Below are 56,414 nucleotides of genomic sequence, written 5' to 3'. Positions count from 1 at the left end.
GTCGGCCTGCTCGCGGGAGGAGCCGTCGGCTGGAGCCTCGGGCTCGACCGCGGCGACGCCGTCCGCCCCGCCCGGTACGGCTCCGCGGTGCGCCTCGCCTCCTGCGCGCTGCTGGTGCTCGCCGGAGCGGCCGTGCTCACCGGCCGCCCGAGCGCCCTCAACGCGGTCCTCGCCGTGGGCGTGCTGCTGATCGCCGCCGGCGTGCTGGCCGCGCCCCGGGTGGTGACCCTCTGGTCCGAGCTGATGGGCGAGCGCGCCGCCCGCGTGCGCGAGGAGCAGCGGGCCGAGATCGCCGCGCACCTGCACGACTCCGTGCTGCAGACCCTCGCGCTCATCCAGAACCGCGCCGGAGCCTCGAGCGAGGTCGCCCGCATCGCCCGCGCCCAGGAGCGGGAGCTGCGCGACTGGCTGTTCGAGCGCGACGTCCCGGTCGCCAACGACCTGGCCGCCGAGGTCCGGGCGATCGCCGCCGCCGTCGAGCTCGACTACCCCGTGCACCTCGAGGTGGTGGCCGTCGGAGCGTCCGTCCCCGGCGCCGCCGCGCTCCTCGCCGCGACCCGCGAGGCCGTGCTCAACGCGGCCCGGCACGCGGGCGGCGACGTCTCGGTGTACCTCGAGTCCTCCGTGCAGGGCGTCGACGTGTTCGTGCGCGACCGCGGCCCCGGCGTCGTCCTCGACGAGGTGCCCGGCGACCGCCTCGGCATCCGCGAGTCGATCATCGGCCGGATGGCGCGCGCGGGCGGCAGCGCGACCGTGCGTCCCGGGGGCGGCGGCACCGGCACCGAGGTGCATCTGCGGCTCCCCGCGGAGGTCGAGCGGTGACCCGCGTGCTGCTGGTCGACGACCACTCCATCTTCCGCTCCGGCCTGCGGGCCGACCTCGCCCCCGAGCTCGAGGTCGTCGGGGAGGCGGCCGACGTCGACTCCGCCGTCGGCCTGGTTGCCTCGCTCGCGCCCGAGGTGGTGCTGCTCGACGTGCACCTGCCGGGCGGTGCGGGCGGAGGCGGGGCCGAGGTGCTGCGGCGCAGCGCCGGGTCGTCGTCGCGCTTCCTGGCGCTGAGCGTCTCGGACGCCGCGGAGGACGTGGTCGGCGTGATCCGCGCCGGCGCCCGTGGCTACATCACCAAGGCCAGCTCCGGAGCCGAGGTGAGCCGGGCCGTGCTCGCGGTGGCGGGCGGGGACGCCGTGTTCTCGCCGCGCCTGGCCGGCTTCGTGCTCGACGCCTTCGGGGCGCTGGCTGGCGAGCAGGCGGAGTCGGTGGACGAGCTCGACCGGCTCTCGGCCCGCGAGCGCGAGGTGATGCGCCTGATCGCCCGCGGCTACGCCTACAAGGAGGCGGCCACCGAGCTCTTCATCTCGGTCAAGACGGTCGAGTCCCACGTCTCCGCCGTCCTCCGCAAGCTGCAGCTCTCCTCCCGCTACGAGCTCACCGCCTGGGCCTCCGCCCGCCGCCTGCTCTGAGGCGCGCGCGAGCAGTCAACCCCGTCCCTCCTCCCGCTCCTGCCGTCCGACACTGTCGGGACACGACAGGAAAGGACGACCCGATGGTGACCACCACCCCCGCTCTCCCGACCCTGGCCGAGCTCCTCCGCGACTCCCGGCCCGTGTCGCAGCTCTACGTCGACCTCGCGATCGACTCCGGGAATCCGCCGGACATCTCGCTCGAGCGCGCCACGTCCCTCGGAGACGAGCTCGCCCGCCAGGGTGCGCCCCAGGCCGACATCCAGGCCCTCACCGCTCTGCTCGAGGGGGCCGGGCGCCCCCAGGGCGGCTGCTGCCTCTTCGCGGTCGCCGTGGACGGGAGGGTCGTGCTGAACGAGGTGCTGCCGGGTCGGCCGGTCGCGCCCGAGGGCGTCTCCTACAGCCCGCTTCCGGACATCGTGCCGCTGCTGCAGCACCGGCCCGACCTGCGCGTCCTCGTCGTCGAGACCTCGCGGGACGGCGGCGAGATCCGCCTGCACCGCCTGGGCGCGCAGCGACCCGAGGCCGAGCAGGCCGTGCAGGGCCGCACCGACACCCTCCACAAGGCGCAGGCCGGCGGCTGGCGGCACGACCGGTTCCACCACCACGCGGAGGAGATCTGGCGGCGCACGCAGGCCGAGCTCGCCGCCGCGGTGGACGAGCTCGTGCGCGTGCACCGGCCGCGCCTGCTGGTCGTCGCGGGGGACATCCACGCCCGGCAGCTGCTCGCGCAGCAGCTCTCGCCGAGCAGCGCCGCGATCCTGGCCGTCGAGCCCGTGAACACGCGGGCCGCCGGCAGCGAGGAGGGGGCGCTGGAGCGGTTCGTCGACGAGCAGCTCGACCGGATCCTGCTGCGCGAGAAGGAGGACGTGCTCGACGCCCTGCGCACCGGGGAGCCGCGCCGCACCGTCGAGTACTCGCTCGGCGCGATCGTCACGGCGCTGGCCTCGGCGCAGGTCGAGACGCTGGTGCTCGACCCCGGCCGGCTGCGCGAGCGCGCTCTGCTGGCGCTCGCCGCGGAGCCGTGGGTCGCGTCGGCCCCGGAGGAGGCATTGGGCGCCGAGGTGATCGACTCCGTCGACGCCGCCCTCGCGCTGGCCCGCGCCGCCGTGCTCACGGACGCGCGCGTGCTCGTCACCGACTCCCGCACCGCTCCGGAGGGGATCGACGTGGTGACGCTGCCGCACGGCGCCGACGCCGCGGCGATCCTCCGCTGGCGCACCGGCCCGCCGGTCCCGGGGGCCTGAGCGGCGGGTCCCCGAGCGCGACAGGGCCCGGGCCCCGATCCTGCGATCGGTCCCGGGCCCTGTCCGGCCTCACGCCTGCGGGTCGTCCTCGCCCTCGGCGGCCGCGCGGCGGCGCGCTCCGAGGCCGAGCGCGGTGGCGCCAGCGGCCAGGAGTGCGGTGGCGCCCGCGATCAGGCCGACGCTCTCGACTCCGGTCGAGGCCAGCCCGCCGCCCGAGCCGCCGACGGGCAGCGGGGTGGGCGTGCCGGTCGGCGCGGTCGTGGGCACCGGGGACGGAGCCGCGGTGGGCGCCGCGGTCGGCCCGGCGGTCGGCGCCGTGGTGGGAGTCGCCGTGGGCGCGGTGGTCGGCGGGGTCGTCGGTGCCGTGGTCGGCCCGGCGGTCGGCGTCGGAGTCGGCGCCACCACCTGCGAGGCCGGCAGGATCTGCACGATGGTCGGACGCGGTGCCGCCACCGCCCCCGCCGCCGTGGATCCGTAGTCCGGGAAGAACGAGGTCGGCGCCTCGAAGGTGCCCTCCTCGCCCGGGTGCTGCACCGCCACGAACACGTGCTGGTCGAGGTCGTGGACGATCGGTCCGCAGGTCTCGGCGTCGCGGGGCACCGAGAGGAACTGCTCCACTCTGCCGCGCGTCGCGCCCTCGAGCGCGACCTTGAAGAGCCCGTCGTTGTAGCCGATGCCGCTCGGGGCGCCGTCGGTCGAGATCCAGAGGTTCCCGACCGAGTCGAAGGCCAGGTTGTCCGGGCACGAGATCGGCGAGACCTGGTCCGCCGGGAAGCCGGAGAAGTAGACGACGTCGCCCTGCGCCTGGTCGCCGCAGAGCATCAGCAGGTTCCAGGTGAAGGTGCGGCCGGTCTGGTCGCCGCCGTCCTCGATGATCTCGACGATGTGGCCGTCGCGGTTCTCGGTGCGCGGGTTGACCTCGGTCGCGCCCTCCTTGGCGCCCTCGGTGCCGCGGGCGGAGTTGTTGGTGCAGGCCACGTAGATCCGGCCGCTGGCCAGGCTGGGCTGCACGTCCTCGCAGCGGTCCATCTTGGTCGCGCCCGCGGCGTCCGCCGCCTGGCGGGTGTGCACGAGCACCTCGGCGACGCTCATCCCGGCGATCGTCGAGGCGCCGTTCAGCACCAGGGGCAGCCACTCGCCGATGCCGTCGAAGCCGCCGTCCGAGGGGACCGCCCCGGTGCCGGTGATCTCGGCGACGGGGGAGTCGCCGGTGAAGCGGGCGACGTAGAGGTCGCCCTCCTCCAGCAGGGTCTTGTTGTGGGCGCGGTCGCCCTCGATGTAGCGCTTCGTCGAGACGAACTTGTAGAGGTAGTCGAAGCGCTCGTCGTCCCCCTGGTACGCGACCACGCGGCCGTCCGGGGCGATGATGACGTTCGCGCCCTCGTGCTTGAGCCGGCCGAGCGCCGTGTGCTTCTTCGGCGTGGAGTCGGGGTCGAAGGGGTCGAACTCCACGATCCAGCCGAAGCGGTTCGGCTCGTTCTCGTAGCCCGGGGTGCGGGCGTCGAAGCGGGGGTCGTCGAGCTCCCAGAGGCGCGAGGTCTCGGAGTCGGCGAGGCCGTAGCGCTTCTCGGCGTCGCTCGTGCCGACGGCGCGGAAGTAGCCGTTGAAGTTCTCCTCGCCCGAGAGGATCGTGCCCCACGGCGTCGTGCCCCCGGAGCAGTTGCCGAGCGTGCCGAGCACGGTGCGGCCCTCGGGGTCGGCGACCGTCTTCAGCAGGTCGGTGCCGGCGGCGGCGCCGGTCACCTCGTAGGGGGTGTCGATCAGGTAGCGGCGGTTGCGCTCGCCCCCGCGGACGTAGGCCCACGGGCGGTCGACCGCGGTGCGGACCAGCTCGACGACGCTGAGGCCGTGGGCGGCGCGGCCGACGGCGCGCACGCGCTCCGGCTCCGCCTCGAGCTGCGCGGCCGGGAACATGATGCTCTCGTTCGTGTACTCGTGGTTCACGACGAGCAGGGCGCGGAGGCGCTTCGAGCCCGGGATCTCGACGATGTCGGTGTAGTCGTTGTTGTAGCCGAACTGCGCGGCCTGGGCGGCCTCCGTCTGGTCGGCGATGTCGAAGGCGGGGCTGTCGGCGAAGAGCGGGTCGCCCCAGCGGATGATCGGCTGCCAGGCGAAGCCCCCGGGGACGGTGAACCGGTCGACCGTGTACGGCACCGGAGCGATCGGAGTGAAGGCGAGCGGCGAGCCGTCGGCCGCGGTCGCCATGGCCGCCTCGGCGGTGGGCGCTCCTCCGGCGGAGGCGACGGCGACGGTGACCGCGCCGGCCAGGCCGAGGCCGAGGGCGCTGCGGCGGGAGAGCTGCGACGAGACGATGTCGCGGAAGTAGCTGTTGTGCGACGTGTTGCAGGTCGCGGTGGAGCAGGCGTTGGCGCACTTCAGCGCGCAGGTGACGGGGCTTCGCTTGCCGCGCACGTGGCCGGCCATCGGGAGGAGGAGCGGGCGGCGGGCGGTGTCTGACATGGAGGTCCTTCGATCACGAGCAGGAGACGCGATCGAGGCAAGCAGGGGGAGGGGGCGCCGATGCCGCCGGGTGGAGGCTCCTCCCTGAACGGAACGTGAACGTTCTCACAAGAAGGTGAGGCTCACCTTCCCTCCCGGCGGCCCTCCGAGCGCGCCTCCAGGACCGCCCCGACGTTCCCCGCGATCCACTCGACGACCGGCAGCAGACGCTCCGCCAGCTCCGCTCCCAGCGGCGTCAGCCGGTACTCGACGTGCGGCGGGACGACCGGCCGCGCCTCGCGGTGCACGAAGCCGTCCTCCTCCAGGATCCGCAGCGTCTGGGCGAGCATCTTCTCGCTGATCCCGCCGATCCGGCGCCGCAGAGCGCCCCAGCGCAGCGTGCCCGGAGCGAGCGCCGCGAGCACCAGGACGCCCCACTTGCTGGTGACGTGCCCGAAGACCTCGCGGCTCGGGCAGTCGGCGGAGTAGACGTCCCCGGCGAGCAGGGCGCAGTCGGCGATCGTCATGGGGTGCTCCTCGGGACAGGGGTGGTGACTGTACTAACGAAATAGTGGGTACTGCATTCCGGGAAGCAGGAGGAGGATGCGCCGGTTGCACCCTCCTGGCGGCGGACCCCGCCCGCCCCACCCGTCAGGAAGGACCCCTCATGACCCTCGTCGTCACCGGAGCCACCGGCCACCTCGGCCGTCTCGCCGTCGAGCACCTGCTCGCCCGCGGCACCGCCGCCTCCGACATCGTCGCCACCGGCCGCGACGCCGCGAAGCTCGAGGCGCTCGCCGCCGACCTCGGCGTCCGCACCGCCGTCGCGGACTTCGACGACCCCGCCTCGCTCGACGCCGCCTTCTCCGGCGCCGAGGCCGTCCTCCTCGTCTCGGGCTCCGAGGTCGGCAGGCGCGTCGCACAGCACACCGCCGCGATCGACGCCGCCGTCCGCGCCGGCGCGCGCCTGGTCTACACGAGCGCCCCGAAGGCGACCACGAGCGCGCTCATCCTCGCCCCCGAGCACAAGGCCACGGAGGAGGCGATCGCCGCCAGCGGAGTCCCCGCCGTCGTCCTCCGCAACGGCTGGTACAACGAGAACTACGAGCAGACCGTCGCCGAGCTCGCCTCCACCGGCAGCACCCTCTCGAGCGCCGGCGAGGGCCGCGTCGCCAGCGCCGCGCGCACCGACTACGCCGAGGCCGCAGCGGTCGCCCTGACCGACCCGTCCCTGGTCGGCACCGTGCACGAGCTCTCCGGCGACACCGCCTGGAGCTTCGACGAGCTGGCCGCGATCGTCGCCGAGGTCGCCGGACGCGACGCCGCGATCAGCCACGTCTCCTCCGACGAGCACGCCCGCGTCCTCACCGGCGCCGGCGTCCCCGAGGGCGGAGTCGGCTTCGTCGTCGGCCTCGACGCGAACATCGCCGACGGCCTCCTCGGCGGGACCGACGGCTCGCTCGCCCGCCTGATCGGGCGGCCGACCACGCCGATCCGCGCGTACGTCGAGGAGCAGCTCGGGCGCTGACGCTCCGGCGTCCCCGTCGGCCACCGTCCGGCTCGCAGGAGCAGTCCGCCCCCGCGAGCCGGACGGTGGCGCGCCCGGCCCTCCCGCGGCTCCGCGCCGGGCAGTCCCGTCCGCGGCTCCGCGCCCGCCCTCCGCGGCTCCGCGCTCGACCCGCCGCACCTCGCGCCACCGTGTCGGCGCCCCGACGTAGGCTGTCCGCCATGACCTCGACGACGCCTCGCTCCGGTATCGACCGCTCCGAACTCGACCCCGCGACGCGCCCGCAGGACGACCTCTACCGGCACGTCAACGGGCTCTGGATCGACCGCACCGAGATCCCCGCCGACAAGGCGCGCTACGGCTCCTTCCACGTGCTCCAGGAGGAGGCGGAGAAGGCCGTGCGCGACATCATCGTCGAGGCGCAGACCGCGCAGCACGGCACCGAGGAGCGACTGTTCGGCGACCTCTACGCCTCCTTCATGGACGAGGAGCGGGCCGAGGAGCTCGGCGCCGCCCCGATCGCCGACGACCTCGTCGCCGTGCAGCGGGTCGACTCGATCCCCGGCCTGCTCCGCGCGGTCGGCGCCTTCGAGCGCACCGGCGTCCCCGGGCTCTTCGGCCTCTTCGTCGACAACGACCCGGGCAGCCCCGAGCGCTACCTCGTCTTCGTCAACCAGGGCGGCCTCGGCCTGCCGGACGAGAGCTACTACCGCGAGGAGGAGTTCGCCTCCGTCCGCGAGGCCTACACGCCGTTCGTCGCGCGGATGCTGGCGGTGGCCGGCATCGACGCCGCCGAGGCCCGCGCCGAGCGCATCGTCGCCCTCGAGACCGACCTGGCCGCCGCGCACTGGGACAAGGTCCGCAGCCGCGACAGCCAGGCGACCTACAACCTCCGCTCCTGGTCCGAGGTCGAGGAGCTCGCCGCGGGCGTCGACCTCGGCGTCTGGCTCACCGCGATGGGCGCTCCGGAGGGGGCGCTCGCCGAGGTGGTCGTCCGCCAGCCGAGCTTCCTCCAGGGTCTCGCGGGCCTGCTCACCGAGGACCGGCTCCCGGCCTGGCGCGACTGGCTGTCCTGGCAGGTGATCCGCGGAGCCGCGGCCTACCTGTCCAGCGGCTTCGTCGACGCCAACTTCGACTTCTACGGCCGCACCCTCACCGGCACCCCGCAGAAGCGGGAGCGCTGGAAGCGCGCCGTCTCGCTCGTCGAGGGCTCGCTCGGCGAGGCGGTCGGCCGCACCTACGTCGCCCGCCACTTCCCCGAGACGGCGAAGGCCGCGATGGACGTGCTGGTCGCGAACCTCATCGAGGCGTACCGCCGCTCCATCGTCGACCTGGAGTGGATGAGCCCCGCCACCCGCGAGCGCGCGCTCGAGAAGCTCGCGAAGTTCACGCCCAAGATCGGCTACCCGGTGCGCTGGCGCGACTACTCCGCCCTCTCGATCGACCCGGCCGACCTGCTCGGCAACGCCCGCCGCGTGGCCGAGTTCGAGTTCGCCCGCGAGCTCGGCAAGATCGGCCGCCCGCTCGACCGCGACGAGTGGTTCATGACCCCGCAGACGATCAACGCGTACTACAACCCGGGCTTCAACGAGATCGTCTTCCCGGCCGCGATCCTGCAGTTCCCCTTCTTCGACGAGGCCCGCGACCCCGCCGCGAACTACGGAGCGATCGGCGCCGTCATCGGTCACGAGATCGGCCACGGCTTCGACGACCAGGGCTCGCGCTTCGACGGCGACGGCCGCCTCACCGACTGGTGGACCGAGGAGGACCGGGCCGCGTTCGAGGAGCGGACGAAGGCGCTCATCGCGCAGTACGACGCGCTCGCTCCCGCGACCACGCCCGGGCACCACGTGAACGGCGCCCTGACCATCGGCGAGAACATCGGCGACCTCGGCGGTCTCGGCATCGCCTGGAAGGCGTACCTGCTCTCGCTGGACGGCGAGGAGCCGCCCGTCGCGGACGGCCTGACCGGCGCCGAGCGCTTCTTCCTCTCCTGGGCGCAGGCCTGGCAGCAGAAGTCGCGCGACGAGGAGACGATCCGACTCCTCGCCATCGATCCGCACGCTCCGGCCGAGTTCCGCTGCAACCAGATCGTCCGGAACATCGACGAGTTCTACGCTACTTTTGACGTCTCCGAAGGCGACGCCCTCTGGCTCTCCCCGAGCGAGCGCGTCACCATCTGGTAGTCGCCGCCGACCACCTCCGCACCACGGACGAGGAGCCCCGGGCATCGAGAGCCGACCGATGCAGCGGGGTCGTCCGCCGATCGCGCGTCCTGCCGGCGCGTGAGGACCCAGGTCCCCCCTCCGCACGACCGCACTCCCGACCCGTAGAGGGGCCGTACCCGTGGTGATCCCCACCAGCGAGACCCGCCGTGAGAGCCGACGCAACCGCCGGGGGCGCCACAAGGGCGGCGGTGACCGCGAGAACTTCCAGCGCGGCTTCGACGCCCTCGGCCGTCTCGCGATCGACGGGGTCGTCGTCTCGGCGCGCGCCGTCGACCTGGCGACCGGCCGCACCCTGTTCGCGGTCGACGACTCCGTCTCGATGCCCACCGCCTCCCTCGGCACCGTCGTGCTGCTGATCGAGGTCGCCGCCCGGCTGGCGAACGAGCCGCAGGAGAACCTGCGCCTGGTCGACCGGACCGCGGCGGACGCGGTCTCGGGCTCCGGGCTCTGGCAGCACCTCCAGGTGCCGTCGATGCCGATCGCCGACCTCGCCGCCCTCGTCGGTGCCTCGAGCGACAACCTCGCGACCAACGTCCTGCTGCGCCGCGTCGGCCTCGATGCCGTGCGCGAGCGGGCGGAGGCGCTCGGCCTCTCCCGCACCGCCCTGCTCGACGTCGTGCGCGATGAGCGCGGCCCGGACGACGCGCCGCAGCTCTCGATCGGCTCCGCCCGCGAGCTGACCTGGCTGCTCGCCACCCTCGCGAACGGCGAGATCGTGGACGCCGCCGTGAGCTCGCGGGTGATCGGCTGGCTCTCGCTCGGCACCGACCTCTCGATGGTCGCCGCCTCGTTCGGGCTCGACCCGCTCGCGCACCGGCACCCCGACCACGGGGTCCTGCTCGTCAACGCGACCGGCACCGACGTCGGCGTCCGCGCCGAGGCCGGCGTCCTCCGCGGCCCACGTGCCGGAGTCGCCTACGCGGTCGCCACCCAGTTCGACGACACGACCCTGCACTACCGCCTCGCGGTGCTGGAGGGAATGCGCACCCTCGGAGCCGACCTGCTCGAGTACGTGCACTGACGGCTGCCCGGGCGGAGGCTCCTCCGGAGCAGGCCGACCCCGCGGGGCCCCTCGGGTGCCCCGTCAAGTCCGTGACCGCCTCCGGGGGCGCGACCTAGGCTGCCCGCAGCGGCGCCGCCTCCCGGGCGCACCGCGGAGAGGGAACCATGAGCAGCTTCGGCTTCGACGCCCCCGAGGACGTCACCGACACCACCCGCCCCGACGGCGACTCCCTGCCGGTCCCGCCGGAGGACCCGGCCGAGATCGACGACCCCGAGTCGATCGACGAGGCGCTCGACCAGGGCGCCGACGCCCGCCTCGGCGACGACCAGGACCCGCCGGAGCACCCCTTCATCCCGTCGCCCAGCTGATCGACCGGCCGGGCGCCCCAGCGGCGCCCGGCCTCCTCCGATCTGGCTTCTCCTCCGAGCCGATTACTCCTTCGACCCCGGCTTCAGGCGGTGCGCGAGGCGCTTGATCGGGTGGGCGGGCTCGCGCTCCGCCGGATCCTCGACCTCGAGGCCGTAGAACGTGCCGATGTCGCCGACGAACGCCTTGCGGCGGGCCTTGTCGTAGGCGCGGATCTCGCGGCGGAAGGCGATCACCGTCGCGACGCACATCAGGATCATCACGACGCTGAACGGCAGTGCCGAGAGGATCGCCGCGGTCTGCAGGGCGTCGAGGCCGCCGGCGACCAGGAGCGACAGGGCGAGCAGCGCGGTCGCGACGGCGAAGAACACGCGGATGCGGTTGCGCGGCTCCGGCTCGCCGCCGGTCGCGATCATCGACATCACCAGCGCTCCGGAGTCGGCGGAGGTGACGAAGAAGACGCCGATCAGGAGGATCGCGCCGATCGTCAGCACCGAGCCCGCGGGCAGTCCCTGCAGCATCGAGAAGAGCGCCAGGTTCGTGTCGACCGAGCCGTCGGCGCCGACAAGGCCGCCGTCGCCGTAGAGCTCCCGGTAGATGGCCGTGCCGCCGAGGACGCTGAACCAGAGGAAGGTCATGATCGTCGGCACGAGCAGCACGCCGCCGACGAACTCGCGGACCGTCCGGCCCTTCGAGACGCGGGCGATGAAGATGCCGACGAACGGCGCCCACGACATCCACCAGCCCCAGTAGAACGTGGTCCACGAGGCCTGCCACTGCTCGCCCTCGCGGCCGGCATAGGCGCTGACCGTGAAGGTCAGGCCGATGAAGTTCTGCAGGTAGTTGCCGAGCGACTGCACGAACTCGCGGAGGAGGAACTGGGTCGGGCCGGCGACGAGCACGAAGACGAGGAGCGCGGCGGCGAGCAGCAGGTTGCCGGTCGAGAGCCACTTCATGCCCTTGCCCACGCCCGAGATCAGCGAGAAGACGGTCAGGCCCGTGACCACGGCGATGACCACGATCTGCACGATGAGCGACGACTCCACGATGCCGCTCGCCTCCAGGCCCGCCGAGATCTGGGTGACGCCCAGGCCGAGCGAGGTCGCGACTCCGAACATGGTGCCGACCAGGGCGACCACGTCGATCGCGTTGCCCCAGCCGCCGCGGACCCGGCGGCCCAGCAGCGGCTCCAGCGCCCAGCGGATCGACACCGGCCGCTTGCGGCGGTGGATCGCGTAGGCGAGGGCGAGGCCGACCACCACGTAGATGGACCAGGCGTGGACGCCCCAGTGCAGGTAGGTCTGCGAGATCGCGCTCTGCGCGAGCTGCGTCTCGGTGCCGGTGACGCCCGGGCGCGGAGTGGCGAAATGGGTGAGCGGCTCCGCGACGCCGTAGAAGACGAGGCCGATGCCCATGCCGGCGGCGAAGAGGAGCGAGATCCAGGCGAGCATCGAGAACTCGGGCTCGTCGTCATCGGCGCCGAGCTTGATGTCGCCGAAGCGGCTCACGCCCATCCAGATGGCGAAGGCCACGAAGACCGCGGCGATCAGCACGTAGTACCAGCTGAACGTGTTGACGACGGTGGTCTGCAGCGTCGAGAACACGGAGGTCGCGGCGTCGGGCGCGAGGATCGCGAAGGCCGCGATCGACAGCGTCAGGACGGCGGCGGGCCAGAAGACCCACCGCGCGAGGCGGTGCGGAGGGGCGGTCGTGCCCGCGGTGGCGGGGGCGGTGTCCGGGGAGGACGGGTGCTCGGACATGGGGTCCTCTCGTCGGCGGCAACCGTCCACGGTACACGGGGGCCCGTCGGCGGCCCCGGCCGGGGGAGCCGGGCTGGCATGATCCGGCCCCGGTGCGGGAGGCTGGACCCGTGCAGTTCAGAGTCTTCACCGAACCCCAGCAGGGCGCGAGCTACGAGGACCTCCTCGCCGTCGCGCAGGCCGCCGAGAGCCTCGGCTACGACGGCTTCTTCCGCTCCGACCACTACCTCCGGATGGGGGACGGCGACCCCGGCGTGGGCCCGTCCGACGCGTGGACGACACTCGCCGGCCTCGCCCGCGAGACCGAGCGGATCGCGCTCGGCACCCTCGTCTCCTCCGTCACCTACCGGCCGCCGGGGATCCTCGCGATCCAGGTCGCCCAGGTCGACGCGATGTCCGGGGGCCGTGCCGAGCTCGGCCTCGGCACTGGCTGGTTCGAGCAGGAGCACGCCGCGTACGGCATCCCCTTCCCTCCGCGCCGCTTCGACCTCCTCGAGGAGCAGCTCGAGATCGTGACCGGCCTGTGGTCGACGCCGGTCGGCGAGCGCTACTCCTTCGCCGGCGAGCACTACACGCTGACCGACTCCCCGGCCCTGCCCAAGCCCGCCCGCCTGCCGCTGCCGGTGATCGTCGGTGGCGGCGGCCCCAAGCGGACCCCGGCGCTCGCGGCGCGGTTCGCGAGCGAGTTCAACCTGCCCTTCCCCGAGTTCGACGCGATCCCAGCGGCCTTCGAGCGCGTCGACGAGGCGTGCCGGGCGATCGGGCGCGAGCCCTCGTCGCTCGTGCACTCGGTCGCGCTGATCGCGGTCGGCGGAGGCGACGAGGCGGAGTTCACGCGCCGTGCGGCGGCGATCGGCCGCGAGCCCGCCGAGCTGCGCGAGCACGGAGTGGCCGGCGGCGTCGACGAGGCGGTCGACCGCCTCGAGTCCCTCCGCGAGGCCGGCTGCGAGCGCGTCTACCTGCAGTTCATGGACCTGCAGGACCTCGACCACCTCGACTTCTTCGCCCGGGAGGTCCTGCCGCGCCTGTCGGCCTAGGGCGGGCGGCGCTGCTGCCTCTGCTCCGACCGTCCAGAAGTCGTCGCACTCGCGCTCGAGTGCGACGACTCCTGGGCACTCGCGGTCCCCGTCCTCGTGCCCCCGCGCCGAGTGCGACGACTCCTGGGCACTCGCGGGCTGCGGGCAGCGCGCTCCGGGCCGCGCGCCCGGGCGTCCGCCCGCGCCGCGGCCTACGCTGGAGGGATGGCGGACACGATCGAGCGCGCGGACGAGCGCCTGGCGACCCGCTCGGCGGCCGAGGTCCCGTGGATCGTGCTGGTCTGGGACGATCCGGTCAACCTGATGTCGTACGTCTCGTACGTCTTCCGCAGCTACTTCGGCTTCGGCCGGGCCGAGGCGGAGCGGCTGATGCTGCAGGTGCACACCGAGGGGCGCGCGGTCGTCGCGACCGGCAACCGCGAGGAGATGGAGCGGCACGTGGAGGCGATGCACGGCTACGGCCTGTGGGCGACGCTGCAGAAGGCCGACGCGTGAGCGCCCCGCTGCGCCCCACCGCCGCGGAGACCGGAGAGTGCTCCGCTCGCGGCATCCGAGGACTCGGCTGATGCGCGCGTTCCGCCGCGACTCCTCCGGGGCGGCCGTCGCCCGCTTCGACCGCGAGGAGGCCGGGATCCTCCGCCATCTGGCCGGCGAGATGCTCGAGCTGCTCGACCGCGGGGCGTCCTCGGAGGAGGCCCGCTCCGATCCAGCGCTCGCGCGCCTCCTGCCCGACGCCTACCGCGACGACGCCGAGGCGGCCGACGAGTTCCGCCGCTTCACCGCTCCGGACCTCGCCGCCCGCAAGATGGACGACGCCCGCGCCGTCACGGCGGCCCTCGACGCCGGCGACGGCACGAGTCACGGCCGGATCTTCGAGGGGCTGGGCGAGGTCGCGGTCCGTCTCGAGGAGCCGCAGGCGATCGCCTGGCTCCGCGCACTGACCGACATGCGGCTCGCTCTGGCCGTGCGGCTGGGGATCGACGACACCGACGACGTCGTCCCGGAGGAGGGGAGCGCGGCCGCGATCCGCAGCGTCTACGACTGGCTGGGCGGCGTGCAGGACGGACTCGTCCGCGCCGTCGACGTGTGATCCGCTCGTCCTTCTAGCGATTCCACAGCTGTGGACAACCCTGTGGAAAGGTGTGGAGAACCGGCTCCGGGAGCACCTCCGAACGGCGGAGCGCCGGGCGCGGGGGTGTGGAAACGCGTAGCGTCCACCCTGTGAACACTCCGAGCACCGCCGACGCCCAGCGCACCGCCGATGACATCCAGGACTCGCGGGCGGTGCGGACCCTCGCCCGCGGCGGCTTCGCGGCGAACGGCCTCGTCCACCTCCTGATCGGAGTGATCGCGCTCGGCGTGGCCCGCGGCGGCGGAGGCGAGGCCGACCAGAGCGGTGCTCTCGGCGCCCTCGCGGCGCAGCCCGGCGGTCTGGTGATCCTCTGGATCTGCACGGTCGGCCTCTTCGGCCTGGCGCTGTGGGGGCTGCTCGAGGCGTTCCTCGTCCGCCCGCGCGAGAGCGCCCTGAAGACCTGGGGCAGCCGGCTGAAGGAGGCGGGCAAGGCCGTCGTCTACGGCGCCCTCGGCGTGACGGCGCTGAAGTTCGCGACGGGCGGCGGGTCGAGCTCGTCCGAGTCGTCCGAGAGCGCGAGCGCGCAGGTGCTCTCGGCGCCGGGCGGAGTCGTGCTGCTCGTGATCGCGGGACTGGCCGTCCTCGCGGTCGGCGGCGTCTTCGTGTACCGCGGAGCGAGCAGGAAGTTCCTCGAGAACGTCGCGGAGCCGGGCGGCACGGCGGGCACCGTCGTCACCGTGCTCGGCGTCGCCGGCTACGTCGCCAAGGGCGTGGTCCTCGGCGCTCTCGGCGTGCTGCTGATCGTCGCCGCCGTCACTCACGATCCGGAGCAGGCGGGCGGGCTCGACGAGGCGCTGAAGTCGCTCGTGGAGCTGCCGGCGGGCGTGCTCCTCCTCGGCTTCGTCGCGGTCGGGCTCATCGCCTACGGGCTCTTCTGCTTCGCCCGCGCGCGCTGGCCGCGCCTCTGATGTCGGATAGCGGATCCGCTCTATACCTGTCACCCCCCTTCCGCGCAACTGGTCCCGCCGTCACGGAGTCGGTGACACGCTGGGGCCCGTGAGTGCTGGAGGCGAGGACGCGACCGGTGGACGGGTGCGTCCGCCGCTGACGCAGGACGCCGCCCGTCTGCTGACCCGCTCCGCCACGGGGGACGCCTCCGCTCTGGGAGAGCTCGTCGACCGCTTCGGCGGCCTCGTCTCGGCGTGCGTCGGCACGGTCCAGGCCGACCCGGCCGGACGCGACCGGCTCTGCACCGACGTTTTCACCGCCGTCTGGCGCCGCTCCCGCGAGGGCGCCCGCTCGCCGGAGCCCGTGCTCTGGGTGCTCGAGGTCCTCTGCGAGACCCTCGGGTCCGCGCACGAGCTCGCCCGGCGTCCGCTCGGCAGCGGCCTGCTCGCCCTCGACTGCCCGGACCGCGAGCTCCTGCTGCTGGCTGCGGCCGGCGGCTTCTCGCAGGCCGAGATCTCGGCGCTGACCGGGATCGACGAGTTCCGGCTGCGCTCGATCCTCCGGAGCGCGCTCGAGGCGCTCCAGGGTCGCGACAGCGATCTTCTGACGGCCTGACCGCCGGAGCCGTCGCGGGAGTAAAGTTGAGTCCGTCGAACTCAACTTTCGAGCCACGGAGGAGACCACCATCATGCAGGCCGGTCGGATGCCCCAGCAGGACGAGAAGTCCGCACTCGAGCAGTACGGCGTCAACCTGACCGCCATCGCGGCGAGCGGCAAGCTCGACCCGGTGATCGGGAGGGACGCCGAGATCCGGCGCGTCAGCCAGGTGCTCACGCGCCGCACCAAGAACAACCCCGTCCTCATCGGCGAGCCCGGCGTCGGCAAGACCGCCGTCGTCGAGGGGCTCGCCCAGCGGATCGTCGCGGGCGACGTCGCCGAGAGCCTCAAGGGCAAGCAACTCGTCAGCCTCGACCTCTCGGCCCTGATCGCCGGAGCGAAGTACCGCGGCGAGTTCGAGGAGCGGCTGAAGGCCGTGCTCCAGGAGATCGAGGAGTCCGACGGCCGGATCATCACCTTCATCGACGAGCTGCACACGCTGATGGGCGCGGGCGGCGGCGAGGGATCGGTGGCGGCCGCGAACATGCTCAAGCCCATGCTGGCGCGCGGCGAGCTGCGGATGATCGGCGCGACGACGCTCGACGAGTACCGCCAGTACATCGAGAAGGACGCCGCTCTCGAGCGCCGCTTCCAGCAGGTCTTCGTCGGCGAGCCGACCGTCGAGGACACCGTGGCGATCCTCCGCGGGCTGAAGGAGCGCTACGAGGCGCACCACAAGGTGGCGATCGCCGACTCCGCCCTGGTCGCCGCCGCGTCGCTCTCGAACCGCTACATCACCTCCCGCCAGCTGCCGGACAAGGCGATCGACCTGATCGACGAGGCCGCGTCGCGGCTGCGCATGGAGATCGACTCCGCTCCCGTCGAGATCGACGAGCTGCGCCGTTCCGTGGACCGGCTGAGGCTCGAGGAGCTGGCGCTGAAGAAGGAGAAGGACGAGGCCTCGAAGGCGCGGCTGGAGAAGCTGCGCGAGGACCTGGCCCGCCGCGGCGCCCAGCTCGAGGAGCTGCAGGAGCGCTGGGAGCGCGAGCGCGCCTCCCTCAACCGCGTCGGCGAGCTCAAGAACCGGCTCGACGCCCTGCGGATCGCCGCCGAGCGCGCGCAGCGCGAGGGGAAGCTCGAGCGCGCGTCGAAGCTGCTCTACGGCGACATCCCGGTGATCGAGCGCGAGCTCGCGGCCGCCGAGTCGGAGGAGGAGCCGGCCGAGGGCCGCATGGTCAACGAGCAGGTGACGGCCGACGACATCGCCGCGGTGATCGCCGCCTGGACGGGGATCCCCGTCGGGCGCCTCCTGCAGGGCGAGACCGAGAAGCTGCTGCACCTCGAGACCGAGCTGCACCGCCGACTGATCGGCCAGGACGAGGCGGTGTCGGCCGTCGCGGACGCGGTGCGCCGCACCCGCGCGGGCATCTCCGACCCCGACCGGCCGACCGGCTCCTTCCTCTTCCTCGGGCCGACCGGCGTCGGCAAGACCGAGCTGGCGAAGGCGCTCGCCGACCACCTCTTCGACGACGAGAAGGCGATGGTCCGCATCGACATGTCGGAGTACGGCGAGAAGTTCGCCGTCTCGCGGCTGGTCGGCGCCCCTCCCGGCTACATCGGCTACGAGCAGGGCGGCCAGCTCACGGAGGCGGTCCGCCGCCGCCCGTACTCGGTGGTGCTCCTCGACGAGATCGAGAAGGCGCACCCCGAGGTGTTCGACGTCCTGCTCCAGGTGCTCGACGACGGCCGGCTCACCGACGGCCAGGGGCGGACGGTCGACTTCCGCAACACGATCCTCATCCTCACCTCCAACCTGGGGTCGCAGTTCCTCGTGGACCCGGCGCTGTCACGGCCGCAGAAGGAGGAGGCGGTCCAGCAGATGGTGCGCCAGGCCTTCAAGCCCGAGTTCGTGAACCGGCTCGACGACATCGTGATCTTCGACGCGCTCGACCGCACCGAGCTCGGCGAGATCGTGTCGCTGTACGTCGACCGGCTGTCGAGGAGGCTCTCGGAGCGACGGCTCGACCTGGCGGTGACGCCCGCGGCCCGCGGGTGGCTGGCCGAGCGCGGCTACGACCCACAGTACGGCGCGCGGCCGCTGCGCCGGCTGATGCAGCGGGCGATCGACGACCAGCTGGCGACGGCGCTGCTCGGCGGCACGGTGCGCGACGGGGACGTGGTGCTGGTGGACGTGGCGCCGGACGGCGAGAGCCTGTCGGTGACGGCGGGGATGCCCGCGTCGGACTGACCGGGGTGCTCGACCCCTGTCGCGAGTCCGCCTTCTGCGTACTCGCAGGGGAGAGGAGCGCGCGGGTGGCGACGGAAGTTCCCTCCACAGGGCGCGCGAGGGCGGGAGTCGTCCACAGTCGCGGGATCCGCGGCGCGCCCGTCCGGCGGGCTCCGTAGCGTCGGCGGCATGTCCTTCGAAACGCCCGGCCCCCGGATGGCCGACCTCCCTCCCGAGGAGCGGCCGAGGGAGCGCCTCCGCGCCTACGGACCGGAGGCGCTCACCGACGCCGAGACCCTCGCCGTGCTCATCGGGGCCGGCGTCCGCGGCGCCAACGCGACCGTCGTCGCGCAGCGCCTCCTCGCGCGCTTCGGCGGCATCGACGCCGTCGCCCGGGCCGGGGTGGCCGATCTGATGCGGCACCGCGGAGTCGGCGAGGTCGCCGCCTGCCGCCTGGTCGCCTCCTTCGAGCTGCGGCGGAGGATGAACCGCGCCTCGCGCGCCGCCCGCGTGACCGACGCCGCCGGCCTGGCCGGGCTCGTCGCTCCGCTGCTGGCCGCCCGGCCGGTCGAGACCGTGCTGGCGGTGGCGCTCGCCGAGTCCGGAGCCGTCCGCGACGTCCTCACGCTGGCCGACGGAGCCCCGGCGCACGCCGAGATCCCCGTCGCCGCCGTGCTCGCCGAGGTGCTGGCGCGCGGCGCGGCGGGCATCGGCCTGGCGCACAGCCACGCGGGCGAGGCCGTGGTGCTCCCCTCCGACCGTGCGGCGACGCGGGCGATCGCCGACGGGGCAGAGGCGTGCGGCCTGCGGTTCCTCGCGCACGTCGTGATCGGGCGCGACGGCTGGGCGGAGGCGCAGCCGTGACGCGGTGCAGGGCTGCTGCGGGGCCCCTCCGTTCCGGCAGGACGCCTCCCGCCCGGCGTCGGACCGCCCCCGGCCGCGCCCCGGCTCTTCACCTGGGCCGCGTCGGCGCGCGTTCGTGCAAGCCCCCGCCTCTCCGGCGCCCGCGGCCGGTCGCGGGCGTACCGTGGACGCCGACCCCATCCCCCTCCCGACCAGGAGCACCCATGCGAGCAACACTCATCCACGGCGAGCGCGACATCCGACTCGAGGAGGTCCCCGACCCGCAGCTCTCGACGGGGCGCGACGCGATCGTCCGCGTCACCGCGGCCTGCGTCTGCGGCTCCGACCTCTGGCCCTACCGCGGCGTCACTCCCACCAAGGAGGCGCACCGCATCGGCCACGAGTTCGTCGGCGTCGTCGAGGAGATCGGCGACGACGTGCACGACGTCGCGGTCGGCGACTTCGTGATCGCCCCGTTCTACGTCTGCGACGGCACCTGCGCGAACTGCGCCAACGGCGTCTCCACCTCGTGCCTCACCGGCGGCTGGTGGGGCGCCGAGGTCCGCGAGGAGGGCTTCGCGGACGGCGCCCAGGGCGAGAAGGTGCGCGTGCCCCTCGCCGACGGCACGCTCTTCCGCGTGGGCATGGACCCGGATCCGGCGCTCATCCCCAGCCTGCTCACCCTCGCCGACGTGATGGGGACCGGCCACCACGCCGCGGTCTCGGCCGGTGTCACCGCGGGCTCGACCGTCGCGGTCGTCGGTGACGGCGCGGTCGGCCTCTGCGCCGTCCTGGCGGCCAAGCGCCTCGGCGCGACCACGATCATCGCGATGTCGCGGCACGAGTCGCGGCAGAACCTCGCCCGCCGCTTCGGGGCGACCCACATCGTCGAGACCCGCGGCGACGAGGGCGTCGCGCGCGTCCGCGAGCTGACCGGCGGGATCGGCGCCGACTGCGTGCTCGAGTGCGTCGGCACCAAGGAGTCGATGCAGCAGGCACTCGACTCCGCCCGCCCCGGCGGCATGGTCGGCTACGTCGGCGTCCCCAACGGAGGCCCCGAGCTGCCCGTCCGCCAGATGTTCGGCTCGAACGTGGGCGTCAACGGCGGAGTCGCGCCGGTCCGCGGCTACATGGCCGAGCTGCTGCCGGACGTGCTCAGCGGCGCGATCGAGCCCGGTCTGGTCTTCGACCTCGAGCTGCCCCTCGAGGAGATCGCCGAGGCGTACGCCGCAATGGACGAGCGCCGCGCGATCAAGACCCTCGTGCGTCCGTAATCCCGCGGAGGGGCGCCGGCACGGCCGCGAGGAGTAGCCTCCCGCGCATGACCGCGTCAGCCCGCACCGCCGCGACGGCGCCCCTCTTCCACCCCGACCTCGCGCTCGGCCGCTTCCTCCCGCCGATCGTCCTCGGCCCGCGACTGCTGCGCCTCGCCACGCGACGCGCCGCCGAGGGAGGCGAGGCCCCGCCCGACATCGTGGTCGACGACGTCGAGATCCCCGTCGCCGGAGCCGCTCCCGTCCGGGCCCGCAGCTACCGGCCGCGTATCCTCCGCGGTACCGCTCCCGCGCTCCTCTGGGTGCACGGCGGCGGCATGGTGCTCGGCAGCCACCTTCAGGACGAGGCGCCCTGCATCGACTTCGCCCGCACCCTGGGCATCACGGTCGTCTCCGTCGACTACCGCCTCGCGCCCGCGCATCCGGCCCCGGCTGCCGTCGAGGACGTGCTGGCCGCGTTCGACTGGCTCGTCGAGCACGCGCAGGAGCGCGGCGTCGACCCGGCGCGCATCGCCGTCGGAGGCGCGAGCGCGGGCGGCGGCATCGCCGCGGGTGCGACCCTCCTCGCCCACGACCGCGGAGGAGCGCAGCCCGCGTTCCAGCTGCTCGTCTACCCGATGCTCGACGACCGCACCGTCACCCGGCCCGGTCCTCCTCCGCGCGGAGTCCGCGTCTGGACCCCGGGCAGCAACCGCTTCGGCTGGACCGCCTACCTCGCAGGCGAGCCCGGCGGCCCCGGCGTCACGGCCTACGCCGCCCCCGCCCGCCGCGACGACCTCACGGGCCTGCCGCCGGCCTGGATCGGCGTCGGCGGCCTCGACCTCTTCCACGACGAGGACGTCCGCTACGCCGAGCGCCTGCGCGCGGCCGGAGTGCCGTGCGGGCTCGAGATCGTGGAGGGCGCCTTCCACGGCTTCGACGCCCTGTTCCGCCGGACCGGCGTGGCGAAGCGCTTCTGGGCGGCGCAGGCCGCGGCGCTCGGCGAGGCCCTCCTCGCCTGACCTCCGCGTCGACGCGCCGGGCCGATTCCGTCTCCGGCGCTCGGCACTGCGAGGCTGAGGGGCGACGGCCGCCGCCGCCCGCGCGTCATTTGTGCCGTGCCTGCCGCGCATCCCTCTCCGCCCGCCGCCCCGCCCCGCCCCGTCTCCCGGAGGACCCATGGACATCGACCGCCTCGCCACCCGCTACGAGATCGCCCTGCCCGCCTGGATCGGTGACGCCCTCCGCGACGTCCCCGAGGTCCTCCCGAGCCTCGAGGACCGGATGGCCCTCGTGCACGCGCTCGCCGACCGCAACTTCCGCGAGGGGAACGGCGGCCCGTTCGCGGCGATCGTCGTCGAGCGCGACTTCGGTCGTCTCGTCTCGGTCGGAGTGAACGTCGTCCTCGGCAGCGGGGTCTCGTCCGGCCACGCCGAGGTGACGGCGCTCGGTCTCGCGCAGACCGCGCTCGGCACCTGGGACCTCGGCGGCGAGGGCCTCCCCGCGCACGACCTGGTCGTCAACTGGCGCCCGTGCGTGCAGTGCTACGGAGCGACGATGTGGTCGGGGGTGCGCCGCCTGGTCGTCGCGGGCTCCGGCCCCGAGCTCGAGGAGATCAGCACCTTCGACGAGGGGCCGATGCGCGAGGACTGGGCCGCGCAGTTCGAGGCCCGCGGCATCGAGGTCGTCGACGGCGTGCTCCGCGACGAGGCCCTCGACGTGTTCCGCGCCTACCGCGCCTCCGTCGACTCCGGCGAGGTGCTCGTCTACAACGCCCGCGCCGACTCCTGATACCGCGGCGGGTCCGGTCCTCGCATCGGTTCCGCGCCGGACGCACGGGAGCCCCGCCTCAGCGGGGCCCCGTGCGGTCCTGAGCTGCCGGCCGCTGGAAGCGGTCAGCGGCGGCTCAGCGCCACCAGTCGTCGAACATCGACAGCGGCACCTGGCGCTTGTGCTCGGTCGCGGCGTACCGCGCCTCGATGGCCTCGGCGACGGCCTGGTCGACCTCGCCGCCCTCGAGGTACGTGTCGAGGTCGGCGTAGGTGAGCCCGAGGTTCGTCTCGTCGGTCTGGCCGGGGTTGTCGTCGAGCAGGTCCGCCGTCGGCGCCTTCTCGTAGAGCCGGGCCGGTGCGTCCAGGTGCTCGAGGAGCGAGCGCCCCTGCCGCTTGGTGAGGCCGGTGAGCGGGAGGACGTCGGCGCCGCCGTCGCCGTACTTCGTGAAGAAGCCGGTGACCGCCTCGGCCGCGTGGTCGGTCCCGACGACGAGCATCCCGGCCTGGCCGGCGATCGCGTACTGCGCGATCATCCGCATCCGCGCCTTCACGTTGCCCTTCACGAAGTCGCTGATCGGCTCGTCGACCGCGTCGCCGAATGCCGCGGCCACGCCGTCGACGCCCTGGTGGATGTCGAAGACGACCTGGCGGTCCGGGCGGATGAACGTGAGGGCGAGCTGGGCGTCCTCCTCGTCGGCCTGCACCTTGTACGGCAGGCGGACCGCGATGAAGGAGGCGTCGCCGCCGCTCGCGCGGACCTGCTCGACCGCGAGCTGGCAGAGGCGCCCGGCGAGGCTCGAGTCCTGGCCGCCGCTGATGCCGAGGACGAGGCCCTTCGCGCCGGTGCTGCGGAGGTAGTCGGCGAGGAATCCGCTGCGCCGTTCGACCTCGACGGCCGGATCGACGGCGGGGGAGACGTGGAGCTCGGAGATGATCTGCTGTTGGACGTCGCGCACGGCTTCACGCTACTCCGGATGCTCCCCGGCGGCCCCTCCTCGCCGCGGACGCGCAGGCTCCCGACGCCTCCCCGAAACAGGGTCCGCCCGCCGCGTCCGACTGGCGCGGCGCCTACCCGCGCTCGGCGACGATGCGGGCGATGCGCGCCGGGACGGTGTCGTCCTGGAGGCTCGTCACGTCTCCGAGCGGGCGGCCGTCGCGGATGTCGCCGAGCAGCCGCCGCATGATCTTGCCGGAGCGGGTCTTGGGCAGATCCGGCACCACCACCACGTCGCGCGGCTTGGCGATCGGACCGATCGCGACCGCCACGTGGTCGCGCAGGAGCGCCGAGAGCGTCGTGCCGAGAGCTGTCCAGTAGGCCGGGTCCTCCTCGGCGCGGTCGACGGCCTCGTCGGAGGGGATGACGAACGCCGCGATGGCCTGGCCGGTCGTCGCGTCGGCGACTCCGACGACTCCGGCCTCGCCGACGGCCGGATGGGCGACGAGTGCCGACTCGATCTCGATCGTGGACAGGCGGTGCCCGGAGACGTTGATGACGTCGTCGACGCGGCCGAGCACCCAGACGTCGCCGTCGGCGTCGTACTTCGCGCCGTCCCCGGAGAAGAACCACCCCTGGGACGCGTAGCGGGCCCAGTAGGAGTCGCGGTACCGCTCCGGGTCGCCCCACACGGTGCGGGCGAGCGCCGGCCCGGTCCGGTCGACCACGAGGTAGCCGCCGGAGCCGTTCGGCACCCGCTCGCCGTGCTCGTCCACCACGAGGACGCCGAGCCCGGGCAGGGCTCCGAGAGACGAGCCCGGCTTGAGGGTCGAGACGCCCGGCAGCGGGCACATCACCGCGGCGCCGGTCTCGGACTGCCACCAGGTGTCGACGATCGGGCAGCGTCCGCCGCCGATCGCCTCGTGGAACCAGACCCAGGCCTCGGGGTTGATGGACTCGCCGACGGTGCCGAGCAGGCGCAAGCTCGACAGGTCGTACCGGGCGGGCACGCCCTCGGGGAACCAGGTCATCAGCGTCCGGATCAGCGTCGGCGCCGTGTAGTAGACGGTCACCCCGTACCGCTCGATGATCTCGAAGTGCCGGGCGGTGTGCGGGGTGCTCGGGGTGCCCTCGTAGATGACCTGGGTGAGCCCGTTCGAGAGCGGTCCGTAGATCTCGTAGGTGTGCGCGGTGACCCAGGCGAGGTCGGCGGTGCACCAGTGCACGTCGTCCGGCTTCGCGTCGAACACCGCCCAGTGCGTCCAGGAGGCCTGCGTGAGGTAGCCGCCGCTGGTGTGCACCAGCCCCTTGGGCTTCCCGGTCGTGCCGGAGGTGTAGATGATGAACAGCGGCGTCTCGGAGTCGAAGGCCTCGGCCTCGTGGACGTCGCTCTGCGCATCGACCAGCTCGTGCCACCAGACGTCGCGGCCCGGGGTCCACGGGACGTCGGTCTCACCGGTGCGGCGGACGACGAGGACGTGCTCGATCGACGCGACGCCCTCGACCGCCCGGTCGGCGCTCGCCTTGACCGGCACCGCCGCTCCGCGCCGGAACTGCCCGTCCGTGGTGACCAGGAGCTTCGCGCCGGTGTCCTCCACGCGGAACCGCACCGCCTCGGCGGAGAAGCCGCCGAAGACGAGCGAGTGGATCGCTCCGATCCGCGCGATCGCGAGCGTGATGACGATGGTCTCGGGGATCACCGGGAGATAGACGACGACGCGGTCGCCCTTCCCGATCCCGAGCGCAATCAGCGCGTTCGCGGCGCGGGAGACCTCGCGCTGGAGCTCGGCGTAGGTGATCGACCGCCGGTCGCCGCGCTCGCCCTCGAAGTGGAGGGCGGTCTTCCCGCCGCGTCCCGCGTCCACGTGGCGGTCGACGCAGTTGACGGCCACGTTCAGCCGTCCGCCCTCGAACCAGGTCGTGCGCGGCACCGAGAGCGAGCCGTCGGGCAGCGGAGCGGCAGGCTCCCAGCTGTGGGCGGTGTGCCACGGCTCCGCCCACTCGAGGCGGCGGGCCGCCTCCTCCCAGAACGCGACCGGATCGGCGGCGGCGCGCGAGTACTCCTCCGCGCCCGCGTTCGCCTGCGCGGCGAAGGCCGCGGGCGGGGGGAACCGGCGGTGCTCGTCGAGCAGGTTGGCGATCGTCCCGCTCACGCTCGGAGCCCCATCCCCGGCGCTCACGCCCACTTCCTCACGGCGTAGCGCTGGAACACGCCGACGACGGCATCGGTGAGCTTGCCCAGCACGGCCAGCAGGACGATCGCCAGGAACACCCGGTCGATCCGGCCGTTGTTCTGGCTGTCGATGAGGCGGAAGCCCAGGCCCATCGAGGAGGCGATGAGCTCGGAGGCGACCAGGAACAGCCACGACTGGGCGAGCGCGAGGCGCAGCCCGGAGATCACGGACGGGATCACCGCGGGCAGCTGAACCGTCGTGAAGAGCCGGACGCCCGAGAGACCGAAGGCGCGGCCCGCCTCGACGAGGTGCCGGTCGACATGGCCGAGCGCCGTGGCCACCGTGGTGAAGACGGGGAAGAACGCGCCGATCGTGATCAGGGTGATCTTCGACTCCTCGCCGATGCCCATCCAGAGCAGCAGCAGCGGGACCCAGGCCAGTGACGGGACCGCCCGGATCGCGCCGAGCGTCGGTCCGAGGACGACCTCCCAGACGCGGGAGAGCCCGAAGAGCGCGCCGACCACGAGCCCGAGCGCCGAGCCGAGCGCGAACCCGATGAGGACGCGCTGCGTCGAGATGGCGACGTCCTGGCCGAGGTCGCCGCGCTGGGCGAGGTCGACGCCGGCCGCCCAGACCATCGCGGGCGAGGGGAAGACCGCCACCGAGACCATCCCGGTCGTCGTCGCGATCTGCCAGGCGGCGAGCAGCAGCACGGGCAGGACCGCGCCTCCCGCGACGACGAACCACCGTCGCGATGTGAGCGGGTGGGAGCGGTCCTCGCGGAGGCGGCGCTGGGAGGCCGCGACCGACGGGCCCGCCGTCACGAGTCCGGGCTCACCCGGCATCGGCGCGGACAGCGCGCTCCGCCGCAGCACATCGGCGTCGGTCGCGGTGTCGTCGTCGCGGATCGTCATCGTCGGTCTCCTCGGATCACGGGGTCGGGGGCGGAGGGCCGGACCCTCAGGCGCCGATGGCGCTCGGGTCGGCCGCCGAGGCGTAGGTGTCGTCGAGCAGCGAGTCGAGCGCGTCGTCGACCTGCTGCTGCGAGGCGACGTCGCCGTTCTCGACGAAGATCGGGCCGATCACGGCGAGCACGTCGGTCTGCGCGGAGCCGGGGACGTTGTCGACGTCGAGGTTGCTGCGCTCGGTGATGACCGTCGTCGCCACCGCCACGTCGAGGCCGGCGACGGAGGCGAGGATGCTCGCCGTCTCGTCCTGGTTCTCGAGCGCCCAGGCGCGGGCGTGCTCGTACGCGTTCACGACGGTCTGCGCGAGGTCCGGCTTCTCGGCGAGGAAGCTCTCGGTCGCGTTGAGCAGGCCGTAGGAGTTGAAGTCGACGTTGCGGTAGAGCAGGGTCGCCCCGGCCGCCTCGGCGCCGGCCATGATCGGGTCCAGGCCCGCCCAGGCGTCGACGGAGCCGTTCTGCAGCGCCGCCCAGCCGTCGGCGTGCTGCAGGTTCTGCACCGTCACGTCGCCGATGCCCAGCCCGGCGGCCTCGAGCGCCTGCACCAGGAAGAAGTAGGGGTCGGTGCCCTTGGTGGCCGCGATCTGCTTGCCCTTGAGCTGCTCGACCGACGTGATCGCCGAGCCGGCGGGGACGACGAGGGCCGACCACTCCGGCTGCGAGAAGATGTCGATCGTCCTGATCGGCGAGCCGTTCGAGCGGGCGAGCAGTGCGGCCGAGCCGGCGGTGGAGCCGACGTCGATCGCTCCGGCGCGCAGGGCCTCGTTGGCCTTGTTGGAGCCGGCCGACTGCACCCAGGCGACGGTGACCTGCTGCTCGGCGAGGGCGGCCTCGAGCCAGCCCTTCTCCTTGATGACCAGGCTCAGCGGGTTGTACGTCGCGAAGTCGAGCGTGAGCGTGCCGCCCTGAGTTCCTCCGGAGGCGGCGTCGGCGGTCGCGGCCGCCGCTCCTCCTCCGCCCTCGCCCTGCACGCAGCCCGCGAGGAGCGGGACGGCGGCGGCGGTGAGCAGACCGGCGAGAGCGGTGCGGCGGGTGAGCGGGGAGCTGGTGAACGACATGGGGGCCTCGGCTTCGGGGATGCGGTGACAGCGAGTGTGGACGCTGCAGGGGAGGGGCGGTGCGGGGAGGTGCTCGTGCGGTGGAGAGCGGGAGGAGGAGGCGGCTGGGGAGGGAGGTCGTGCCGCCCGGACCGTGCCGCCCGGGTGGAGGGACGCGGGTCGATCCGCCCGGGGTCAGTGCCGCTCGATGCCCAGCCCCGCGAGGAGCTCGGCCCGGTGCTCGGCGAGCTCCGCCGAGCCGCGGTCGCGGGGCCGCGCGCCGGGGACGGTGACGATCCGCTGGATGCGCGAGACGCCTCCGGGCTCGTCGCGCCCGAGGAGCACGATGCGGTCGGCCAGCTGCAGGGCCTCGTCGACGTCGTGGGTGACGAGCAGGATCGTCGCCGGAGCCGCCGCGTGCACGTCGAGCAGCAGGTCCTGCATCCGCAGGCGGGTCAGCGCGTCGAGCGCCCCGAAGGGCTCGTCCAGGAGGAGCACGCCGGGGTTCCGGGCGAGGGCGCGGGCGAGGGAGGCGCGCTGGGCCATCCCCCCGGACACCTCGCGGGGCCGCGAGCGGGCGTGCGCGGTGAGGCCGACCAGCGAGAGCAGCTCGTCGACGGCGGCGCGGGCGGCCGGGCGCGGGGTGCCGCGCGGCAGTCCGAGCGCGACGTTGTCGGCGATGCTCCGCCAGGGCAGCAGCCGCGGCTCCTGGAACGCCACCGCGCAGCGCGGGTCGATGCCGGAGACGGGGGCGCCGTCGATGAGGACGGACCCCTCGGAGGCGGTGTCCAGGCCCGCCGCGATGCGCAGCAGCGTCGACTTGCCGCAGCCGCTCGGGCCGAGGATCGCGATGACCTCGCCCGCGGCGGCCTCGAGCGTCACGTCCGTCAGTACGGGGGACCCGGGCGCGAAGGTGCGGCCGACCCCCTCGAAGCGCACGGGGAACGCCGACTGGCCGAGCTCGGCGTCGAAGGCCAGGCTCGTGCGGGCGGCGGGGGTGGCGGGCATGTCTCTCCGGGCAGCGGGACGGGCGGGCGGATCGTCCGATCGTACGGAGAGGCTCCCGGCGGCACAGCGGGGACCGACACGGGGAGTAACACAGGGGGTGGGACGCGGAAGGCCTCCCCGGTCCGCGGACGGGGGAGGCCTTCCGTCGGAGGGCTACGCCTGGACGAGCACGAGCTCCTCGAGGGGCAGGCGGGTGCGCGGCGCGGTCTCGCGCTCGCGGAGGGTCTCGTTCGCCAGCGCGTCGGCGTCGGCCGCGACTCCCACCGCGGCGATCGTCACCGGGTCGAAGCGCTCGTCGACGCCGAACGCGGCGCGGACGGCGTCCTTGTCGAAGCCGGCCATCTGGTGCACGTGCAGGCCCTCGTGGTGCGCCTGGACGCTGAGGTGGGCGATCGACTGGCCGAGGTCGTAGACGGCCCAGGGGCGCGGCTTCCCCTCGGAGTCGACGGTCTCGGCCAGCGCGACGACCAGGACGGCGGCGGAGCCGGCCCAGGCGCCGTTGAAGCCGGCGAGCGTCGAGACGATGCGGTCGAACCCGTCGGTTCCGCGGCGGGCGACGATGAAGCGCCACGGCTGCGAGTTGCTGGCGGACGGGGACCAGCGCGCGGCCTCGAGGAGGGACGCGAGGGTCTCGTCGGAGACGGTCGCGGACGCGTCGTAGGAGCGGGGGCTCCAGCGCTCCGCGAGGACGTCGAGGATCGGGGCGCTGGTGCTGGCGGTGCGGGAGGCGGTGGCGGACATCGCGGGGCTTCTTCCGTGCGGGGGACTGGGGGAGGGGCTCCGTCGCCCGTGGAGCCCAACCGTCCCCGCCCCGCGGGCATTCCCGCGCGTGCACGGCAGGCGCCCGCGCGCGCGTTCGCCCACGGAGGAGCGGGCCGCCTCCGAGCCCCGGAACGGTACGGTGGGAGACGGCGTGGTCACCCCGCGCACCACCATCCACGACTCTGGAGGATCATCCATGGCCCAGCACTTCGACGTCGTCGTCCTGGGGGCAGGCCCCGGCGGATACGTGGCCGCGATCCGCGCCGCCCAGCTCGGCAAGTCCGTCGCCGTCGTCGAGAAGCAGTACTGGGGCGGTGTCTGCCTCAACGTCGGCTGCATCCCGTCCAAGGCGCTGCTGCGCAACGCGGAGCTCGCCCACCTCTTCCACACCCAGGCGAAGCAGTTCGGCATCTCGGGCGACGTCTCGTTCGACTTCGGCGCGGCGTTCGACCGCAGCCGCTCGGTCGCGGACGGCCGCACCAAGGGCGTCCACTTCCTGATGAAGAAGAACAAGATCGCCGAGTTCGACGGCGTCGGCTCCTTCACCGGCCCGCAGGGCCTCGACGTGCAGCTGAGCAAGGGCGGCACGGAGTCGCTGACCTTCGACGACGCGATCATCGCGACCGGCGCGAGCGTCCGCCTCCTGCCCGGCGTCGAGCTCTCCGAGAACGTCGTCACCTACGAGACCCAGATCATGACCCGCGAGCTCCCCGACACGATGGCCATCGTGGGCGCGGGCGCGATCGGCATGGAGTTCGCCTACGTCCTCAAGAACTACGGCGTCGACGTGACGATCATCGAGTTCATGGACCGCGCCCTCCCCAACGAGGACCCGGACGTCTCCAAGGAGATCCAGAAGCAGTACAAGAAGCTCGGCGTCGAGATCCTGACCTCGACCAAGGTCGAGTCGGTCGTCGACAAGGACGGCTACGTCACGGTCACCTACACCGCGAAGGACGGCACGCAGTCGACCCTCGAGGTCGACAAGGTGCTCATGTCGATCGGCTGGGTCCCCCGCACCGAGGGCTTCGGCCTCGAGAAGACGGGTGTCGAGCTCACCGAGCGCGGCGCGATCGCGATCGACGACCACATGCGCACCAACGTGCCGCACATCTACGCCATCGGCGACGTCACCGCGAAGCTGCAGCTCGCGCATGTCGCGGAGGCGCAGGGCGTCGTCGCCGCCGAGACCCTCGCCGGTGCCGAGACCCAGACCCTGGGCGACTACCGGATGATGCCGCGCGCGACGTTCTGCCAGCCGCAGATCGCCTCCTTCGGCCTCACCGAGAAGCAGGCGACGGACGAGGGACACGAGATCACCGTCTCGACCTTCCCCTTCATGGCGAACGGCAAGGCCCACGGCCTCGGCGAGCCCACCGGCTTCGTGAAGCTCATCGCGAGCAAGAAGTACGGCGAGCTCCTCGGCGCCCACATGATCGGCCCGGACGTCTCGGAGCTGCTCCCCGAGCTCACGCTCGCCCAGAAGTGGGACCTCACCGCGACGGAGCTGGCCCGGAACGTGCACACCCACCCGACGCTGTCGGAGGCGCTGCAGGAGGGCTTCCACGGCCTCAAGGGGCACATGATCAACATGTAGTGCTCGTCCCTCCACGGCCTCCGGCCCGCAGGATCCCGCTCGGCTCGTCCGCGGCGGATCCTGCGGGCCGGAGCCGTCTCCGGGGGCGTCCACAGGGCTCCGGCGCCGCTCCCGCTACCGTGGCCCGATGGATCCGCGCCTGCTCGACCGCCTCGCCGCCGACGCCTGGCCCGCGCTCGTGCGGCGCCCCCTCGGCGCGTGGGAGCTGCGCGCCTCCGCAGGAGTCACCAAGCGCGCGAACTCGGTGCTCGCGTCCGGCGACGTCGTCGACCAGGAGGCGGCGCTCGACGCGGCGGAGGCGTTCGCCCGCGAGCACGGGATCGCGCCCCTCGTGCAGATCGGGCCGCCGAGCCCCGCCGGTCTGACCGGGCTGCTCGCCGAGCGGGGCGCCGCGCCGATCGACCGGACGCTCGTGCTGACGGGTTCGGTGCAGGAGGCGCTCGCCGCCCTGTCCACGACGTCGGGGTCCGCGCCGTCGAGGCCAGTGCCGCCGAGGCCCGCGCTGCAGCCTCGCGTCCGGCTCGCCCCGGCTCCCGACGAGGACTGGCTCGCCCTCTGGTGGTCGGTGGACGGTCGCGGTGGAGCGGAGGAGCGCGCGGTCGCCGAGCGCATCCTCGCGGGCTGCCCCTCCTCCTACGCGCTCGCCGTCGACGGGGACGGCCCGGCCGCGACCGGCCGCCTCGCGCTCGTCACGGCGCCGGACGGCGAGCTCTGGGGCGGCCTCTTCGCGCTGGCGACCCGGCCGGCCCCCTGGCGCCGCGGGCTCGCCTCCGCCGTGATCCGCGCCCTCCTCGAGGACGCGTCCGGCCGGGGCGTCGCGCGCTTCTGGCTCCAGGTGCTCGCCGAGAACGTCGGCGCCCGCCGCCTCTACGCGTCCCTCGGCTGCCGCGAGTCGTCCTGGTACGAGTACTGGCGCTGACCCGCTCGCGGAGGAGGAGCGGGGTGCCCGGGTCAGGCGTTCGCGAGCACGGCGCGGGCGACGGCCTCGGCCTTCGCCGCGTCGCCGGTGACGGTCACGCGCCACCACACGTCGTCGGCGAGCGCGTCGATCTCGCAGACGCCCGCCGCGCAGCCGGTGAGGGCCTTCTCGCCGAAGCCGTCGAGCGGCTCGAGCGGGATCGCCAGGCCCGAGGTCAGCGAGAGGTTCCGCCAGCCGTCGTCGCCGTTCGGGAGCGCGTCGACCGTCACGCCCGAGTAGGCGGCGCTGGAGGCGTCGCTCCAGCTGCAGGAGGCGTACCCGGCCCGGGCGGCGGCAGCGGCCGACGCGGTGGTCGGCGTCCCGGTCCCCGTCCCCGCGGTCGCCTGCGCGAGACCGGCGGCACCGGACAGCTGCTCGGCCGTCAGGACCTCGGTGCAGACGGGCGCCGTCGCGGTGACCGGCTCGTCGAGGCTGCCGAGCGCGGCGGAGGCGGTGCCGGTCGCCAGCGCGGCGAGGTCGACGGCCGCGGGGGCGCCTCGCAGCTGCAGCGTCACCCAGGTGGCGCCGGCGAGCAGGTCCAGGTCGCAGCTGCCGTCGGTGCAGGAGCCGTAGGCCTCGACGCCGGTCTCGAGGCGCGGGCCCGGACGGCCGGCGAAGGCCTCGGCGGCGGCGTCGACCGCGGCCGCGGTGATCGAGGCGTCCTCGTCGTACCAGGCGCAGCGGAGCACTCCGCCGTTCTCCTCCGCGGCCTCGCGGATCAGCTCGCCCGAGGAGCGCGTCGTCACCTCGCGGCTGCCCTCGAGAGCGCTGCGGGAGACCCCCAGCGCCGAGGCCGCCCGCGTGGCGGGGAGGAGGGAGTCGCAGCCCAGGCGGGTCGAGGCCGTGGGCGAGGGCGTCGGAGTCGCGGAGGGAGTCGGAGCGGCGGTCTCGGACGCCGACGGGGTGGCCGCGACGTCCGAGCGCTCGGCCGACGTGCAGCCCGTCAGCGCGACGAGAACGGCGAGCGCGGCGCCGACCGTCGCCAGGCGCGGGAGGCGGGCCCTCACGCGGCCAGCTCGCGCTCGATCGCGGCCGTGAACGCGTCGATGTCGTCCTCCGTCGTGTCGAAGGAGCAGACCCAGCGGACCTCGCCGGTCGCCGGGTTCCAGTCGTAGAAGCGGTAGGCGGCGCGGAGCCGGTCCGCGACTCCGGGCGGCAGCGTCGCGAACACCGCGTTGGCCTGGGTCTGCTGCGTGAACTCGAGCCCGGTGATCCGGCCGGCGGCGATCGCCTCCTCGAGCCCCGAGCGCAGGCGCGCCGCCATGGCGTTCGCGTGCCGGGCCGAGCGGAGCCACAGGGGCTCCTCCTCGCCGCCGTCGCCGAGCAGGGCGAGCAGCTGCGCCGAGATGAAGCGCATCTTGGAGGACAGCTGCATGTTGGTCTTGCGGAGGAAGGTCAGCCCGGTCGAGGCCGCCGGATCGAGCACGACGATCGCCTCGCCGAGCAGGATGCCGTTCTTGGTGCCGCCGAACGAGAGCACGTCGACGCCTGCGTCGGTCGTGAAGGAGCGCAGGGGCAGGCCGAGGGCGGCCGCGGCGTTCGCGATGCGCGCCCCGTCCATGTGCAGCCGCATGCCGAGGCCGTGCGCGTGGTCGGCGAGCGCGCGCACCTCCTCCGGGGTGTAGACGGTGCCGAGCTCGGAGGACTGGGTGATCGAGACCACGAGCGGCTGGGCGCGGTGCTCGTCGCCGAAGCCCCACGCCTCCTGGTCGACCAGCGCCGGGGTCAGCTTGCCGTCGGGCGTGGGGACCGTGAGGATCTTGATCCCGCCGACCTTCTCCGGCGCTCCGCCCTCGTCGGAGGTGATGTGCGCGGTGCCCGCCGAGACGACGGCGCCCCACCGCGGCAGCATCGACTGCAGGCCGGTGACGTTGGCGCCCGTGCCGTTGAAGACGGGGAAGGCCTGGGCCTGCTCGCCGAACTCGCGGCGGAACGCCTCCTGCAGGCGCTCGGTGTAGACGTCCTCGCCGTAGGCGATCTGGTGCGCTCCGTTGGCCGCGGCGATCGCGGCGAGGACCTCGTCGTGCACTCCGGAGTAGTTGTCGGAGGCGAAGCCGCGGACGTCGGGATCGTGCAGAGCGCTCATCCCTCCATCTTCGCAGCCCGCCGCCCGGAGGAGCCCCGGAGGCGCCCGCCGAGACACCCCTCCTGCCTCCCGCATGTTTCGGGCAGGTGAAAGGACGACGACCCGAAAGCCGATCTCCGTCAAGAAGTTGGTATCGGCTGGGAGGCAGGCCACTCTTGACGTATGCGCATGGACACGACGGGAGCTGTCCGCGACATGCCCGCCCCTCCCGGGGTGGACGAGATCGCGGCTCGCTTCGGCGATCCCGTCCTCGCGTTCGCGCCCCAGCCGAGGCTGGAGGAGTTCGCCGCGGCGCAGACGATGGCGCTCGGCCGCTTCGTCGAGATCTCGCTCTCGTACTCGTTCTACAAGAACCCGCGCAACCGCGCCGACCCCGTCAACCACGTCCCGCTGACCCCCGAGCAGAAGCGCGCGATCGAGCGCGCCGAGAACGACCACCTGCCGCCGTGGATGGTCGACCAGGTGACGCGGATGCGGTACCCGGTGCTCTGGGAGGCGGTCCGCACCTCCGTGCCGATCCCCGCCGAGCGCAGCCGGCCCCTGGAGTCCCGCCTCGCGGCCCACATGGGCGACGTGCTCCGCAACACCTTCCCGGGCCGCGTGCGCAGCCGCCGCGGCGGGATGCCGGTGGTCGCCGCCGCCCTCCGCGACGAGGACGTCGTGCGGGGCGTCCCGGTGATCGTGGACGGGGAGGCGCTGCGCGGCTACCGCGTGGACACCGACCCGGACGTGGTCGCGATCGGCGCCCGCGTCGACGGCCGCTACATGACGGTCGTGCTCGACCGGAAGATCGTGCCGGAGATCCGGATGGAGTTCGTCCGCCGCACCCCGCCGCGCCCGGCCTCGAGCCAGTCCCGGCGCTGACCGCCCCGGCGTCGAGCACCTCCGACCTGTCCGCCCCGCTGCCGACCGCCCGGCCCACCGCTCAGGGGCGCCCCGGCACCGCGATCCCGTGCTCGTAGGCGAACACGACCGCCTGGATCCGGTCGCGCACGCCGAGCTTCATCAGGATCTTCGAGACGTGCGTCTTCACGGTCGCCTCGCCCACGAACAGCTCGGCCGCGATCTCGGCGTTCGACCAGCCCCGCGCCAGGTGCACGAGCACCTCCCGCTCGCGGTCCGTCAGGTCGGCCACTCCGGAGTGCTCGGCCGCGGCCGGCGTGTGCTCGGGCACGGACGCGAACCGCTCGATCACGCGCCGGGTGACGTCGGGGGCGAGCATCGCGTCGCCGCGGGCGACCACCTGCACGGCCTCGACCAGCTCCTCCGGCGACGCGTTCTTGAGCAGGAACCCGCTGGCGCCGGCCGAGAGCGCCTCGAAGAGGTAGTCGTCGCGGTCGAAGGTGGTGAGGATGAGCACCCGCGAGCACAGGCGCGGGTCGGCCACGATCTCGCGGGTCGCGGCCAGGCCGTCGAGGCCGGGCATCTGCACGTCCATGCAGATCACGTCGGGGCGCAGCTCGGAGGCGCGCTGCAGGGCCTCGAGACCGGTGCGGGCCTCGCCGACCACCTCGATCCCCGGCTCCGACTCGAGGATGATGCGGAAGCCCACGCGGACGAGCTCCTGGTCGTCGACGAGCAGCACGCGCACGTGCTCGGTCATGGGCGGCCCCCGCTCGCTCGCTCCTGACGCCCCCGCGACGTCTCCGACGACGGTACCGGGTCGTCGGCGTCCGGCACGCTCGCCCGGACGGGGGACAGCGGCACCCGGGCGTGCACGAGGTAGCCTCCGCCCCTCGGCCCCATCTCGATCCAGCCGCCGACCGCGGCCGCGCGCTCGCTCATGCCGGTGTGCCCCAGTCCGCAGGAGGCGGGAGCGCTCGGGTGCGGGCCGGACCCGCCGTCGTCGGCGATCTCGAGCTCGACCGCGTCGGGGGCGTAGCGGAGGCGCACCTCGGCGTGCGCGCCGCGCCCCGCGTGCTTGCGGACGTTCGTGAGCGACTCCTGCGCGATGCGGTAGAGGCTGAGCCCCACCGTCGCGGGGATCTCGCGGGGCGTGCCGAGGGTGAGGAAGACGGTGGGCAGGCCCGATCCGCTGGACGCCGCGACCAGCTCCTCGAGCTGGGCCACCCCGCGGGTGGACGCGGCGTCGGTGAGCGGATTCGGGACCGCGTCCTCGGCGCGCAGCGCGACCAGGATGCGGTGCAGCTCCTCGATCGCCGAGCGCGCGTCGCCCTCGATGGCGCTGAGCGATGCCGCCGCCCGCTCCGGATCCCGCGCCAGCACCCGCCGCGCCGCTCCCGCCTGCACGCCCATCACGCTGACGTGGTGCGCGACCACGTCGTGCAGCTCGCGCGCGATCCGCAGCCGCTCGGAGGACACGGCCTGCCGCGAGGAGCGCTCCCGCTCGTCGTCGAGCTCGGCCGTGCGCGTCTCGAGCGCCTCCAGCCGGCGGGCCGACTGCCACGACGCCTCGCCGAAGACGTAGGCGCTGCCGAAGTAGAGCAGGTTCGAGACGACCGCGAGGGCCGACTCCGCCGCGTAGGGCGAGAGCAGGCCGGGGGAGTCGTCGACCGGCACGGAGCTGCCGAAGTACTCGCCCGTGGCGAGGGTGGTGAGCAGCCAGCCCAGCATCCCGACCGCGATCGCCACTCGGACGACGAGCGCCGTGCGCCGGTTCCGGCCCCACGCGCCGACCGTGTAGAGCGCGAGGAACAGGCAGATCTGGCCGAAGAGCGACTCCGGCACCTGGAGCACGATCCCGAGCGCGTAGACGACGGAGAGCCCGGCCGCCACGCTCGCGGGGAACCGGCGGCGCAGCGCGAGGGGAAGGGTCATCAGGACGGCCCAGTGGGCGCTGACGACGGGGTGCGCCGCGTCCGGGAATCCGGCCGAGGAGTACAGCGCGACGGAGACGACCGTCGCCACCAGCAGGATCCCCGCGGTGACCGCGTCGCGCACGTATCCGGCCCGGCTCGGCGCTCGCCGGATCCAGCCCGCGTCGAGCGGGTCCGCGGCTCCGTCACCTGAGGGCATGCGCCCCACGCTAACCGACGCCGGTCGGACGGGGCCCCGGGAGGCGGAGGAGCGCACCCCGCCGCCTCCCGGGCGCGACGTCAGTCCCGGCCGGTGATGCCCCGGGTCGAGGCGATGACGTCGCCCATCTTCTTCCCGAGGGCCTCGTAGAACATCGACAGCGGGAACTCGTCGTCCAGCACCGCGTCGGTGAGCCCGCGCGGGGCGCCGAGCAGCACCTCGTCCGGGAGCCCGCGGGCCCAGGCGGAGGCGGGGTGCGGAGTGAGAGTGGCCGCGATCAGCTCGTGCGCGGCCAGCCAGTGCGCCGTCTTCGGCCGGTCGATCGAGCGCCAGTAGAGCTCGTCGATCGCGTCCGAGAGGGCGACGACCACGTCGGCGACGCCGTCCCACTCGAACGCCAGCCGGGTGTCGGTCCAGTGCAGGACGCCGTGCTGGTGCAGCCAGGCGAAGAGCAGCTGGCCGCCGAGGCCGTCGTAGTTGCGCACCCGCGACCCGGTGAGCGGGAAGCGGAAGAGCCGGTCGAACAGGATCGCGTACTGCACGAAGCGCGAGCGCTCGGCCAGCGCCTCCTCCTCGTCGTCGCGGCGGTCGAGCGCGCCGAGGCGGCGCTCGATGGCGACGGCCTCGCGGAAGGCGGTGAGGTCGCACCGCAGCTCCTCCAGCGAGTAGAGGAAGAAGGGCATCCGCTGCTTGATCATGAACGGGTCGAACGGCAGGTCGCCGCGCATGTGGGTGCGGTCGTGGATGAGGTCCCACATCACGAAGGACTCCTCCGCCAGGCGCTGGTCGGCCAGCAGGCGCTGCGCGTCCTCCGGGAGCTCGAGACGGGTGATCCGGGCCGCCTCCGTGACGACGCGGCGGAACCGGGCCGCCTCGCGGTCGGCGAAGATCGCACCCCAGGTGAAGGACGGGACGGAGCGCATCGCGACCGTCTCGGGGAACAGCACGGCGCTGTCGGTGTCGTAGCCGGCGGTGAAGTCGACGAAGCGCACGGGCACGAAGAGGGCGTTGGAGTAGTCGCCCGCCTCCAGCTCGGCGACGAACCGCGGCCAGACGACCTCGACGAGGACGGCCTCGACGTGGCGGTCGCGGCTGCCGTTCTGGGTGTACATGGGGAAGACGACGAGGTGGCGGCGGCCGTCGACGCGCTCGAGCTGCGGCTGGAACGCGGTGAGCGAGTCGAGGAAGTCCGGCAGGCCGAGGCCGTCGGCGCTCCAGCGCTCGAGGTCGACGACCAGCGCGTCGAGGTACGCGGCGTCGTGCGGGAACGCGGGGGCGAGGGTGCGGACGCCGGCGACGATCCGCTCGACGAGGGTGCGCGCATCCTTGAGCCGCTCGGGCTCGGCGAGCGAGCCGTCCAGGGACTGGAGCGGCTGCAGCGCGGCGGCGGCGGCCTTCAGGTCGAGCCAGGCGGCGGAGTCCTCCACGCGGTCCTCGACGACCTCGGGTTCTCCGACGACGGTGCTCTGCACGGCTTGCGACATGGTGATCCTCCTCACGCTGGTGATACGGGGCTGCAGGAGCGGAACGCGCTCCGACTCCGAGCGTATGGGCTCGTGCGCGCGCTTTTCTTGCGTCTCGGCGGAGCGAAGCGGCGATCTCGCGGGGGCGGGCGCACGTCTCCGCCGCCCCTCTCCGGCCCCGCGGTCAGCGGTTGCCCAGGTGTTGTGCAGGTGCCACCCCCCGTCCGGGGCTAGATTCCTCACCGCTTCCGTTTCCCTCCCCTCATCGGGTCGAAGATGGGGCGACACCGTGTCCGCATCCCGAGTGCGGAGACATCCGATCGGACAGGCGCGCCGAACACCCTGGCGGCGCGCTCGATCGGCGAGCCATCCTGAGAGAGAGGATCGGAGCGCGTGACGGGACCCGAACCCGGAAGCGACCAGAGAACAGCCAGCATCGACCACCACCCCGAGAACCTCCGCCTGCTCCCCTGGCCGCAGGCGGACTCCTCCGTCCTGCGCGACACCCTCGCGCACGCGGGCGGCGGACTCGAGAGCGAGAGCGAGATCCTCGTGCGCCACGACCGCTACCTGCGCGGTTGGGCGGACGGCGACGCGTTCTTCTACGTGGTCGAGCTGGACGGACTCTCCGTCGGCTCCATCGGCTATTGGTACGGCTGCTCGCGCGGCGTCGTCGCCTACGAGGCGGCGTGGAGCATCGCTCCGCACGCCCGCGGCATCACCGCGGACTCCGTGCGGATGCTGCTCGAGGAGGCGGCGGCGTTCCCCGCGCCACGCTTCGTGCACGCCTTCGTGGCGGAGAGCGACCTGGACGCCGGCGCGACCTGCGTCGAGGCCGGCTTCGACCGGATCGACCTCGTCGAGCAGGGCGAGCCGCCGGAGCTCTACGTGGACTGGGCGTTCGACCTGGCCGCCGTGGCCTGATCAGATCCCGTGGCGCTCCAGCCACGGCCGCAGCACCGCGAGGAACTCCTCCGGGTGCTCGAGGCCGGGCAGGTGCGCCGCGTCCTCGAGCACGTGCAGCTCGGCACCGCCCACCTCGGCGGCGAGGTGCTCGCACACCGGCAGCGACTCCGAGAGGTCGTGCGCGCCCGCCACGACGAGGGTCGGCACGGCGATCTCCCCGAGCCGCTCACCCGCCGGCCCGGAGGGCTCGATCGGGCGGGGGGCCTCCTCCTCGTGGCCGACGCCCGTGAGCGCGAGCTCCCGGATCCGCGCGAGGAACTCCGGAGCGACGTCGTCCGCGGAGCGGTCGGGACCCACGGCCCAGAGCTCCGCCTCGACGATCGCCGCGGCCTCCCGCTCGCCCGCGAGCTCCAGCGCCTCGACCTCCCCGAAGCGCCGCTCCTCCTCCGCCGTCAGCGCGGGATAGTCGAAGCCCGCCAGGCCCGGGGCGATCACGACCAGGCCGGTCACCCGCTCCGGATGCTCGAGCGCCAGGTCGAGCGCGAGCGTTCCGCCCCGCGAGCAGCCGATGACCACTGCGCGCTCGACGCCGAGGTGGTCGAGCACGTCCAGGGCGTCCCGGCGCGGGTCGTACTCCACGTCCTCCGTGCTCGTTCCGCCCGCGCCGCGGACGTCGTAGCGGACCACCAGCCGGTCGCGCGAGAGGTCGGGGACGAGCGGGTCCCACATCCGCAGGTCGGCGATGCCCGCGTGCACGAGCAGCAGGGCGGGCGCGGAGGCGTGGCCGTCCGCCTCCCAGTGGAGGCTCGCGCCGGGGACCTCGAGATGCGGCATGCCGCACACCGTAGGCGCGTCCCGCCGACGCTGCAACGCCCGGCCACTGCCTAGGGTGGAGGCGCGACAGCGGACGGGCCGCGGCGGGGAGGCGGCGGCGTGGAGGGCGTGCTCACCGGCTTCTCGATCATCGGGGTCGTCATCGCGGTCGGCTACCTGATCGCGCGGTTCCGGATCGTCCCGCCCGAGAGCCGGCTGATCCTGTCGCGGATCGCCTTCTTCGTCACGACGCCGGCGCTGCTGTTAACCGTGCTGTCGCGGGCCGACGTCTCCGTCCTCTTCTCCTCGTTCCTGCTCGTCTCGCTCCTGACGGTGCTGACCGTCGCCCTGCTCTACGTGCTGGCCTCGCGGCTGCTCTTCCCCCGCCCGCTGCCGGAGACGGTGATCGGGACCGCGGCCTCCTCCTACGTCAACGCCAACAACATCGGGCTGCCGGTCGCCATCTACGTGCTGGGCGATCCGCAGTGGGTGGCCCCGACGCTCCTCCTGCAGCTGATCGTCCTCGCGCCGACGATCCTGACGCTGCTCGACGTCTCGACGAGCGGGCGGACCTCGGTCGGCGCGATCCTCACGCAGCCGCTGCGGAATCCGATGATCATCGCCTCCGCCCTCGGCCTCGTCGTCGCCCTCACCGGCGTCGAGCTGCCCGCGCCCGTGCTGCAGCCGTTCTCGATCATCGGCAACGCGTCGATCCCGCTGGTGCTGATCGCCTTCGGGATGTCGCTGCGCGGGCAGCGGCCGCTGGAGGCGGGGCCGGCGCGGGTCGAGGTGGTCGTCGCCTCCGTGCTCAAGTCGCTGGTGATTCCGGCGGTCGCGCTGCTGCTGGGGCGCTTCGCGTTCCACCTCGACTCCGAGCACCTCTTCGTGGTGACGGTGACCGCCGCGCTGCCGACCGCTCAGAACATCTTCACCTTCGCCTCGCGCTACGACCGGGGCGTCGCCGTCGCCCGCGACACGGCCCTCGTGACCACGGTCGCCGCGGTGCCCGTGCTCATCGGGGTGTCCCTCCTGCTGGGCTGAGCGGAGCAGCATCCCCGGCTCCCGCTCGGGCCCGGCGGAGGCGCCGGACGGCCCGCGCATCCGCGTCGCGTGTCCCTCGTCCTGGGACGGGGCCGGTGGCGCGGGCCCGGTCGCACTCCGCCGACCGTCGCTTAGGCTCTCTCGAATGAGCACCACCACGTCCGCCGACCGCTCCGCCCGCGGCAGGCCGCGCCGCCGTCGCGGCCTCTGGATCACGCTGATCGTCCTCCTGGTCCTGCTGATCGGCGCCGTCGTCGCGGTGCTCCTCGGCGTGCGCACCTACGACAAGGCGATGACCGTCCGCGACAAGCTGACCGAGGCGATCCCGCTGGTGTCGCAGGTGACGGACAGGCTGACGACGTTCGACACCTCCGGGGCGGAGGAAACCGCGGGCCGGATCGCGACCCTCACCGGCGAGGCGCGCGACGAGACCGAGGACCCGGTGTGGCGGGTGATGGAGGTGGTGCCCGTCCTCGGGCCGAACCTGTCCGCGGTCCGCGCCGCGACCGAGATCGCCGACGACATCTCCGGCCGGATCGTCACGCCGCTCTCCACGACCTCGCTCGACATCCTCAAGCCCGTCGACGGCAGGGTCGACCTCGCGGCGATCACCGAGCTGTCGCAGAAGATCACCGTCGCCAAGGAGGTCGTCGACGCGGCGCAGACCCGCGTCGAGGGCATCGACCGCGGCGCGCTGGTGCCGCAGGTCGCCTCCGCGCTCGACTCCTTCACTCCGCAGCTGGCCACCGCCACCGCGGCGATGGAGCAGGTCGAGCCGCTCACCGCGATCCTCCCCGACTCCCTCGGAGCCTCCGGCCCGCGCCACTACCTGGTGATGTTCCAGAACCTGGCGGAGTCGCAGGCTCTGGGCGGCGGCGCGTCGTCGGTGATGCAGCTCGACGTCGACGGCGGCGCGATCTCGATCGGCCGTCAGCTGGGCAGCGGCGACTTCCGCGGTCTGGCGCCCGTCACCGTCGACCAGAGCGCGCTCGACACCATCGGCGAGAACATGGCGACGACCTTCAACGTCTCGACCAGCCGCCCCGACTTCCCGACGGCCGCCTCGATCGCCTCCCAGTTCTGGGCGCAGAAGTTCCCCGAGCAGAGGATCGACGGCGTCCTCGCGATCGATCCCGTCGCCCTCTCCTACCTCCTCGGCTCGACCGGGCCGGTGACCCTCACCGACGGCACGGTCCTCACGAGCGAGAACACCGTCTCGACCCTGCTCAACGAGGTCTACTTCCGCTACCCGGAGTCGGTCGTGGCCGAGCGCACCGACGAGTTCTTCTCGGAGGCGAGCGCGACGGTCCTGGGCAAGATCCTCGGCGGGGAGATGGAGCCGACGAAGATGCTCCCGGCGATCGTGAAGGCGGTCGACGAGAGCCGCATCCTCGCCTACAGCTCCGACGCCGACGAGCAGGCGCTCCTCGCGCCCACGCCGATCGCGGGGGTCCTGCCGCAGACGACGACCGACGGCACGACCACCGGAGTGTTCTTCCAGGACGCCTCGGGCGGCTCGAAGATGGACTACTACCTGAGCACGGCGGTCACGCAGTCGAGCGCGGGCCGGTGCGCCGCCTCGGGCGCGGTCTTCACCACCTCCGTCACCGTGACCAACACGATCTCGAAGGCGGTCGCTCGGACACTGCCCGGCTACGTCGCCGCGGCCGGCGGGCGCGGTGCGTACCCCCTGGGCGACTTCGTCACCAACATCTACGTCTACGGCCCTCCCGGGACCACGGTGTCGAGCGCGGCCTGGGCCGACGGCACCGGCTACGGACCCGAGAGCCTCGACGACCTCGGCCGTCCCGTCTCGAAGGTCGCGGTGCAGCTCTCGCCCGGCCAGTCCGAGACGTTCGACGTGCAGTTCAGCGCCGGCGACGCCGCCGGCTTCGGCGACCAGACCGTGCGGGTGACCCCGATGATCAACCCCACCGCGGTCACGCTGAACGACGAGCCCGCCTGCGGCTGACCGCGCGATCGCGCCCCGAGCACGCCGACCGCTGACGCGCCCCCGGGTCGGTGCTGGACCAGCGCCGACCGCTCCGACCGCTGACGCGCCCCCCGGGTCGGTGCTAGACCAGCGCCGACCCGGGGATCGAGCTCGTCACGAGCGAGGAGGCGAGGAACGCGGTGGCGATGCAGAGCACGAACCCGATGACCGGCACGAGGAACGCGCGACGGCCCACGAGGTAGCGCACGACCGTCACGGCCACGGCGATCAGCGTCAGCGCGGGCGGCCCGATCAGCGCGATCGAGACGCCCCAGTCGATCCGGTCGAAGTCGCAGGCGAAGTTCTGGCCCTCGCACTGCGCGGGGAAGACCGAGAGGATCGCGGCGAGGTAGCCGAGCACGATCGTGAGCAGGCCGAGGGCGAGGCAGCCGAGGATCGAGAGCACGAGGTCCCAGCGGCGCCGGCGCGGCTTCCCGGCGGCGATGATCTCGCCAACCGAGCGGTAGGCGTCGGACCGGAACTCGTCGTGCGCGGCTCCGGGGCGGGCGGTCGCGGGGCGGGCGGTCGCAGGGCGCGCCGTCGCGGGTCGGGCGGCGGGGCGGGAGGCGCCGGCCGAGGCGGCCTCGGCCCGCGCGCGCTTCTTCTTCGACGAGGCCATGCTCAGAAGATCATCGGGCGGTCGTCGTCGAGGGTCGTCTCGAGGTCGAGGTCGACCACCACCGGGACGTGGTCGCTCGGGGCGTCGCCCTTGCGCTCGTCGCGGTGGATCGAGGCGCCGGTGACGAGGTCGCCGAACGCGGGGGAGCCGAGCACGAAGTCGATCCTCAGCCCCTCGTTGCGCGGGAAGCGGAGCTGCTTGTAGTCCCAGTAGGTGTAGCCCTCGGGCACGAGCGGGCGGACGACGTCGCGCAGGCCCGCGTCCTCGAAGGCGGCGAAGGCGGCGCGCTCGGGGATCGAGACGTGCGTGGATCCGGGGCCGAGGCTCGGGTCGCCCACGTCGCTGTCGAGCGGCGCGACGTTCCAGTCGCCGACCAGGGCGAGCGGCAGGTCGGGCTCGGCGGCCAGCCACTCGCGGGTGCTCGCCTCGAGGGCCGCGAGCCACTCGAGCTTGTAGAGGTAGTGCGGGTCGTCGACCGCGCGGCCGTTCGGGACGTAGAGGCTCCAGACGCGCACGCCGTCGACCGTCGCGCCGATCGCGCGGGCCTCGAGCGGGTAGGAGCCGTCGGCCGCCGCCTCCTTCGCGAAGCCGGGCATGCCCGGGAAGCCGACCTGCACGTCGTCCATCGGCAGGCGCGAGGCGATGCCGACGCCGTTCCACTGGCTGAGCCCGACCATCTCGACGTGGTACCCGGCGTCGGCGAAGGCCTCGTGCGGGAACTGCTCGGGCTTGCACTTGAGCTCCTGCATGGCGAGGACGTCCACGTCCTCGCGCACGAGCCAGTCGACGACGCGGCCGGTGCGGGCCCGGATGGAGTTCACGTTCCAGGTGGCGATGCGCATCCTGGAAGTGTAGGAGCCGCCGCCGACACGTCTCCTGCGCGTCCTCCGCGCGTCCCGGCGGCCGCGGGCCGGGGGAGTCATCCCCTCGGCGGATTGCGGAACCGGTGTCGGTGGTCGATGGTTGTCTAGCGCCGTCCCGACCGGCCGTTCGTCGTGCCGTCCGGACGCCGCCGCCGCCCGCGCCGTGCGGGCCCGACGGGCTCCTCGGCGCTCCCGAGCCCGGTCCCCTCCCCTCTCGCTCCTGCTCCGCCCCTCCGGAGGACCCATGATCCTGCTCCGCCTCGCCTCCGCCTACGCGAAGCCCTACGCGCGGTGGGTGGCCGCCGTCGTCGTGCTGCAGCTCGTCGCGACGCTCGCCGCGCTCTACCTGCCGAGCCTCAACGCCGAGATCATCGACCAGGGCATCGGCCGCGGCGACACCGACTTCATCTGGGGCACCGGCATGACCATGCTCGGCGTCTGCGTCGTGCAGGTCGCCGCGGCGATCGGAGCCGTGTACTTCGGCGCCCGCACCGCCATGTCCGTCGGCCGCGACCTGCGCCGCGACGTCTACCGCCGCGTCGACTCGCTCAGCGGGCTCGAGGTCGGCGGCTTCGGCACGGCCACCCTGATCACCCGCGGCACGAACGACGTGCAGCAGGTGCAGATGCTCGTGCTGATGACCCTCAACTTCATGGTCTCCGCGCCGATCATGTGCGTCGGCGGCATCGTCTTCGCCCTGCGCGAGGACGCCGGCCTCTCCTGGCTGGTCTGGGTGTCGGTGCCGCTGCTGTTCGTCGTGGTCGGCTTCCTGGTGTTCCTGCTGCTGCCGCTGTTCCGCCTCATGCAGGACCGGATCGACGGGATCAACAGCGTGCTGCGCGAGCAGATCACGGGCATCCGCGTGGTGCGCGCCTTCGTGCGCGAGCCGTTCGAGTCCGAGCGGTACCGCAAGGCCAACGCGGCGATCACCGAGGTGTCGATCAAGGTCGGCAACATCTTCGTGCTGATGTTCCCCGCGATCATGATGATCCTGCACCTGGCCACCGCGGCCGTGCTGTGGTTCGGCGGGCAGCGGGTCGACGCCGGTCAGATGCAGGTGGGCTCGCTCACCGCGTTCCTGCAGTACCTCCTCCAGATCCTCACCGCCGTGATGATGGGCGTCTTCATGGTGATGATGATCCCGCGCGCGGTCGTCTGCGCCGAGCGGATCCAGCAGGTGCTCGACGCCCGCACCAGCCTCACCACGCCCGAGGGCGGAGTCCCGACGCCCGCGCGCGGCCGCGTCGAGTTCTCCGGGGTCGTCTTCGGCTACCCGGGCGCCGAGCGCCCCGTGCTCTCGGGCATCGACATCGTCGCGGAGCCGGGCCGCACCACGGCCGTCGTCGGCTCCACCGGCGCCGGCAAGACCACCCTGCTCGGCCTCGTGCCGCGCCTGTTCGACCCGCAGGAGGGCACCGTCACGATCGACGGCGTGCCCGTCTCCTCCCTCGACCGGGCGCAGCTCGCCGAGGTGATCGGGCTCGTGCCCCAGCGCCCCTACCTCTTCTCGGGGACGATCGCCTCGAACCTGCGCTTCGGCCGCCCCGACGCGACGGACGCCGAGCTGTGGGAGGCGCTGCGCATCGCCCAGGGCGAGGACTTCGTGCGGAGCAAGGAGCACGGGCTCGACGAGCCGGTCTCGCAGGGCGGCACCAACGTCTCCGGCGGGCAGCGCCAGCGGCTCTGCATCGCGCGGGCCCTCGTCGCGAAGCCGCGGGTCTACCTGTTCGACGACTCGTTCTCGGCGCTCGACGTCGCGACCGATGCGCGGCTGCGGGAGTCGCTGGCCGACGCCACCACCGACGCGACCGTGATCATCGTGGCCCAGCGGGTGTCGACCATCCGCCACGCCGACCAGATCGTCGTGCTCGACGCGGGCCGCGTCGTCGGCCGCGGCACGCACGACGAGCTCCTCGAGACGAACGCGACCTACCGCGAGATCGTCGAATCCCAGCTGAGCGTCGAAGGAGTGTCCTGAGATGGCGCGCACACGCGACACCACCGTCCCCGAGGAGACGACGTCCCCCGAGCCCGAGTTCGAGCCCGGCGAGGGTGACGGCGGCATGTTCGGGGACGGGCCGCCCGCCCGCAAGGCGCAGAACTTCTGGCCCTCGGCCAAGCGCCTCTTCTCGCTGCTCGGCCCCGAGCGCGCCCGGATGGTCCTCGTGGTCGCCCTGGTCTCGCTGTCGGTCGTCCTCACCGTCATCGCGCCCAAGATCCTCGGGCAGGCGATGGACACGATCTTCAACGGCGTGATCGGCTCCCAGCTCCCCGCCGGCGTCCCGCTCGAGCAGATCATCGAGCAGCAGCGAGCCTCGGGCAACGGCACCTTCGCCGACATGCTGGCCAAGACCGACATCGTGCCCGGCGCGGGCATCGACTTCGTGGTCCTCGGCCGCCTGATCATCATCGTGCTGCTGATGTACGTCGTCGCGTCGGTGCTCATGTGGGCGCAGGGCTACATCCTCAACGGCCTCGTGATGCGGGTGGTCTTCGGCCTCCGCCAGGACATCGAGGCGAAGCTCAACCGCCTCCCGCTGCGCTTCTTCGACACCCGGCAGCGCGGCGACGTGATGTCGCGCGTCACGAACGACGTCGACAACATCCAGACGGCGCTGCAGCAGGCCTTCTCGCAGCTGGTGCAGTCGGTGCTCACCATCATCGGCATCGCCGCGATGATGTTCATCGTCTCGTGGCAGCTCGCGCTGATCGCGCTGATCTCGATCCCGCTCTCGGGCGTGATCGCGGGCGTGATCGGCGCCCGCTCCCAGAAGCTCTTCGCCGCCCAGTGGAAGAACACGGGCGCGCTCAACGGCCACATCGAGGAGACCTTCTCCGGGCTCGAGATCGTCCGCGCCTTCGGCCGCGACCGCGAGATGCTCGAGGAGTTCGACCGCCGCAACGACAGCCTCTACACCGCCTCGTTCGGCGCCCAGTTCGTCTCGGGCATGATCATGCCCGCGATGACCTTCGTCTCCTACCTCTCCTACGTGCTCATCGCCGTGGTCGGCGGCTTGCGGGTCGCCTCCGGTCAGCTGACGCTCGGCGACGCGACCGCGTTCATCCAGTACTCGCGCGAGTTCACCCAGCCGGTGACCCAGCTGGCGAGCATGGCGAACATGCTGCAGTCCGGCGTCGCCTCGGCCGAGCGCACGTTCGAGCTGCTCGACGCCGAGGAGCAGGAGCCGGAGACGGCGACCGCGTCGCTCCCGCAGCGCACCGACGGCCACGTGGAGTTCGAGGGCGTCTCGTTCTCGTACGACCCGGAGCAGCCGCTGATCGAGGACCTGACCTTCTCCGCGCAGCCCGGGCAGACGGTCGCCATCGTCGGTCCGACCGGGGCGGGGAAGACCACGCTGGTCAACCTGGTCATGCGCTTCTACGAGCTCACCGGAGGGCGCATCCTGCTCGACGGCGTCGACATCACGAGCCTCGCGCGCGGCGATCTGCGCTCGCGCGTGGGCATGGTGCTGCAGGACGCGTGGCTCTTCCAGGGCACCATCCGCGAGAACATCCGCTACGGGCGCCTGGACGCGACCGACGAGGAGATCGTCGACGCGGCGAAGGCCACCATGGTCGACCGCTTCGTGCGCCAGCTGCCCGACGGCTACGACACGGTGCTGGACGCCGACGGCGGCAGCGTCTCGGCGGGCGAGCGGCAGCTGATCACGATCGCGCGCGCGTTCCTCGCGAACCCGTCGCTGCTGATCCTCGACGAGGCCACCTCCTCGGTCGACACCCGCACGGAGCTGCTCGTGCAGCACGCGATGAACGCGCTCCGCACCGACCGGACCTCGTTCGTCATCGCGCACCGGCTCTCCACGATCCGCGACGCCGACACCATCCTGGTGATGGAGTCGGGCCGGATCGTCGAGCAGGGCGCGCACGAGGCGCTCCTGAAGCAGCGCGGTGCCTACTACGAGCTCTACATGACGCAGTTCCGCGGAGGAGGCGACGAGGCGGGCGAGCACGCCGCAGCGGGCGCGCTCCCGAGCGGGGGAGGGGTCTCCCCGTAGAGTAGGCGCGTGACCGACGCACGCCAGCAGCTCATCGAGTACATCGGCTCCGACGCCGTCTTCCACGGGGACTTCACCCTCACGAGCGGCAAGAAGGCGTCGTACTACGTCGACCTGCGCCGCGTGAGCCTCGACCACCGGGTCGCGCCGCTGATCGGGCAGGTCATGCTCGACCTCATCGCGCCCATCGAGCGCGTCGACGCCGTCGGCGGCCTCACCATGGGAGCCGACCCGATCGCCGCCGCGATCCTCCATCAGGGCGCCGCCCGCGGTCTCGCCTACGACGCGTTCGTCGTGCGCAAGGAGCCCAAGGACCACGGCCGCGGCCGGCAGGTCGAGGGCCCCGACCTCGAGGGCAAGCGCGTCGTCGTCGTCGAGGACACGTCCACCACCGGCGGCTCGCCGCTGAAGGCGATCGAGGCCCTGCTGAAGGTCGGCGCCGAGATCGCAGGAGTCGCCGTCGTCGTCGACCGCGCGACCGGTGCCCGCGAGATCATCGAGGACGCCGGCTACCCGTACTTCGCCGCGATCGGTCTGGCCGACCTCGGCCTGAGCTGATGGTCGACGAGGGGGGACGCGGCGGGGGCCCGGGAGGCGGCGAGCACCCGGAGCCGGAGCGCCGCGGGTCCGAGGGCCGCGAGCCCGAGCCTGCCGGATCGGAGGCCTCCGAGCCGGAGCGTGCCGAGCCGGAGCGTGCCGAGCCGGAGCGTGCCGAGCCGGAGCGTGCCGAGCCGGAGCGACCCGAGCCGGAGCGTCCCGTCGGCAGCAGCGAGTGGCTGCTCCAGCAGCTCAGCGGCGGCCGCCTGAAGAGCATCTTCGACTCGCCCCGCCCCGTCCCTCCCGTGGAGGAGTCGCGCGCGGAGCGGACGTCCGGTCCTGCTGAGTCCGCAGCCGACGAGGCCCACGCGTCAGCGGAGGAGCGGAGCGTTGCGAGCGAGTCGGCCTCCTCCGCCGACGCGGCCGGACCGTCGTCGAGCGACAGCGACAGCGACAGCAACTCCGACACTGCGCCGCGCCGTGCCCCTGCCGCTCCGGTCGGCCTGTGGCCGGGGGAGCCCGTGCTGAGCGCGACGCCCGCCGCCGAGGAGGCCGACGGCGACCTCCCGAAACCCGCGGACGACTCCGCTCGGGTGGAGGAGCAGGACGCCGACGCCGACCGCGGAACGGTCGCTGAGCCGGAGCGCTCCCCCGGCCACGACGGCGTCCCCGCCGAGGGACGGAGTTCTCGGGGCGACGACACGGGAGCCCGCGCCGTGGGAGCGCCCGAGACGGATGCCCGCGAGGCGAGTGCCCGCGAGACGGGTGCCGGGGGTACGACTGCCCGCGAGACGAGTGCCTCCGACGCGGACGTGTCCGACGAGGAAGACTCCGACGAGGACGCCTTCGACGCGTTCTTCGCCCCCCTCCGCGACGACGCGGACGGCTCCGGCTCCGACGCCTCCACCGATGCCGGCCGCACCGAGGTGCACCGCCGCGGGGCGGACTCCGTGCGCCCGGTCCTGCCGCACACCGACCCTCCCGCCGACCTGCCGACCGCCCCCGCCGGACTGCGCAGCGCGCACCGGCCGGACGACGAGCCCGATGCCGGATCCTCGGCCGACGTCGACCCGGCGGGCCGCTCCGGCGTCCCTTCCCCCGCCGACGGACGCCCGGTCGGCGCCACCCCGCCGACTCCGCGCGAGCCGACTCCGCCCGCCGTCTACGAGTGGCCCGACCCGCGAGGGGACTGGGACCAGCCGCCCGTGTGGGAGCAGGTCGTCGCTCCGAAGGACGAGCCCGACGAGGACGGCGGCGACGAGGAGCTGTGGCGCGAGACCGCCGGCGCCTACTCGTGGAACCTCGAGCCGGCCGCCGAGCCCGCCGACCGCGCCGAGCCCGCGCCCTTCCGCACCGCTCCCGCGGCCGCCCACGTCAACGCCGCTCCGCCGCGGAAGCGCCGCTCCGCCCGGTCCCGACCCGAGAGCCGCGAACGCGACTCGGCGCCCGCCGCAGCACCCGCGTGGCGCACGCTCAGCCGACGCCGGCTCCTGATCGGCCTGATCGCGGCGGGTGCGGTGATCCTCCTCGCCGGGCTCTTCGCGATCGGCATCGCCGTCGGGAGCGCCGGCGGCCGAGCAGAGCCGCAGGCCGCCCCGGTCGTCAGCGAGACGCCCACGGCGGAGCCGACCCCCTCGCCCACGCCGACCGCGACCCTCCCGACCGTCGGACCGCTGCCCGTCGGCACCTGGGCCTGGAGCGCGCTCCTCGGCGGCGAGTGCGTCGATCCCTTCGACTCCGTCTGGGCGGAGGAGTTCACCGTCGTGGACTGCGCGGCGGCTCACTCCGCCCAGCTCGTCGCCACGGCGGAGCTGACCGACGCGGCGTTCCCCGGCCAGGACGCTCTGGCCGTCACCGTCTCCTCGCTCTGCCAGGCGCAGGGCGTCGTGGACGTCGCGGCGGCCGAGACCTACGGCGACGTGCAGGTCGCCGGTGCGTTCCCCGTCACCCAGGAGCAGTGGGACGCGGGCGAGCGCAGCTACTACTGCTTCGTCGACCGGGCGGGCGGCGGCGAGCTGACCGGCTCCCTCGCCGGCACTCCCGCGGCCTGACGCGCGCCGTCCCTCAGGCTTCGGGGGACGCCGCCGGGCACCGGCCCGGTGCACCCGGCCGAGCCGCGGAGCGCCCAGTAGGATCGCTCGTCGTGCAGGAGAACGAGGCGACCCCCGCGACCGGACCCACCGCCTCCGTGGAGCTCACCACGAACGGCGTCGGCCCCTGGCAGGGCGAGCGGCCCGAGGACGACCGCCTCGACCCGGAGCTGCTGGAGCGCGGCGACGCGCGCAACGTGGTCGACCGCTTCCGCTACTGGCGGATGGACGCGATCGTCGCGGAGCTCGACCGCACGCGGCACCCGTTCCACGTCGCGATCGAGAACTGGCAGCACGACATGAACATCGGCTCGATCGTCCGCAGCGCGAACGCGTTCGGCGCGGAGGGCGTCCACATCGTCGGCCGGCGGCGGTGGAACAAGCGCGGCGCGATGGTCACCGACCGCTACCAGCACGTCCAGCACCACGAGACGGTGGCCGACCTCGTGCAGTGGGCCGCGGAGGCGGACGTGCCCCTCCTCGCCGTCGACAACGTCCCCGGCTGCGTTCCTCTCGAGACCTACCGGCTCCCCGAGCGCTGCCTCCTGTTGTTCGGGCAGGAGGGACCCGGCCTCTCGGAGGAGGCGATCGCCGCCTCGGAGGCCGTGCTCGAGATCTCGCAGTTCGGCTCGACCCGGTCGATCAACGCCTCGGCGGCGGCAGCCGTCGCGATGCACGCCTGGGTGCTGCAGCACGTCCGCTTCTGACCCCCGCGAGCCGCGGTGCCGTGTCAGGAACCGGCGCCCGGCCCGCTGCCGGGACTCAGACCGCTGAATCCGGCGGGAACTCCGACTCCAGCGGCTCCGACGACAGGAGCTCGTGCACCCCGCTCAGCACCTCGTCCGGGCGGAACGGATAGCGCTCGATCTCGGCCTCGTCGCTGATCCCCGTCAGCACCAGCACGGTGTGCAGGCCCGCCTCGATGCCCGCGACGATGTCGGTGTCCATCCGGTCGCCGATCATCCCGGTGTTCTCGCTGTGCGCGCCGATCTTGTTCATCGCCGAGCGGAACATCATCGGGTTCGGCTTGCCGACGACGTACGGATCCTTGCCCGTCGCCTTCGTGATGAGCGCCGCGATCGCCCCCGTCGCCGGGAGCACGCCCTCGGCACTCGGCCCCGTCGCATCGGGATTGGTGACGATGAAGCGCGCACCCGCGACGATCAGGCGGATCGCCTTCGTGATCGCCTCGAAGCTGTAATTGCGGGTCTCGCCCACGACCACGTAGTCCGGCGCCGTCTCCGTCATGATGAAGCCCGCCTCGTGCAGCGCGGTGGTGATCCCCGCCTCGCCGATCACGAACGCGCTCCCGCCCGGCTTCTGCGACGCGCAGAAGTCCGCCGTCGCCAGAGCGCTCGTCCAGATCCGCTCCTCCGGCACGTGCAGCCCCGACCCGCGCAGCCGCGCCGCCAGATCCCGCGGCGTGAAGATCGAGTTGTTCGTCAGCACCAGGAACGGGGTGCCCGAATCGGTCCACTCCTGGATCAGCTCGGGCGCGCCGGGGAGCGCCTTGTTCTCGTGCACCAGCACGCCGTCCATGTCCGTGAGCCAGGCCTCGACTTCACTGCGGTTCGTCGCCATGGGTCGATGCTATCGGCGGCACCCCCGCGCACGACGGCGACGACCGGCGAACCGCCCGGCTCCCTCCGCTGACGCCCCTGTGGAGGGACGACCGTCGTGCGCCGGACGGCCGGACCCCGGACCCGCACAGCCTCGAGCGGGATAGCCTGGGAGGCATGAGTGGCGAGAACCTGCTGGGCCCCGAACCGACCCTCCTCCCCGACGAGCCCGCGGTCACCGCGGCCCTCGCGAAGCACGCGAACCCGGGAGCCGTCGAATTCGCCGCCCTCGCCGCCGCCCACCCGCGCTCCCCGCTGGCCTGGGCACTCCTCGCCGACAGCGTCTGGGGCATCGACGCGGCCCTCCCCTCCTACGCCTACGCCCGCGTCGGCTACCACCGCGGCCTCGACCTCCTCCGCGGAGCCGGCTGGCGCGGCCAGGGCCCCATCCCCTGGCGCCACGGACCCAACCGCGGATTCCTGCTCTCCCTCTACGCCCTCCGCCGCGCCGCCGACTCCATCGGCGAGACCGAGGAGGTCACCCGCCTCACCCAGTTCCTCCAGCAGGCCGACCCGATCGCCATCGAGGAGATCGAGCGGTACCACGAGGACGCGTTACCCCCTACCGCCGCCATCATCATCCTCGGCAACGACTAGGCGGCGCCCGGGTGCGGTTCTGGCGGCGTTGTCGTCGGGCGCCGTAGCGCCGCTACGGCTTCCTCCTCCGCCTTGCCAGAACCGCACCCGGACGCCGCCTAGCCCTGTGCTGGTGGGGTGGGCGCCGTGCCTGCGGCACGAGCGCGGGGCGCCGTGCCTGCGGCACGAGCGGCCGCGGGGGGCTTGAGCGGGGGGCCGTGCCTACGGCACGCGCCTGCTCAGGGGAGTGCGGGGGCCGTGCCTGCGGCAGGATGGGGGGATGGACGGCGGGGCGGTGGAGCGGCTTCTCGAAGGGCTTCCGGGAGCGGAGGCGGGGTTCCCCTTCGGGGAGGGGATCCGGGTGTGGAAGGTCGCGGGGAAGGTGTTCGCGCTCGAGTCGGAGCGGTTCGGGCGGCCGGTCGTGAGCGTGAAGGCGCTGCCCGAGAACGTGGTGCACCTGGTCGCGGGGGTCGACGGGATCGAGCCCGGCTACCACCTGAACAAGAAGCACTGGGTCACCGTCGACGCCAGCGGGACCGTGGAGCCCGAGCTGGTGCTCGAGCTCATCGAGGAGTCGCACGCGATCGTGGTCGCGAACCTGCCGAAACGGCTCCGCCTCGCCCTCGACGGCACGGTGTCCGGATCGCTGAACGAGGACGTCTGACAGCGGCCGGGACGCGCAGGACCCGGACGCGCAGACCCCCGAACCGGCCGAGCCCGGACGCGCTGTGCCCGCGGCCCGACGGAGGGCCGGACGCCTGACGGTGCCCGCCTGCGCAGCGCCTGGACGCGTGGGTGCACAGGACCCGCGAAGGGGCGCCGACGCCTGACGGCGGCTGGACGCAGGACGCCCGGCGACGCACGGCGCCCGAGGCGTACGACGACCCCCGGCTGCACGGGATCCCCCGCCGCAGCAGGGGATCCCGGAACGTCTCGCGCGCGGAGCGGCTACAGGCCGTAGGAGCGGAGGTACGCGGCGGTGTCGTGCCAGCCCTCGACGGCGAAGCACTCGACGCCCATCGCCTTGACGGGGTAGTCGTTGCCGTCCGGGTCGAGGCGGTCGCCGACGAAGATCATGTCGTCGAGGGGGATGCCCGTGAGCTCGGTGAGCTTGTTCATCCCGTAGGCCTTGTCGATGCCCTTGCGGGTGATGTCGACCGACGTCGAGCCGCCGGAGCGGACCTCGAGGTCGGGGAGCACGGCCTGCACGGCCTCGCGGAGGGTGTTCTTCTTCTCGCCGTCCGGGTCCCAGGCCTGCTTGACCTCGACGGGCGCGGACTGGCCGAGGGCCGAGAAGGTGATCTGCGAGTCGCGGTCCTCGAGGATCGGGCCCCATGTCTCGGACTCCCAGTAGCCGAGCTCCTTCGCCTTCTCCTCGACGGCGGCGAGCGCGCGCGACTTCTCGTCCTCGGTGAGGTTCTCGGCGTAGATCTGCGCCCAGTCGCCGTTCTCGTACCGGTAGTACTGCGTGCCGCAGGTGGGCATGAGGTGCAGCTTCGCGAGCACCTCGGGGTCGGCGCCCTCGAGGCGGTCGAGCACCTGCATCCGGAACTGGCCGATCTGGCCGCCCGAGATGATGCACACCTCGGTGGCCTGGAGCAGCTTCACGAAGAGGTCGGCCATCGCCGGGTCGACGGGGGACTTCGAGGCGGCGAGGGTGTCGTCGAGGTCGAAGGCCATCAGGCGGGGCAGGGTGCTCATGGAACTCGTTTCACGGTCTGCGGACGGGGCGGTAACGAGGATACGGGGCGCCGCCGGAACGCGCGCGCGGTCGGCGCGAGCGGGCTCCGAGCGCAGACTGGGGGCATGACCGCCGCCACAGCGCCCGACGGAGGACGCCGCTCCGTTCCGCGCACTCTCGCCCGCATCCTCCTGGGCCTGGTGCTCGTCACGGCCGGCTCGGCGCACCTGACGGTCGCGCGTCAGGCCTTCCAGGCGCAGGTCCCGCCGTGGCTGCCGGCCGACCCGGACCTGGTGGTCGTCGCGTCGGGCGTCGTCGAGATCGCGCTCGGGCTGGCGCTCGTCGTGCTCGTGCGGTGGCGCGTGATCGTGGGAGTCGTGGTGGCCGCGTTCTTCGTCGCGGTCTTCCCGGGGAACATCTCGCAGCTGGTGACGCGGACGCCGGCGTTCGGCCTCGAGACGGACGCGGCGCGCGCGGTGCGGCTCGTCTTCCAGCCCCTGCTGGTGGTCTGGGCGCTCTGGTCGACCGGGGCGTTCTCGGCCTGGCGGGCCCGCCGGTCGCGACGCCGCGGGGACTGAGCCGCCGGTCCGCGGCCCGATCGTCCCGCGATCCTCCGGAACGGCGAACGGCGGCCGGCGGGAGACCCCGCCGACCGCCGCCCGTGCCCTGCTCGGCTAGGCCGCGAGGCGGCGTCGCGCGACGACCAGCGCGAGACCCGACAGCAGCAGCACGAGGGCTCCGCCGATCAGGCCGGCCGCGTCGGCGCCGGTGTTCGCGAGCGAGCCCGGGCCGGAGCCTCCCGCGACGGGGGCCGCCGTGGTGGTGGGATGCGGCGACGGAGCGGTGGTGGGCTGCTCCGTCGGGGCGCCGGGCTCGGTCGGCGCCGGGGTGACCGGGACCTCGGCGGCGGGCTCCGTCGTCAGCGACCAGTTGGGGTCGTAGAAGTCGGCCTGGTCGATCACGCCGCGGGCGGTCGACCAGTCGATGAGGAGCTGGCGGATCTCGAGACGCTCGTCGTAGACGAGCGGTGCCTGCGCGACGGCCGGGTAGGCGCCTCCGCCGCTCTGGCGGTAGTTGTTGACCGCCATCACGAAGCGCTCGTCGTCGGCGACCGGGGTCCCGTCGGCGTGGGCGAGACCGCGGATCCGCGAGCCGGCGGGCTGGGAGACGTCGATCACGTAGTCCAGGCCCGAGATCGCGTCGTAGTTGTAGTCCGGGATGCCGTCGGGTCGGTCCTCGGTCGTCGCGTTGGTGCCGGTCTCGGGGTCGAACACGGCGCCCTCGGCGGTCTGCACGAAGTAGCGGGCCGAGAACTCGAGGTAGTCGCGCACCTCGGCTCCGGTCAGCTCCACTCCGCGGAGGGTGTTCTCGTAGATGTACAGGCCCGCGATGTCGCGGATGCTGACCTGCCCCTTCGGGAAGACGGCGGTGCGCGAGAACGGCGACGCCTGCGAGATCACCGGCAGGTCGGCCCACTCGGTGCCCTCGAGAGCCGTCTCGACGGTCTCGGCCTGGACGGTGTTGATGAAGTCGATGATCGGGGTGTCCTCGTAGCGCGAGGTCGCGGCCGAGAGCTCCTCGACCGAGTCGGCGACGGGGGTGTTCACGTACTCGATCGTGGCGGCGTGCTGCTCGGTGAGGGCGTCGACCAGTGCGGGCGACTCCTCGGCGATGTCCTTCGCGTAGACGGGCTGCGTGACGGGTGCGTTCCCGGCCGACCAGTCGACCTCGAGGCCGCCCGCGGCGTCCGGCACCAGGTTCAGGGTGACCTCGGTGAGGCCCTGCGCCCAGAACTCGGGCTGGGTGACCAGCACCTGCTCGCCGGCGACGTTGGTGAACAGCGTCTGCGGCAGGTCCTTGTGGCTGTGGCCGGCGACGACCACGTCGATGCCGGGGACCTGCGTCGCGATGTTGTTGACGACGTCCTCGTTGAGGTCGGCGG

General features: G+C 73.3%; 50 protein-coding genes and 1 pseudogene (2 of these 51 cut by a window edge). 31 read left to right on the top strand and 20 right to left on the bottom strand.

Annotation, left to right across the window (positions count from 1 at the left end):
- From C5C25_RS11745 to C5C25_RS11735, 3 genes are all read left to right on the top strand, one after another.
- On the top strand, positions 1-822 hold the 3' portion of the coding sequence (locus C5C25_RS11745) for a sensor histidine kinase (RefSeq protein ID WP_104250709.1). 351 nt of this gene lie to the left of the window's left edge; only the last 822 of its 1,173 coding nucleotides appear in the window; its start codon lies off the left edge, out of view; the stop codon is at positions 820-822.
- Positions 819-1,460: a response regulator transcription factor gene (locus tag C5C25_RS11740; protein WP_104250708.1), complete on the top strand. Its 642-nt coding sequence runs from the start codon at positions 819-821 to the stop codon at positions 1,458-1,460. The genes C5C25_RS11745 and C5C25_RS11740 overlap by 4 nt, the downstream gene beginning before the upstream one ends.
- A gap of 83 nt (positions 1,461-1,543) precedes the next feature.
- The gene (locus C5C25_RS11735; protein ID WP_104250707.1) at positions 1,544-2,707 is read left to right on the top strand and encodes a Vms1/Ankzf1 family peptidyl-tRNA hydrolase; all 1,164 of its coding nucleotides are present in this window, start codon (positions 1,544-1,546) and stop codon (positions 2,705-2,707) included.
- Between the two features lie 420 nt (positions 2,708-3,127).
- On the opposite strand, the pseudogene C5C25_RS11730 reads toward C5C25_RS11735, so the two are convergent.
- Both C5C25_RS11730 and C5C25_RS11725 read right to left on the bottom strand, forming a co-directional pair.
- Positions 3,128-5,167, bottom strand: a pseudogene (locus C5C25_RS11730) (PhoX family phosphatase); the annotation flags it as partial.
- 122 nt (positions 5,168-5,289) lie between these two features.
- Entirely contained in the window at positions 5,290-5,673 is a 384-nt protein-coding gene (locus tag C5C25_RS11725; RefSeq protein WP_104250705.1) for a helix-turn-helix domain-containing protein, read from the bottom strand.
- A 140-nt stretch (positions 5,674-5,813) separates the two neighbouring features.
- Here C5C25_RS11725 and C5C25_RS11720 point away from each other — a divergent pair, with 140 nt between their 5' ends.
- The 4 genes from C5C25_RS11720 (at position 5,814) to C5C25_RS11705 (ending at position 10,252) form a co-directional block, all read left to right on the top strand.
- Complete coding sequence (locus tag C5C25_RS11720; RefSeq protein WP_104250704.1) at positions 5,814-6,674, top strand: NmrA family NAD(P)-binding protein; 861 nt, start codon at positions 5,814-5,816, stop codon at positions 6,672-6,674.
- Positions 6,675-6,874: 200 nt separating this feature from the next.
- Positions 6,875-8,839, top strand: a complete 1,965-nt coding sequence (locus tag C5C25_RS11715; protein WP_104250703.1) for a M13 family metallopeptidase — start codon at positions 6,875-6,877, stop codon at positions 8,837-8,839.
- 160 nt (positions 8,840-8,999) lie between these two features.
- On the top strand, positions 9,000-9,902 hold the full coding sequence (locus C5C25_RS11710) for a serine hydrolase (protein ID WP_104222833.1): 903 nt from the start codon (positions 9,000-9,002) through the stop codon (positions 9,900-9,902).
- A gap of 146 nt (positions 9,903-10,048) precedes the next feature.
- Entirely contained in the window at positions 10,049-10,252 is a 204-nt protein-coding gene (locus C5C25_RS11705) for a hypothetical protein (protein ID WP_104222832.1), read from the top strand.
- Between the two features lie 63 nt (positions 10,253-10,315).
- On the opposite strand, the gene C5C25_RS11700 is transcribed toward C5C25_RS11705, so the two are convergent.
- Positions 10,316-12,010, bottom strand: coding sequence for a BCCT family transporter (locus C5C25_RS11700; protein WP_104250702.1), 1,695 nt, complete (start codon positions 12,008-12,010; stop codon positions 10,316-10,318).
- Positions 12,011-12,120: 110 nt separating this feature from the next.
- Here C5C25_RS11700 and C5C25_RS11695 point away from each other — a divergent pair, with 110 nt between their 5' ends.
- The 10 genes from C5C25_RS11695 (at position 12,121) to C5C25_RS11650 (ending at position 21,778) form a co-directional block, all read left to right on the top strand.
- Positions 12,121-13,047, top strand: coding sequence for an LLM class F420-dependent oxidoreductase (locus C5C25_RS11695; RefSeq protein WP_104250701.1), 927 nt, complete (start codon positions 12,121-12,123; stop codon positions 13,045-13,047).
- A 204-nt stretch (positions 13,048-13,251) separates the two neighbouring features.
- Entirely contained in the window at positions 13,252-13,542 is a 291-nt protein-coding gene (gene clpS, locus C5C25_RS11690) for an ATP-dependent Clp protease adapter ClpS (protein ID WP_104222829.1), read from the top strand.
- A 70-nt stretch (positions 13,543-13,612) separates the two neighbouring features.
- Complete coding sequence (locus tag C5C25_RS11685; RefSeq protein ID WP_104225742.1) at positions 13,613-14,137, top strand: DUF2017 domain-containing protein; 525 nt, start codon at positions 13,613-13,615, stop codon at positions 14,135-14,137.
- 131 nt (positions 14,138-14,268) lie between these two features.
- On the top strand, positions 14,269-15,087 hold the full coding sequence (locus C5C25_RS11680) for a DUF1206 domain-containing protein (protein WP_104225741.1): 819 nt from the start codon (positions 14,269-14,271) through the stop codon (positions 15,085-15,087).
- Between the two features lie 88 nt (positions 15,088-15,175).
- A complete protein-coding gene (locus tag C5C25_RS11675; RefSeq protein WP_146079468.1) occupies positions 15,176-15,682 on the top strand; it encodes an RNA polymerase sigma factor in 507 nt (168 codons plus the stop codon).
- A gap of 73 nt (positions 15,683-15,755) precedes the next feature.
- Positions 15,756-17,912, top strand: a complete 2,157-nt coding sequence (locus tag C5C25_RS11670) for an ATP-dependent Clp protease ATP-binding subunit (protein ID WP_104250699.1) — start codon at positions 15,756-15,758, stop codon at positions 17,910-17,912.
- Positions 17,913-18,080: 168 nt separating this feature from the next.
- On the top strand, positions 18,081-18,755 hold the full coding sequence (locus C5C25_RS11665; protein WP_104250698.1) for a RadC family protein: 675 nt from the start codon (positions 18,081-18,083) through the stop codon (positions 18,753-18,755).
- A gap of 203 nt (positions 18,756-18,958) precedes the next feature.
- A complete protein-coding gene (locus C5C25_RS11660) occupies positions 18,959-20,008 on the top strand; it encodes a zinc-dependent alcohol dehydrogenase family protein (protein WP_104250697.1) in 1,050 nt (349 codons plus the stop codon).
- Between the two features lie 47 nt (positions 20,009-20,055).
- Positions 20,056-21,009, top strand: coding sequence for an alpha/beta hydrolase (locus C5C25_RS11655; protein WP_104250696.1), 954 nt, complete (start codon positions 20,056-20,058; stop codon positions 21,007-21,009).
- Positions 21,010-21,166: 157 nt separating this feature from the next.
- Positions 21,167-21,778, top strand: a complete 612-nt coding sequence (locus tag C5C25_RS11650; protein WP_181133691.1) for a nucleoside deaminase — start codon at positions 21,167-21,169, stop codon at positions 21,776-21,778.
- A 115-nt stretch (positions 21,779-21,893) separates the two neighbouring features.
- On the opposite strand, the gene nadE is transcribed toward C5C25_RS11650, so the two are convergent.
- The 6 genes from nadE to C5C25_RS11620 all read right to left on the bottom strand — a co-directional run bounded on the left by nadE (position 21,894) and on the right by C5C25_RS11620 (position 28,617).
- Positions 21,894-22,715 (bottom strand): ammonia-dependent NAD(+) synthetase, encoded by an 822-nt coding sequence (gene nadE, locus C5C25_RS11645; protein WP_104225736.1) that lies wholly within the window; start codon positions 22,713-22,715, stop codon positions 21,894-21,896.
- 112 nt (positions 22,716-22,827) lie between these two features.
- Complete coding sequence (gene acs / locus C5C25_RS11640) at positions 22,828-24,846, bottom strand: acetate--CoA ligase (RefSeq protein WP_104250695.1); 2,019 nt, start codon at positions 24,844-24,846, stop codon at positions 22,828-22,830.
- Positions 24,847-24,869: 23 nt separating this feature from the next.
- Positions 24,870-25,712: an ABC transporter permease gene (locus C5C25_RS11635; protein WP_104250714.1), complete on the bottom strand. Its 843-nt coding sequence runs from the start codon at positions 25,710-25,712 to the stop codon at positions 24,870-24,872.
- Positions 25,713-25,827: 115 nt separating this feature from the next.
- Positions 25,828-26,889, bottom strand: a complete 1,062-nt coding sequence (locus tag C5C25_RS11630; protein WP_104250694.1) for an aliphatic sulfonate ABC transporter substrate-binding protein — start codon at positions 26,887-26,889, stop codon at positions 25,828-25,830.
- A 174-nt stretch (positions 26,890-27,063) separates the two neighbouring features.
- Positions 27,064-27,876 (bottom strand): ABC transporter ATP-binding protein, encoded by an 813-nt coding sequence (locus C5C25_RS11625; RefSeq protein ID WP_104222820.1) that lies wholly within the window; start codon positions 27,874-27,876, stop codon positions 27,064-27,066.
- Between the two features lie 153 nt (positions 27,877-28,029).
- A complete protein-coding gene (locus tag C5C25_RS11620) occupies positions 28,030-28,617 on the bottom strand; it encodes a nitroreductase family protein (RefSeq protein ID WP_104250693.1) in 588 nt (195 codons plus the stop codon).
- A 217-nt stretch (positions 28,618-28,834) separates the two neighbouring features.
- On the opposite strand from C5C25_RS11620, the gene lpdA reads away from it, so the two are divergent.
- Positions 28,835-30,235: a dihydrolipoyl dehydrogenase gene (lpdA, locus tag C5C25_RS11615; RefSeq protein WP_104222818.1), complete on the top strand. Its 1,401-nt coding sequence runs from the start codon at positions 28,835-28,837 to the stop codon at positions 30,233-30,235.
- A gap of 127 nt (positions 30,236-30,362) precedes the next feature.
- Positions 30,363-31,154: a GNAT family N-acetyltransferase gene (locus C5C25_RS11610; RefSeq protein WP_104250692.1), complete on the top strand. Its 792-nt coding sequence runs from the start codon at positions 30,363-30,365 to the stop codon at positions 31,152-31,154.
- A gap of 32 nt (positions 31,155-31,186) precedes the next feature.
- On the opposite strand, the gene C5C25_RS11605 is transcribed toward C5C25_RS11610, so the two are convergent.
- Both C5C25_RS11605 and C5C25_RS11600 read right to left on the bottom strand, forming a co-directional pair.
- Positions 31,187-32,200, bottom strand: a complete 1,014-nt coding sequence (locus C5C25_RS11605) for a hypothetical protein (RefSeq protein ID WP_104250691.1) — start codon at positions 32,198-32,200, stop codon at positions 31,187-31,189.
- A complete protein-coding gene (locus C5C25_RS11600; RefSeq protein WP_104222816.1) occupies positions 32,197-33,279 on the bottom strand; it encodes a low specificity L-threonine aldolase in 1,083 nt (360 codons plus the stop codon). The genes C5C25_RS11605 and C5C25_RS11600 overlap by 4 nt, the downstream gene beginning before the upstream one ends.
- A 168-nt stretch (positions 33,280-33,447) precedes the next feature.
- Here C5C25_RS11600 and C5C25_RS11595 point away from each other — a divergent pair, with 168 nt between their 5' ends.
- Positions 33,448-34,143 carry a hypothetical protein gene (locus C5C25_RS11595; protein ID WP_104225730.1) on the top strand — a complete coding sequence of 232 codons (696 nt, stop codon included), beginning with the start codon at positions 33,448-33,450 and terminating at the stop codon, positions 34,141-34,143.
- Between the two features lie 61 nt (positions 34,144-34,204).
- On the opposite strand, the gene C5C25_RS11590 is transcribed toward C5C25_RS11595, so the two are convergent.
- From C5C25_RS11590 to C5C25_RS11580, 3 genes are all read right to left on the bottom strand, one after another.
- On the bottom strand, positions 34,205-34,882 hold the full coding sequence (locus C5C25_RS11590) for a response regulator transcription factor (protein WP_104250690.1): 678 nt from the start codon (positions 34,880-34,882) through the stop codon (positions 34,205-34,207).
- Positions 34,879-36,255 (bottom strand): sensor histidine kinase, encoded by a 1,377-nt coding sequence (locus C5C25_RS11585; RefSeq protein WP_104234378.1) that lies wholly within the window; start codon positions 36,253-36,255, stop codon positions 34,879-34,881. Before C5C25_RS11585 ends, C5C25_RS11590 begins: the two co-directional genes overlap by 4 nt.
- An 80-nt stretch (positions 36,256-36,335) precedes the next feature.
- A complete protein-coding gene (locus C5C25_RS11580; RefSeq protein ID WP_104250689.1) occupies positions 36,336-37,739 on the bottom strand; it encodes a DUF6421 family protein in 1,404 nt (467 codons plus the stop codon).
- 372 nt (positions 37,740-38,111) lie between these two features.
- On the opposite strand from C5C25_RS11580, the gene C5C25_RS11575 reads away from it, so the two are divergent.
- The gene (locus C5C25_RS11575) at positions 38,112-38,642 is read left to right on the top strand and encodes a hypothetical protein (protein WP_104250688.1); all 531 of its coding nucleotides are present in this window, start codon (positions 38,112-38,114) and stop codon (positions 38,640-38,642) included.
- Here the strand turns inward: C5C25_RS11575 and C5C25_RS11570 are convergent, their stop codons facing one another.
- Complete coding sequence (locus C5C25_RS11570) at positions 38,643-39,458, bottom strand: alpha/beta fold hydrolase (protein WP_104250687.1); 816 nt, start codon at positions 39,456-39,458, stop codon at positions 38,643-38,645. It lies immediately after the preceding gene.
- A gap of 99 nt (positions 39,459-39,557) precedes the next feature.
- On the opposite strand from C5C25_RS11570, the gene C5C25_RS11565 reads away from it, so the two are divergent.
- Positions 39,558-40,478: an AEC family transporter gene (locus tag C5C25_RS11565; protein ID WP_104250686.1), complete on the top strand. Its 921-nt coding sequence runs from the start codon at positions 39,558-39,560 to the stop codon at positions 40,476-40,478.
- 145 nt (positions 40,479-40,623) lie between these two features.
- Entirely contained in the window at positions 40,624-42,450 is a 1,827-nt protein-coding gene (locus C5C25_RS11560) for a DUF4012 domain-containing protein (RefSeq protein ID WP_104250685.1), read from the top strand.
- Positions 42,451-42,553: 103 nt separating this feature from the next.
- Here the strand turns inward: C5C25_RS11560 and C5C25_RS11555 are convergent, their stop codons facing one another.
- The gene (locus C5C25_RS11555; protein ID WP_104250684.1) at positions 42,554-43,090 is read right to left on the bottom strand and encodes a hypothetical protein; all 537 of its coding nucleotides are present in this window, start codon (positions 43,088-43,090) and stop codon (positions 42,554-42,556) included.
- 2 nt (positions 43,091-43,092) lie between these two features.
- A complete protein-coding gene (locus tag C5C25_RS11550; RefSeq protein ID WP_104250683.1) occupies positions 43,093-43,932 on the bottom strand; it encodes an exodeoxyribonuclease III in 840 nt (279 codons plus the stop codon).
- A 265-nt stretch (positions 43,933-44,197) separates the two neighbouring features.
- Here C5C25_RS11550 and C5C25_RS11545 point away from each other — a divergent pair, with 265 nt between their 5' ends.
- From C5C25_RS11545 to C5C25_RS11525, 5 genes are all read left to right on the top strand, one after another.
- A complete protein-coding gene (locus C5C25_RS11545; protein ID WP_104239193.1) occupies positions 44,198-45,931 on the top strand; it encodes an ABC transporter ATP-binding protein in 1,734 nt (577 codons plus the stop codon).
- A 1-nt stretch (position 45,932) separates the two neighbouring features.
- Positions 45,933-47,969, top strand: a complete 2,037-nt coding sequence (locus C5C25_RS11540) for an ABC transporter ATP-binding protein (protein WP_104250682.1) — start codon at positions 45,933-45,935, stop codon at positions 47,967-47,969.
- Positions 47,970-47,978: 9 nt separating this feature from the next.
- Complete coding sequence (gene pyrE, locus C5C25_RS11535; RefSeq protein WP_104222804.1) at positions 47,979-48,527, top strand: orotate phosphoribosyltransferase; 549 nt, start codon at positions 47,979-47,981, stop codon at positions 48,525-48,527.
- A complete protein-coding gene (locus C5C25_RS16955; protein ID WP_104250681.1) occupies positions 48,527-50,557 on the top strand; it encodes a septum formation family protein in 2,031 nt (676 codons plus the stop codon). The genes pyrE and C5C25_RS16955 overlap by 1 nt, the downstream gene beginning before the upstream one ends.
- A 92-nt stretch (positions 50,558-50,649) precedes the next feature.
- The gene (locus C5C25_RS11525) at positions 50,650-51,303 is read left to right on the top strand and encodes a TrmH family RNA methyltransferase (protein ID WP_104250680.1); all 654 of its coding nucleotides are present in this window, start codon (positions 50,650-50,652) and stop codon (positions 51,301-51,303) included.
- 55 nt (positions 51,304-51,358) lie between these two features.
- Here the strand turns inward: C5C25_RS11525 and C5C25_RS11520 are convergent, their stop codons facing one another.
- The gene (locus tag C5C25_RS11520) at positions 51,359-52,177 is read right to left on the bottom strand and encodes an HAD-IIA family hydrolase (RefSeq protein ID WP_104225721.1); all 819 of its coding nucleotides are present in this window, start codon (positions 52,175-52,177) and stop codon (positions 51,359-51,361) included.
- Positions 52,178-52,332: 155 nt separating this feature from the next.
- Here C5C25_RS11520 and C5C25_RS11515 point away from each other — a divergent pair, with 155 nt between their 5' ends.
- Entirely contained in the window at positions 52,333-52,812 is a 480-nt protein-coding gene (locus tag C5C25_RS11515) for a DUF3151 domain-containing protein (RefSeq protein ID WP_104234388.1), read from the top strand.
- Between the two features lie 259 nt (positions 52,813-53,071).
- Positions 53,072-53,455, top strand: coding sequence for an MmcQ/YjbR family DNA-binding protein (locus C5C25_RS11510; RefSeq protein ID WP_104250679.1), 384 nt, complete (start codon positions 53,072-53,074; stop codon positions 53,453-53,455).
- Between the two features lie 284 nt (positions 53,456-53,739).
- Here C5C25_RS11510 and C5C25_RS11505 read toward each other — a convergent pair whose 3' ends face one another.
- Positions 53,740-54,492, bottom strand: a complete 753-nt coding sequence (locus tag C5C25_RS11505; RefSeq protein ID WP_104222786.1) for an HAD-IIB family hydrolase — start codon at positions 54,490-54,492, stop codon at positions 53,740-53,742.
- A 105-nt stretch (positions 54,493-54,597) separates the two neighbouring features.
- Between C5C25_RS11505 and C5C25_RS11500 the strand changes: the two genes are divergently transcribed.
- Positions 54,598-55,050 carry a DoxX family membrane protein gene (locus C5C25_RS11500; RefSeq protein WP_104250678.1) on the top strand — a complete coding sequence of 151 codons (453 nt, stop codon included), beginning with the start codon at positions 54,598-54,600 and terminating at the stop codon, positions 55,048-55,050.
- 96 nt (positions 55,051-55,146) lie between these two features.
- Here C5C25_RS11500 and C5C25_RS11495 read toward each other — a convergent pair whose 3' ends face one another.
- On the bottom strand, positions 55,147-56,414 hold the 3' portion of the coding sequence (locus C5C25_RS11495; protein WP_104250677.1) for a bifunctional UDP-sugar hydrolase/5'-nucleotidase. Its footprint extends 757 nt past the window's final position; only the last 1,268 of its 2,025 coding nucleotides appear in the window; the start codon falls outside the window, past its right edge; its stop codon occupies positions 55,147-55,149.

The organism is Rathayibacter sp. AY2B9 (assembly GCF_002931595.1).
Taxonomy (GTDB): Bacteria; Actinomycetota; Actinomycetes; order Actinomycetales; family Microbacteriaceae; genus Rathayibacter.
Note: the sequence above shows the minus strand (reverse complement) of the source record. Positions and strands in the feature narration are given on the sequence as shown.

Bases quoted from the DNA above. Each gene is read 5' to 3' on its own strand.
- C5C25_RS11725 (WP_104250705.1), bottom strand. From the start codon at position 5,673: ATGACGATCGCCGACTGCGCCCTGCTCGCCGGGGACGTCTACTCCGCC.
- C5C25_RS11630 (WP_104250694.1), bottom strand. From the start codon at position 26,889: ATGTCGTTCACCAGCTCCCCGCTCACCCGCCGCACCGCTCTCGCCGGT.
- C5C25_RS11500 (WP_104250678.1), top strand. From the start codon at position 54,598: ATGACCGCCGCCACAGCGCCCGACGGAGGACGCCGCTCCGTTCCGCGC.
- C5C25_RS11655 (WP_104250696.1), top strand. From the start codon at position 20,056: ATGACCGCGTCAGCCCGCACCGCCGCGACGGCGCCCCTCTTCCACCCC.
- C5C25_RS11715 (WP_104250703.1), top strand. From the start codon at position 6,875: ATGACCTCGACGACGCCTCGCTCCGGTATCGACCGCTCCGAACTCGAC.
- C5C25_RS16955 (WP_104250681.1), top strand. From the start codon at position 48,527: ATGGTCGACGAGGGGGGACGCGGCGGGGGCCCGGGAGGCGGCGAGCAC.
- C5C25_RS11555 (WP_104250684.1), bottom strand. From the start codon at position 43,090: ATGGCCTCGTCGAAGAAGAAGCGCGCGCGGGCCGAGGCCGCCTCGGCC.
- C5C25_RS11505 (WP_104222786.1), bottom strand. From the start codon at position 54,492: ATGAGCACCCTGCCCCGCCTGATGGCCTTCGACCTCGACGACACCCTC.
- C5C25_RS11670 (WP_104250699.1), top strand. From the start codon at position 15,756: ATGCAGGCCGGTCGGATGCCCCAGCAGGACGAGAAGTCCGCACTCGAG.
- C5C25_RS11720 (WP_104250704.1), top strand. From the start codon at position 5,814: ATGACCCTCGTCGTCACCGGAGCCACCGGCCACCTCGGCCGTCTCGCC.
- C5C25_RS11545 (WP_104239193.1), top strand. From the start codon at position 44,198: ATGATCCTGCTCCGCCTCGCCTCCGCCTACGCGAAGCCCTACGCGCGG.
- C5C25_RS11590 (WP_104250690.1), bottom strand. From the start codon at position 34,882: ATGACCGAGCACGTGCGCGTGCTGCTCGTCGACGACCAGGAGCTCGTC.
- C5C25_RS11735 (WP_104250707.1), top strand. From the start codon at position 1,544: ATGGTGACCACCACCCCCGCTCTCCCGACCCTGGCCGAGCTCCTCCGC.
- C5C25_RS11550 (WP_104250683.1), bottom strand. From the start codon at position 43,932: ATGCGCATCGCCACCTGGAACGTGAACTCCATCCGGGCCCGCACCGGC.
- C5C25_RS11610 (WP_104250692.1), top strand. From the start codon at position 30,363: ATGGATCCGCGCCTGCTCGACCGCCTCGCCGCCGACGCCTGGCCCGCG.
- C5C25_RS11585 (WP_104234378.1), bottom strand. From the start codon at position 36,255: ATGCCCTCAGGTGACGGAGCCGCGGACCCGCTCGACGCGGGCTGGATC.
- C5C25_RS11620 (WP_104250693.1), bottom strand. From the start codon at position 28,617: ATGTCCGCCACCGCCTCCCGCACCGCCAGCACCAGCGCCCCGATCCTC.
- C5C25_RS11705 (WP_104222832.1), top strand. From the start codon at position 10,049: ATGAGCAGCTTCGGCTTCGACGCCCCCGAGGACGTCACCGACACCACC.
- C5C25_RS11685 (WP_104225742.1), top strand. From the start codon at position 13,613: ATGCGCGCGTTCCGCCGCGACTCCTCCGGGGCGGCCGTCGCCCGCTTC.
- lpdA (WP_104222818.1), top strand. From the start codon at position 28,835: ATGGCCCAGCACTTCGACGTCGTCGTCCTGGGGGCAGGCCCCGGCGGA.
- C5C25_RS11665 (WP_104250698.1), top strand. From the start codon at position 18,081: ATGTCCTTCGAAACGCCCGGCCCCCGGATGGCCGACCTCCCTCCCGAG.
- C5C25_RS11650 (WP_181133691.1), top strand. From the start codon at position 21,167: ATGGACATCGACCGCCTCGCCACCCGCTACGAGATCGCCCTGCCCGCC.
- C5C25_RS11660 (WP_104250697.1), top strand. From the start codon at position 18,959: ATGCGAGCAACACTCATCCACGGCGAGCGCGACATCCGACTCGAGGAG.
- C5C25_RS11520 (WP_104225721.1), bottom strand. From the start codon at position 52,177: ATGGCGACGAACCGCAGTGAAGTCGAGGCCTGGCTCACGGACATGGAC.
- C5C25_RS11700 (WP_104250702.1), bottom strand. From the start codon at position 12,010: ATGTCCGAGCACCCGTCCTCCCCGGACACCGCCCCCGCCACCGCGGGC.
- C5C25_RS11625 (WP_104222820.1), bottom strand. From the start codon at position 27,876: ATGCCCGCCACCCCCGCCGCCCGCACGAGCCTGGCCTTCGACGCCGAG.
- C5C25_RS11570 (WP_104250687.1), bottom strand. From the start codon at position 39,458: ATGCCGCATCTCGAGGTCCCCGGCGCGAGCCTCCACTGGGAGGCGGAC.
- clpS (WP_104222829.1), top strand. From the start codon at position 13,252: ATGGCGGACACGATCGAGCGCGCGGACGAGCGCCTGGCGACCCGCTCG.
- C5C25_RS11510 (WP_104250679.1), top strand. From the start codon at position 53,072: ATGGACGGCGGGGCGGTGGAGCGGCTTCTCGAAGGGCTTCCGGGAGCG.
- C5C25_RS11595 (WP_104225730.1), top strand. From the start codon at position 33,448: ATGGACACGACGGGAGCTGTCCGCGACATGCCCGCCCCTCCCGGGGTG.
- C5C25_RS11540 (WP_104250682.1), top strand. From the start codon at position 45,933: ATGGCGCGCACACGCGACACCACCGTCCCCGAGGAGACGACGTCCCCC.
- C5C25_RS11580 (WP_104250689.1), bottom strand. From the start codon at position 37,739: ATGTCGCAAGCCGTGCAGAGCACCGTCGTCGGAGAACCCGAGGTCGTC.
- C5C25_RS11635 (WP_104250714.1), bottom strand. From the start codon at position 25,712: ATGCCGGGTGAGCCCGGACTCGTGACGGCGGGCCCGTCGGTCGCGGCC.
- C5C25_RS11600 (WP_104222816.1), bottom strand. From the start codon at position 33,279: ATGAGCGCTCTGCACGATCCCGACGTCCGCGGCTTCGCCTCCGACAAC.
- C5C25_RS11560 (WP_104250685.1), top strand. From the start codon at position 40,624: ATGAGCACCACCACGTCCGCCGACCGCTCCGCCCGCGGCAGGCCGCGC.
- C5C25_RS11515 (WP_104234388.1), top strand. From the start codon at position 52,333: ATGAGTGGCGAGAACCTGCTGGGCCCCGAACCGACCCTCCTCCCCGAC.